Source organism: Nocardiopsis yanglingensis, from assembly GCF_045809185.1.
GTDB lineage: Bacteria > Pseudomonadota > Gammaproteobacteria > Xanthomonadales > Xanthomonadaceae > Stenotrophomonas > Stenotrophomonas yanglingensis.
The window spans coordinates 116,648-173,181 of record NZ_JBJNRH010000001.1 but is presented as its reverse complement, the minus strand read 5'-3'; the positions used below and the strand labels follow the sequence as shown (position 1 = coordinate 173,181).

The 56,534-nt window shown below is 67.6% G+C and carries 48 protein-coding genes (1 of these 48 cut by a window edge); 28 read left to right on the top strand and 20 right to left on the bottom strand.

The genetic code is table 11. The features are described from left to right. Nucleotides 1-10 precede the first annotated feature (10 nt). Complete coding sequence (gene ptsJ, locus ACJ7C5_RS00755; RefSeq protein ID WP_412702796.1) at nt 11-1,297, top strand: MocR-like B6 salvage transcription factor PtsJ; 1,287 nt, start codon at nt 11-13, stop codon at nt 1,295-1,297. A 103-nt stretch (nt 1,298-1,400) separates the two neighbouring features. Here ptsJ and ACJ7C5_RS00750 read toward each other — a convergent pair whose 3' ends face one another. The 7 genes from ACJ7C5_RS00750 to ACJ7C5_RS00720 all read right to left on the bottom strand — a co-directional run bounded on the left by ACJ7C5_RS00750 (nt 1,401) and on the right by ACJ7C5_RS00720 (nt 10,118). Then, nucleotides 1,401-1,907, bottom strand: a complete 507-nt coding sequence (locus ACJ7C5_RS00750) for a hypothetical protein (protein ID WP_125430403.1) — start codon at nt 1,905-1,907, stop codon at nt 1,401-1,403. Nucleotides 1,908-1,988: 81 nt separating this feature from the next. After that, nucleotides 1,989-5,099, bottom strand: coding sequence for an error-prone DNA polymerase (locus ACJ7C5_RS00745; protein ID WP_412702795.1), 3,111 nt, complete (start codon nt 5,097-5,099; stop codon nt 1,989-1,991). A gap of 6 nt (nt 5,100-5,105) precedes the next feature. Next, the gene (locus ACJ7C5_RS00740) at nt 5,106-6,515 is read right to left on the bottom strand and encodes a Y-family DNA polymerase (protein WP_412702794.1); all 1,410 of its coding nucleotides are present in this window, start codon (nt 6,513-6,515) and stop codon (nt 5,106-5,108) included. A 9-nt stretch (nt 6,516-6,524) separates the two neighbouring features. Next, entirely contained in the window at nt 6,525-7,139 is a 615-nt protein-coding gene (gene imuA / locus ACJ7C5_RS00735) for a translesion DNA synthesis-associated protein ImuA (protein WP_014037572.1), read from the bottom strand. Between the two features lie 287 nt (nt 7,140-7,426). Further along, nucleotides 7,427-8,434, bottom strand: a complete 1,008-nt coding sequence (locus ACJ7C5_RS00730; protein ID WP_094000855.1) for a cyclase family protein — start codon at nt 8,432-8,434, stop codon at nt 7,427-7,429. A gap of 35 nt (nt 8,435-8,469) precedes the next feature. Continuing rightward, nucleotides 8,470-9,120 carry a DsbA family oxidoreductase gene (locus tag ACJ7C5_RS00725; RefSeq protein ID WP_097049205.1) on the bottom strand — a complete coding sequence of 217 codons (651 nt, stop codon included), beginning with the start codon at nt 9,118-9,120 and terminating at the stop codon, nt 8,470-8,472. Nucleotides 9,121-9,212: 92 nt separating this feature from the next. Beyond that, nucleotides 9,213-10,118, bottom strand: coding sequence for a LysR family transcriptional regulator (locus ACJ7C5_RS00720; RefSeq protein WP_006373549.1), 906 nt, complete (start codon nt 10,116-10,118; stop codon nt 9,213-9,215). A 191-nt stretch (nt 10,119-10,309) separates the two neighbouring features. Here ACJ7C5_RS00720 and ACJ7C5_RS00715 point away from each other — a divergent pair, with 191 nt between their 5' ends. After that, complete coding sequence (locus ACJ7C5_RS00715; RefSeq protein ID WP_412702793.1) at nt 10,310-11,188, top strand: sterol desaturase family protein; 879 nt, start codon at nt 10,310-10,312, stop codon at nt 11,186-11,188. A 9-nt stretch (nt 11,189-11,197) separates the two neighbouring features. Here ACJ7C5_RS00715 and ACJ7C5_RS00710 read toward each other — a convergent pair whose 3' ends face one another. Beyond that, entirely contained in the window at nt 11,198-11,878 is a 681-nt protein-coding gene (locus ACJ7C5_RS00710; protein WP_412702792.1) for an AraC family transcriptional regulator, read from the bottom strand. 321 nt (nt 11,879-12,199) lie between these two features. Further along, the gene (locus tag ACJ7C5_RS00705) at nt 12,200-12,634 is read right to left on the bottom strand and encodes a VOC family protein (RefSeq protein ID WP_021204492.1); all 435 of its coding nucleotides are present in this window, start codon (nt 12,632-12,634) and stop codon (nt 12,200-12,202) included. Between the two features lie 337 nt (nt 12,635-12,971). Between ACJ7C5_RS00705 and ACJ7C5_RS00700 the strand changes: the two genes are divergently transcribed. Continuing rightward, nucleotides 12,972-15,767 carry a beta-glucosidase family protein gene (locus tag ACJ7C5_RS00700; RefSeq protein ID WP_412702791.1) on the top strand — a complete coding sequence of 932 codons (2,796 nt, stop codon included), beginning with the start codon at nt 12,972-12,974 and terminating at the stop codon, nt 15,765-15,767. Between the two features lie 103 nt (nt 15,768-15,870). On the opposite strand, the gene ACJ7C5_RS00695 is transcribed toward ACJ7C5_RS00700, so the two are convergent. Then, nucleotides 15,871-16,767 (bottom strand): LysR family transcriptional regulator, encoded by an 897-nt coding sequence (locus ACJ7C5_RS00695; protein WP_412702790.1) that lies wholly within the window; start codon nt 16,765-16,767, stop codon nt 15,871-15,873. A gap of 105 nt (nt 16,768-16,872) precedes the next feature. Here ACJ7C5_RS00695 and ACJ7C5_RS00690 point away from each other — a divergent pair, with 105 nt between their 5' ends. From ACJ7C5_RS00690 to ACJ7C5_RS00680, 3 genes are all read left to right on the top strand, one after another. Then, complete coding sequence (locus ACJ7C5_RS00690; RefSeq protein ID WP_412702789.1) at nt 16,873-18,231, top strand: MFS transporter; 1,359 nt, start codon at nt 16,873-16,875, stop codon at nt 18,229-18,231. Further along, entirely contained in the window at nt 18,231-18,617 is a 387-nt protein-coding gene (locus ACJ7C5_RS00685) for a DUF4440 domain-containing protein (RefSeq protein ID WP_412702788.1), read from the top strand. Before ACJ7C5_RS00690 ends, ACJ7C5_RS00685 begins: the two co-directional genes overlap by 1 nt. 145 nt (nt 18,618-18,762) lie before the next feature. Next, the gene (locus tag ACJ7C5_RS00680) at nt 18,763-20,673 is read left to right on the top strand and encodes a CocE/NonD family hydrolase (RefSeq protein WP_094000847.1); all 1,911 of its coding nucleotides are present in this window, start codon (nt 18,763-18,765) and stop codon (nt 20,671-20,673) included. 524 nt (nt 20,674-21,197) lie between these two features. Here ACJ7C5_RS00680 and ACJ7C5_RS00675 read toward each other — a convergent pair. Beyond that, entirely contained in the window at nt 21,198-22,151 is a 954-nt protein-coding gene (locus ACJ7C5_RS00675; RefSeq protein ID WP_088026307.1) for a helix-turn-helix transcriptional regulator, read from the bottom strand. Nucleotides 22,152-22,597: 446 nt separating this feature from the next. Between ACJ7C5_RS00675 and ACJ7C5_RS00670 the strand changes: the two genes are divergently transcribed. The 7 genes from ACJ7C5_RS00670 (at nt 22,598) to ACJ7C5_RS00640 (ending at nt 30,503) form a co-directional block, all read left to right on the top strand. Beyond that, a complete protein-coding gene (locus tag ACJ7C5_RS00670; RefSeq protein WP_412702787.1) occupies nt 22,598-23,356 on the top strand; it encodes an SDR family NAD(P)-dependent oxidoreductase in 759 nt (252 codons plus the stop codon). 129 nt (nt 23,357-23,485) lie between these two features. After that, nucleotides 23,486-23,938 carry an MgtC/SapB family protein gene (locus ACJ7C5_RS00665; RefSeq protein WP_005410036.1) on the top strand — a complete coding sequence of 151 codons (453 nt, stop codon included), beginning with the start codon at nt 23,486-23,488 and terminating at the stop codon, nt 23,936-23,938. Nucleotides 23,939-24,161: 223 nt separating this feature from the next. Continuing rightward, nucleotides 24,162-25,820 (top strand): L-lactate permease, encoded by a 1,659-nt coding sequence (gene lldP, locus ACJ7C5_RS00660; RefSeq protein WP_412702786.1) that lies wholly within the window; start codon nt 24,162-24,164, stop codon nt 25,818-25,820. Nucleotides 25,821-25,873: 53 nt separating this feature from the next. Further along, on the top strand, nt 25,874-26,638 hold the full coding sequence (gene lldR / locus ACJ7C5_RS00655; RefSeq protein ID WP_012480578.1) for a transcriptional regulator LldR: 765 nt from the start codon (nt 25,874-25,876) through the stop codon (nt 26,636-26,638). A 4-nt stretch (nt 26,639-26,642) separates the two neighbouring features. Beyond that, nucleotides 26,643-27,782 carry an FMN-dependent L-lactate dehydrogenase LldD gene (lldD, locus tag ACJ7C5_RS00650; protein ID WP_088026305.1) on the top strand — a complete coding sequence of 380 codons (1,140 nt, stop codon included), beginning with the start codon at nt 26,643-26,645 and terminating at the stop codon, nt 27,780-27,782. Further along, nucleotides 27,779-29,485, top strand: a complete 1,707-nt coding sequence (gene dld / locus ACJ7C5_RS00645) for a D-lactate dehydrogenase (protein ID WP_412702785.1) — start codon at nt 27,779-27,781, stop codon at nt 29,483-29,485. Before lldD ends, dld begins: the two co-directional genes overlap by 4 nt. Nucleotides 29,486-29,618: 133 nt before the next feature. Continuing rightward, nucleotides 29,619-30,503, top strand: coding sequence for a hypothetical protein (locus tag ACJ7C5_RS00640; RefSeq protein ID WP_412702784.1), 885 nt, complete (start codon nt 29,619-29,621; stop codon nt 30,501-30,503). Between the two features lie 106 nt (nt 30,504-30,609). On the opposite strand, the gene ACJ7C5_RS00635 is transcribed toward ACJ7C5_RS00640, so the two are convergent. Continuing rightward, on the bottom strand, nt 30,610-30,906 hold the full coding sequence (locus tag ACJ7C5_RS00635; RefSeq protein ID WP_097047819.1) for a hypothetical protein: 297 nt from the start codon (nt 30,904-30,906) through the stop codon (nt 30,610-30,612). 171 nt (nt 30,907-31,077) lie between these two features. On the opposite strand from ACJ7C5_RS00635, the gene ACJ7C5_RS00630 reads away from it, so the two are divergent. Further along, on the top strand, nt 31,078-31,734 hold the full coding sequence (locus ACJ7C5_RS00630; protein ID WP_412702783.1) for a hypothetical protein: 657 nt from the start codon (nt 31,078-31,080) through the stop codon (nt 31,732-31,734). Nucleotides 31,735-31,802: 68 nt separating this feature from the next. Then, nucleotides 31,803-32,582, top strand: a complete 780-nt coding sequence (locus tag ACJ7C5_RS00625; RefSeq protein ID WP_094000840.1) for a CDP-diacylglycerol diphosphatase — start codon at nt 31,803-31,805, stop codon at nt 32,580-32,582. On the opposite strand, the gene ACJ7C5_RS00620 is transcribed toward ACJ7C5_RS00625, so the two are convergent. Continuing rightward, nucleotides 32,579-33,178, bottom strand: a complete 600-nt coding sequence (locus ACJ7C5_RS00620; protein ID WP_094000839.1) for a GNAT family N-acetyltransferase — start codon at nt 33,176-33,178, stop codon at nt 32,579-32,581. The genes ACJ7C5_RS00625 and ACJ7C5_RS00620 overlap by 4 nt on opposite strands. Nucleotides 33,179-33,398: 220 nt before the next feature. Between ACJ7C5_RS00620 and ACJ7C5_RS00615 the strand changes: the two genes are divergently transcribed. After that, a complete protein-coding gene (locus ACJ7C5_RS00615; protein WP_412702782.1) occupies nt 33,399-36,125 on the top strand; it encodes a TonB-dependent receptor plug domain-containing protein in 2,727 nt (908 codons plus the stop codon). A gap of 104 nt (nt 36,126-36,229) precedes the next feature. Continuing rightward, complete coding sequence (locus ACJ7C5_RS00610) at nt 36,230-36,862, top strand: hypothetical protein (RefSeq protein ID WP_412702781.1); 633 nt, start codon at nt 36,230-36,232, stop codon at nt 36,860-36,862. A gap of 29 nt (nt 36,863-36,891) precedes the next feature. Here the strand turns inward: ACJ7C5_RS00610 and ACJ7C5_RS00605 are convergent, their stop codons facing one another. Further along, the gene (locus tag ACJ7C5_RS00605; protein WP_412702780.1) at nt 36,892-37,533 is read right to left on the bottom strand and encodes a hypothetical protein; all 642 of its coding nucleotides are present in this window, start codon (nt 37,531-37,533) and stop codon (nt 36,892-36,894) included. A 183-nt stretch (nt 37,534-37,716) separates the two neighbouring features. On the opposite strand from ACJ7C5_RS00605, the gene ACJ7C5_RS00600 reads away from it, so the two are divergent. Continuing rightward, entirely contained in the window at nt 37,717-38,877 is a 1,161-nt protein-coding gene (locus ACJ7C5_RS00600) for an amidohydrolase family protein (protein WP_412702779.1), read from the top strand. 115 nt (nt 38,878-38,992) lie between these two features. Here ACJ7C5_RS00600 and ACJ7C5_RS00595 read toward each other — a convergent pair whose 3' ends face one another. Next, a complete protein-coding gene (locus tag ACJ7C5_RS00595) occupies nt 38,993-39,430 on the bottom strand; it encodes a DUF3806 domain-containing protein (RefSeq protein WP_412702778.1) in 438 nt (145 codons plus the stop codon). A gap of 131 nt (nt 39,431-39,561) precedes the next feature. Then, complete coding sequence (locus ACJ7C5_RS00590) at nt 39,562-40,443, bottom strand: LysR substrate-binding domain-containing protein (protein WP_412702777.1); 882 nt, start codon at nt 40,441-40,443, stop codon at nt 39,562-39,564. Between the two features lie 122 nt (nt 40,444-40,565). Between ACJ7C5_RS00590 and ACJ7C5_RS00585 the strand changes: the two genes are divergently transcribed. Together ACJ7C5_RS00585 and ACJ7C5_RS00580 are read left to right on the top strand one after the other, a co-directional pair. Continuing rightward, nucleotides 40,566-41,267 carry an ankyrin repeat domain-containing protein gene (locus ACJ7C5_RS00585; protein ID WP_412702776.1) on the top strand — a complete coding sequence of 234 codons (702 nt, stop codon included), beginning with the start codon at nt 40,566-40,568 and terminating at the stop codon, nt 41,265-41,267. Between the two features lie 51 nt (nt 41,268-41,318). After that, the gene (locus ACJ7C5_RS00580; protein ID WP_412702775.1) at nt 41,319-42,776 is read left to right on the top strand and encodes an amidohydrolase family protein; all 1,458 of its coding nucleotides are present in this window, start codon (nt 41,319-41,321) and stop codon (nt 42,774-42,776) included. Between the two features lie 98 nt (nt 42,777-42,874). Here the strand turns inward: ACJ7C5_RS00580 and ACJ7C5_RS00575 are convergent, their stop codons facing one another. Then, nucleotides 42,875-43,804 carry a LysR family transcriptional regulator gene (locus ACJ7C5_RS00575; RefSeq protein ID WP_088026292.1) on the bottom strand — a complete coding sequence of 310 codons (930 nt, stop codon included), beginning with the start codon at nt 43,802-43,804 and terminating at the stop codon, nt 42,875-42,877. A 93-nt stretch (nt 43,805-43,897) separates the two neighbouring features. Here ACJ7C5_RS00575 and ACJ7C5_RS00570 point away from each other — a divergent pair, with 93 nt between their 5' ends. Beyond that, nucleotides 43,898-45,079 (top strand): MFS transporter, encoded by a 1,182-nt coding sequence (locus ACJ7C5_RS00570; protein WP_412702774.1) that lies wholly within the window; start codon nt 43,898-43,900, stop codon nt 45,077-45,079. Between the two features lie 532 nt (nt 45,080-45,611). Here ACJ7C5_RS00570 and ACJ7C5_RS00565 read toward each other — a convergent pair. Together ACJ7C5_RS00565 and ACJ7C5_RS00560 are read right to left on the bottom strand one after the other, a co-directional pair. Continuing rightward, nucleotides 45,612-46,265: a response regulator gene (locus tag ACJ7C5_RS00565; protein ID WP_094000831.1), complete on the bottom strand. Its 654-nt coding sequence runs from the start codon at nt 46,263-46,265 to the stop codon at nt 45,612-45,614. Further along, nucleotides 46,258-49,278, bottom strand: coding sequence for a sensor histidine kinase (locus tag ACJ7C5_RS00560; protein ID WP_412702773.1), 3,021 nt, complete (start codon nt 49,276-49,278; stop codon nt 46,258-46,260). Before ACJ7C5_RS00560 ends, ACJ7C5_RS00565 begins: the two co-directional genes overlap by 8 nt. Nucleotides 49,279-49,383: 105 nt before the next feature. On the opposite strand from ACJ7C5_RS00560, the gene ACJ7C5_RS00555 reads away from it, so the two are divergent. The 7 genes from ACJ7C5_RS00555 (at nt 49,384) to ACJ7C5_RS00525 (ending at nt 56,163) form a co-directional block, all read left to right on the top strand. After that, nucleotides 49,384-49,716, top strand: a complete 333-nt coding sequence (locus ACJ7C5_RS00555) for a hypothetical protein (protein WP_412702772.1) — start codon at nt 49,384-49,386, stop codon at nt 49,714-49,716. A gap of 77 nt (nt 49,717-49,793) precedes the next feature. Then, entirely contained in the window at nt 49,794-50,210 is a 417-nt protein-coding gene (locus tag ACJ7C5_RS00550) for a helix-turn-helix transcriptional regulator (RefSeq protein ID WP_412702771.1), read from the top strand. After that, nucleotides 50,207-50,863 carry a hydrolase gene (locus ACJ7C5_RS00545; RefSeq protein WP_412702770.1) on the top strand — a complete coding sequence of 219 codons (657 nt, stop codon included), beginning with the start codon at nt 50,207-50,209 and terminating at the stop codon, nt 50,861-50,863. The genes ACJ7C5_RS00550 and ACJ7C5_RS00545 overlap by 4 nt, the downstream gene beginning before the upstream one ends. A gap of 2 nt (nt 50,864-50,865) precedes the next feature. Then, nucleotides 50,866-51,291, top strand: coding sequence for a DoxX family protein (locus ACJ7C5_RS00540; protein ID WP_412702769.1), 426 nt, complete (start codon nt 50,866-50,868; stop codon nt 51,289-51,291). Continuing rightward, a complete protein-coding gene (locus tag ACJ7C5_RS00535; RefSeq protein ID WP_412702768.1) occupies nt 51,288-53,258 on the top strand; it encodes an amidohydrolase in 1,971 nt (656 codons plus the stop codon). Before ACJ7C5_RS00540 ends, ACJ7C5_RS00535 begins: the two co-directional genes overlap by 4 nt. Then, on the top strand, nt 53,237-54,520 hold the full coding sequence (locus ACJ7C5_RS00530) for an alginate export family protein (protein ID WP_412702767.1): 1,284 nt from the start codon (nt 53,237-53,239) through the stop codon (nt 54,518-54,520). The genes ACJ7C5_RS00535 and ACJ7C5_RS00530 overlap by 22 nt, the downstream gene beginning before the upstream one ends. After that, entirely contained in the window at nt 54,514-56,163 is a 1,650-nt protein-coding gene (locus tag ACJ7C5_RS00525; RefSeq protein ID WP_412702766.1) for an MFS transporter, read from the top strand. Before ACJ7C5_RS00530 ends, ACJ7C5_RS00525 begins: the two co-directional genes overlap by 7 nt. Nucleotides 56,164-56,286: 123 nt before the next feature. On the opposite strand, the gene ACJ7C5_RS00520 is transcribed toward ACJ7C5_RS00525, so the two are convergent. Next, nucleotides 56,287-56,534: the final stretch of an alpha/beta fold hydrolase gene (locus tag ACJ7C5_RS00520; RefSeq protein ID WP_412702765.1), read on the bottom strand. Its footprint extends 577 nt past the window's final position; the window shows 248 of its 825 coding nt (coding positions 578-825); its start codon lies beyond the right edge, outside the window; the stop codon is at nt 56,287-56,289.

The following is a 56,534-nucleotide window of genomic DNA, read 5'->3' as shown; positions in this document are numbered from 1 at the left end:
ATAGGACAAAATGAAAATCACCGGGCATAGCGCCGAGTCGATCTTCGACAGCATCCGCGATGGCATCGGCAAGGGCCGTCTGCCGGCCGGCAGCGTGCTGCCGCCAGTGCGTGAGCTGGCCGAGCAGCTGGGCGTGAACCGCAATACGGTGGCCGCTGCGTACAAGCGATTGGATGCGGCGGGCCTGGCCAGCACGGCGGGCCGTCGTGGCACGGTGGTGCGCGGATTGCCGCCGACGCTGGCGCGCGAGGGCAGTATGCCCGGGCTGGCGCTGCAGGACCTGGCCGGTGGCAACCCGGACCCGCGCCTGCTGCCGAACCTGCGCCTGGCCCCGGCGGCGCCACGGCTGTATGGCGTGGGCACGGTCGACCCGAGGTTGCAGGCGCTGGCACGCGCCTCGCTGGATGCGGACTGCCCCGAGGGGTACGCCCTGGAGCTGACTCATGGCGCGGTCGATGGCATCGAACGCCTGCTGGCGGCGTGGCTGCTGCCGGGGGATCGCATCGCGGTCGAGGATCCGTGCTTCCTCGGCAGCCTCAACGTGCTCAATGCGGTGGGCCACGCGCCGTTGCCGGTGGCGGTGGACGCGCATGGCATGCAGGTCGATTCGCTGCGTGCGGCACTGGAGGCCGGCGCACGCGCGGTGCTGCTGACGCCGCGCGCACACAACCCGACCGGGGCCAGCCTGGATGCGAAGCGGGCGCGGGCGTTGCGGCAGCTGTTGGCGGCCTACCCGCAGGTGGCGGTGCTGATCGACGATCACTACGCGCTGCTTTCGCAGCAGGCCTATCACTCGGCGCTGCCGCTGGATGGTCGTCGCTGGGCCGTGCTGCGTTCGTTGTCCAAGCCACTCGGTCCCGACCTGCGGCTGGCCTGGCTGGCCTGCGATGAGGAGACCGCATCGCGGTTGCGGTTGCGGTTGGCGTCAGGCACCGGCTGGGTCAGCCATCTGCTGCAGGATGCGGCGACTTCGGTGCTGGCGTCGGCGACGCAGCGGGCGAAGATCGCCTCGGCGGGGGAGCGCTATCAGCAGCGGCTGCGGTCGCTGCAGGAACTGCTGCGTGCGCGGGGCGTGCCGACACCGCAGCCGATGGAAGGATTGAACCTGTGGCTGCCGTTGCCAACCGACAGCCATCCACAGGTGCTGGCACTGGCTTCGCGTGGATGGCATGTGCGCGCAGGCGAAGTGTTCGCGGTGGCGGCGCCGGGGCATGGCCTGCGCATCACCTGCGCGGCACTGGGGGGAGTGCAGCTGCGGCAGCTGGCCGATGATCTGGCGGCGGTGTGCGGTCTGTAGCGTCGCGCCATGCTCGACTTTGCTTCGCTTTTGTAGAGCCGAGCCATGCTCGGCTGCTGTTGTGTAGAAGCAGTCGAGCATGGCTCGACACTACACAAGCAGATCAGGGTGCGGCGTTGGCGCCGGGGCGCACGTAGTAAGACTGGCCGCTGTCATCGACGAACATCAACTCCGGCTTGCCCTGCCAGGAGGTGAGCATGGCGCCGGTGTTGTTCTGGTGCTTGACCATCAGGCTGGCGCCGCGGTCCGGGTTGGCGACGACCTTGAATACTTCGGTGGTGCCGGTGGCATCGTCCAGGGTCAGCAGGGCTTCGCCGCCGCGGTCGCTGGTGCCGTAGCCGCCGCGTTCAGAGCCGTCGGGGCCGAGCAGGATCAGACCGGACAAGGCGGTGGCGCGCGGCCCCTGGGCACGGCCCTGGCTGAGCGGATCGGGAACCGGTGCGCCGAGGATCACCCGCGGCTGGCCGCTTGCATCGTGGATGACCAGCCCGCGTGCTTCGATGATGCGCTGTGGTGATTGGCTGCGATGCAGGTTCCAGGCGGTCCAGCCGGAAACAAGCAGGGCGAGGGTCGAGACCACCAGCGTGGTCAGCAGCAGTGCGCGGGGCATGGCGTCGTCCTTCCTTGGATGTGCCGACGATAGCGGATGCGGACCGGCAATGGCCAGTTCGTTGTGTGACGTTGTGTATCGTCAATGGAAATCGCGGCTGTGGCTGCGCAGTCCCTGCAGCAGTTCATCCAGGCAGTGCATGCGCTGCACGATGACATGCTGCACGCCATCAACGCGTTCCAGGCGGCCGTCGATCTGCATCAGCTGGGTGTCGACCAGTACGCGGTGCTGGCGGTCGGCCAGGTGCCGCCAGACCACGGCGTTGACCATGCCGGTCTCGTCTTCAAGGGTGAGGAAGGTGACGCCGCTGGCGGTCTGTGGGCGCTGGCGCATGCGCACCAGGCCGGCGATACGCACGCGCCGGCCATAGCCGTGGCCCGCCAGCTGTGCGGCATCCAGGCAGCCGCGGCTGCGCAGCTGTGCGCGCAGGAACGAGATCGGATGGCGGCCCAGCGTGGTGCCGGTGCTGCGGTAATCGGCCTGCATGTCTTCCCAGGCACTGGGCAGGGGCAGCGGCACGCGGGCTTCGGCGGTGGCGCGGGCCTGGTCGAACAGCGGCAGCCGGTTTTCCACGCCGGAGATATCCCAGCGTGCACGATGGCGATGGCCACTGAGCCCACGCAGTGCCCCGGCATCGGCCAGCAGGCCCTGCTGGCGGCGGTCCAGGGCGGTGCGCTGGCACAGGTCACCCACATCGTCGAACGGGCGCCGGGCACGTTCGCGCATGATGGCCTGCACGGCGGGTTCGTTGCAGCCATCGACCAGGCGCAGGCCGAGCCGGATCGCCGCCGCGCCCTTGCTGAAATCCAGGGCGCAATCCCAGTCGCTGTGGCGCACGTCCACCGGCAACACGCCGATGCCATGCCGGCGCGCATCCTGCAGCAGCTGGTCGGGGCTGTAGAAGCCCAGCGGCTGGCTGTTGATCAGGCTGGCGGTGAACGCGGCGGGATGATGGCACTTCAGCCAGCAGCTGGCATAGGTCAGCAGGGCGAAGCTGGCGGCGTGGCTTTCCGGGAAACCGTAATCGCCGAAGCCCTTGATCTGCTCGAACAGGTGCTCGCCGTATTCGCGGCTGAAGCCATTCTTCAGCATGCCGGACAGCAGCTTTTCGCGATGAGGTTCCAGCCCACCACGACGTTTCCATGCGGCCATCGAGCGGCGCAGGGCATCGGCTTCGCCCGGGGTGTAACCGGCCGCATCCACCGCCAGCTGCATCACCTGTTCCTGGAACAGCGGCACGCCCAGGGTGCGCGCGAACACGCGCTCCAGCTGCGGCGGGTACAGCGGCTCCTCCAGGTTGTCCAACGCCTCTGGACCCTGTTCGCGCAGCAGCCGGCGTCGCTCCAGGTAGGGGTGCACCATGTCGCCCTGGATCGGGCCGGGGCGCACGATCGCCACTTCGATCACCAGATCGTAGAAATTGCGCGGCTGCATGCGCGGCAGCATTGCCATCTGTGCGCGCGACTCGATCTGGAATACGCCAATGGTGTCGGCGGCGCTGATCATGTCGTAGGTGGGGGTGTCTCCGTCGGGGATCGTATCCATGCGTCCTTCGTGTAGGCCATGTTGCTGCAGCATTGCCAGGCACTTGCGGATGGCGGTGAGCATGCCCAGTGCCAGGCAGTCGACCTTCATCAGGCCGGTGGCATCCAGATCGTCCTTGTCCCATTGGATGACGGTGCGATCGGCCATCGCCGCGTTTTCCACCGGTACCAGGGTCGACAGCGGGTGCTCGGAAATCACGAAACCGCCTGGGTGCTGCGACAGGTGGCGTGGGAAGTCGATCAACTCGGCGGTCAGTGACAGCAGCCGGCGCATCAGCGGAGTTTCCGGATCGAAACCCCGCTCGCGCAGGGTCTCGGGCAGCGGCACGTGGCCGCCCCAGTGGTCCATCGCCGCGCCCAGCTCGTTGACCTGGTCCATCGGCAGGCCGAGCGCGCGGGCGACGTCGCGGATCGCGCTGCGGCCACGGTAGCTGATCGCCACTGCCGTCAATGCGGCACGTTCACGCCCATAGCGCTTGAACACGTACTGCAGCACTTCCTCGCGGCGCTCGTGCTCGAAGTCGATGTCGATATCCGGTGGTTCATCGCGTTCGGCGGAGATGAAACGCTCGAACAACAGGTTGCTGCGCGCCGGGTCGATCTCGGTCACGCCCAGCACGAAGCACACCGCCGAGTTGGCCGCCGAGCCGCGGCCCTGGCAGAGGATGTCCTGGCTGCGGGCGAAGCGCACGATGTCATGCACGGTAAGGAAGTACGAGGCGTAGTTCTTCTCCCGGATCAATGCTAGTTCGTGCTCGATCTGTTTGCGCTGTGCCGGTTCGATGCCGCCTTTCCAGCGCCACGGGATGCCGCGCTCGACCAGCACGCGCAGCCAGCTGTCCGGGTCGTGGCCTTCCGGTACCAGTTCACGTGGATAGGTGTACTGCAGCTGCTCCAGGGTGAAGTGGCAGCGCTCGGCGATGCGCAGGGTCTCGGCCAGCAGGGCGGGCGGATACAGCTGGGCCAGCGCAGTGCGCGGGCGCAGGTGGCGCTCGCCGTTGGGGAACAGGCGCCAGCCGGCCTCGGCCACGCTGCAACGGTGGCGGATCGCGGTCAGGGTGTCCTGCAGGGCGCGGCGGCGGCGCACGTGCATGTGCACATCACCACTGGCGACCAGCGGCAGGCGGTGGCGTTCGCCGAAGGCCTGCAGCTGTTGCAGGCGACGCGCGTCGTCATGCTCATGGTGCAGCTCCACCGCCAGCCACAGCCGATCATCGAAGCCGGTGCGCAGCAGTTCCAGATCGGTGGCAGCCGGTTGCCGGTCCAGCCACAGGCACAGCAGACCGTCGGGCAGGCCGAGCAGGTCCTCGCGCAGGCAGCGGTACTCGCCCTTGGCGGCCCGTCGCCGGCAGGTGGTTATCAACTGGCATAAGCCGGCGTAGGCGGCCTGGTCGGTGCACAGCAGGGCCAGCTTCGGCCCGTCCTCGACCTGGAATTCGGCGCCGACGATCAGTGCCACGCCATGCGTCTTCGCCGCCTGCCAGGCGCGCACGATGCCGGCCAGCGAGCATTCGTCGGTGATCGCCAACGCGCGGTAGCCCTGGCCGGCGGCGCGCGCGAACAGTTCCTCGGCGATCGAAGCACCGCGCTGGAAACTGAAGGCCGACAGGCAGTGCAGTTCGGCGTAGCCGGGCAGTTCGCTGTGCATGGCGGCTCAGCCGAACCAGCCGTGCAGCATCCACGGCGCCTGCGGATTGTTGCGCTCACGGAAAGCCCAGCCGCGCTGGCCGTGTGCGGTCTCCACCACGTAGTAGTCGCGGCGTGCGTCGGCCTGGTCCCACCAGCCCGATTCGATCCGCTCCGGTCCGGTGACGATGCGCAGCCGTGGATCACGCAGCGGTTGCGGGGTGTCCAGCAGCCAGCCGGGGCGCAGCGGCCAGTACGACGGAGGCTTGGCCGCAGGCTGGGTGCCGCTGGCACGCTCGGGGCGGTGGTCGGCCTGCACGGCCAGCGGTTGCACGGCGTCATCGCCGAGCCGCGCACGCAGGCGCTCGCGCAGCTGGTTCCAGGGCATCGCCTGTGCCGGCCGGGTGTCGAACAGGTCACGCGCGGCGGGCACGAACGGTGGCAGCTGTTCGGCCTGCAGGCGCAGTGCGCGGCTGCCAGCGGGCAAGGCGAACGCTTCCATGCGGTTGCGTGCGATCTCGAACAGCAGCGCGGGATCGCGCTCGGGTGCCAGCAGGCCGATGGTCAGCACGCTGGCCGGCAGCAGGTCATGCTCGAAGTGCAGGTCGAAGCGCTGTACGCCGCCATCGCGCGAGCACAGGAAGGCCGCCAGGTCCAGCAGCAGGCGGCGCAGCGGGAACAGCAGGGCCTGGCTGGATTCGATCTCGTATTCGAATTCGATGCGTGCATCGAAACGGTCCGGTGGCTGGTAGTAGCGCAGTGGCGCGGTGGGCAGGCCGCGCAGCGCATCCAGTTGCTGCAGCACCTCGGGTGAGAAGCGCCGGGCCAGGCTGTCGCGCGGCAGCTCGAGCACCGCACCCAGCGTGCGAAGACCGGAACGGCCGAGTACGGTCACCGCTTCGCTGGGCAGGCCACAGCGCGGCAATGGCAGCTGCGCCAGTGCCGCTGGCAGCTGCTGCGCATCGATGCCGAGGCCGTCGTGGACGTTGGCCAGCACGCGCGCGGCATGCGCGGTGGGCGCGGCCACCAGACGATGGCGGAAACCAAGCTCATGCAGTTCGTTGCGCAGCCGCTGCTCGATCGTCAGCCAGTCGCCGAACAGGGCACGGCTGGCACCGATTTCCATGACCAGCGCGTGTGGAAAATCGAGGCTGACCTGCGAGCTGTAGGCATAGGCCCAGCTGGCCAGCAGCTGCCGGGTGTGCTGTTCGGCGGTGGGATCGTAATCGTGCAGATGCAGGTCCTGCACCAGTACCTGCGCAGCCGACAGCAGCATGCCTGGACGCAGCCCCGCTGCGCGTGCCGACGGGCTGACCGCACGCAGTACGCGACGTTGTGCCGGCCCCTGCAGCAACACCAGTGGCCGCTGCGGATCCGGTTGCAGGCGCAGCACGCTGTCCAGCGCCAGCTGCGGCAACAACAGGCAGGCCCAGTGCATGGCGCGGCCTCAGTGGGCGATGGCCAGCGGCAACGGCTGCGCGGGTGGCAGGCCGCCACGGCACTTCAGCACCCGTACCTGGCCGTGGTCGAGCTGCAGGCGCAGGCTGGCCGGGGAGGGGTTGCGCGCCGCCTGCGCCTCGCGGAACACGAAGCCCAGGCACTGGCCGCTGTCGGCAGCCACCTGCAGCCGGCGCAGGGCGCGATCATCGGCCTGGTGCGGCCAGCACAGCACCGCCGCGCAGGCCGCAGAGCGCAGGCATTGTTCGGTGGCCCACAGCGCCTGTTTCGGCGCGGCGTGGATGATCTGCAGCTGGGCCAGGTCCAGCCCGGCGGCGGCCCAGGCCGGGGCATGCGGGCGATAGGGCGGGGCGACCAGCACGATCGGGCGGTCGCGCTGGCTCAGCTTCGCCAGCGCCGGCCAGACCAGGGCCAGCTCGCCCACGCCGGGCGCTGCCTGCAGCACCTCGCACAGCCCGCTGGCCGGCCAGCCACCGCCGGGCAGGCGCGCATCCAGTGCCGGGTGGCCGCTGGCCAGGTGGTCGCTGGCCGGTCCCTGGCGGGCTGGGCCGCGCCACAGCTGGCGGCCGTCCAGCAGCCGGTCGAGGGCGACGACGGCGCCCATCAGCCGGTCCTCCAAGGGAGGCGCCGGGTGGGCTGGAAGCGGCAGGAACGGGCGGAAACGACAGGCATGGCGCGAGTATCGACGGGCCGGTATCAGGGGCTGAGACCGGACATGCTACTCGCCTTGTGAGTAGAATTACTAATGAAATTGGCGGGTCGGGTTTCAGGTTGCTGAAGGGGGAAAGCATCCACGCATGGCGTGGATCTACTGGAGAGAGCCTCGGTAGATCCACGCCATGCGTGGATGGGAAAACGGTGCCGACCAGGGTCGGCACCCACAGGCCCCGGTTACGGGCGGACCGGCAACGCGACCGGGCGCAGCGGCGCGGCATCGCCGCCGCGGATCTTCAGCGGGCCGCCGATGAAGGCGAACTCGTAGACCTTGTCGCGGGCCAGTTCGTCCAGCGCCACCAGCTCGATGATCGGCGCACCCTGCTGGGCCAGCAGGTAGGTGTGCAGCGGCACGTAGTCGTCGGACACCTCCGAGGGGAAGGTCTCGAAGCTGAGGTTGTCGGCGCCGACGATCATCGCGCCGCTGTCCTCGACCAGGAAGCGCGCGGCGTCCAGGCCCATTCCCGGCGGGTTGGCCATGTACGCCTTCGGCTGTTCGAACAGGCGCATGCGGCCGGTGCGGATCAGCACCACGTCACCCTGCTGCAGCTTCACCTGCTGGCGTGCCAGCGCATCCTTCAGGTCCTGGCGGGTGACGCGGTAGCTGTCCGGCAGCATGTCCACTCCCTTGGCGCCGGCCACGTCGATCAGCACGCCACGCGCGATCAGCGGCGGGAATTTCTCGATGCCGGTGACGTTCCAGCCACGGTCGCCGAGGTGCTTGTCGGCCTCGAAGCCGTTCCAGATCTTTCCGTGGATGCCGAAATGGTTCAGCGCATCGATGTGGGTGCCGGTGTGGCTGTACATCGAGAACGCGGTGCCGGTGTAGCTGCGGGTGAGGTTCATGGTTTCACCCACGCCCATCGGATCATCCATCACCGTGCCGCGCGGGGTGTGGGTCATCCAGAACTGGTAGTGCGGGTCGCCGGCATCCTGCCAGCTGGGCATGCCGACGTAGTATTCGGTGGCCAGGTCATAGGCCTTGCCGCCGCTGACCCGCGACAGGATCGCTGCACGCGAGGCCTCGGTGATCAGGTTGAGGCGGCCGATCTCGTCCTTCGGCCCCCAGGGGCTGGTGCCGACCTGCTGGCCGGAGGGAACGCGTTCGTGCGCGGACACGGTGGTGGAAGCGGTGGTGCCGGCCAGCAGCAGGGCCAGCGCGGTGGCCAGGGTACGTGGGGTCATGGGGAGTCTCCTTGCAGGGTGGGGGATGGTGCGGCTCAGGCCGCGACCAGGTGCGCCAGGGCCTGGCGCAGGTGTGGCAGCGGCAGGGTCTGCAGGCGCAGGCCGTTGCCGCCGATCACGGTGGGAATGGAACGGATGCCGAGGGCAGCGGCTTCGGCACGATCGGCCTCCACGCGCTGGCGCACTGCGTCGCTGCGCATGTGGTCAGCGAAGGCGCCACGTGGATGGCCCAGCGATTCGGCGATATCCAGCAGTACTTCGGCGTCGCCGATGTTGCGGTGCTGGTGCAGGTGCGCCCATTGCACGGCATCGAACATCGCGCCATGGGCGTCGTTGCCACCGAGCATGCCGGCGGCCTGGCAGGCCAGTGCGCCGAGCCAGCCGGACGGATACTCGAAGTCCTGTGCGCGCATGCCTTCGATATCGATGCGCGCGGTATCTTCGTGCGCGGCGCAGTCGGTCCAGTGGCGCAGGATGATCGCCTTGGCGCGTTCCATCGAGCCGAACACCTCGATCATCTGCGCGCGCGAGTCCTGCAGCACGAAGCTGCGGTGGCGCACCTGGATGCCGAGTTCGGCCGAGACCTGCTGCAGGCGCGGGGCCAGCACGAAGCACCAGCCGCAGACCACGTCGTGGAAGAAATCGACCACCGGCGCGGCGGTGGCGGGGGAAGGAACGGGAGACATCTGCCTGCCATCGGGGAGAGGGGAGGCGGCAGATTAGGCAGCGCGGCGTGGCTGAAACAGCACGCCGCGGGCAGCTCAGTTTTCGCTGACGGTTACGAATCCAGGCCAGCGCAGCCGGGCAGCTCGGCGTGCAGGAAATCGATGAACGCGCGCACCTTGGGCTGCAGGTGGCGCGACGTGGGATAGACCGCATGCACGAAGCGCGGCGGATAGCGGTGGTCGGGCAGCACCTGCTGCAGTTCGCCACGAGCCAGTGCCGGTGCCGCCAGGAACGAGGGCAGGGCGCCGATGCCCATGCCGGCCACCAGCAGGTCGCGCAGCAGCAGGCTGTTGTTGACGGTGACGCGCGCCGGCAGGGTGATGGTCACCTGGCCGTCGGGGCCGAGCAGCGGCCAACTGCCGGGCGAGTCGGACAGGCTGTAGGCCAGCACGCTGTGCGCCTGCAGCTCGTCCACCGCCTGCGGTGCCGGATGCTGCTGAAGGTAGGACGGGGCCGCGCACAGCACCTGCTGCAGCGAGGCCAGCCGGCGCGCCACCAGCCGCGAGTCGTCCAGCTCGGCACGCAGCCGCAGCGACACATCGAAACCTTCGCCGACCGCATCGAGCAGGCGGTCTTCCATCACCAGGTCCAGCGACAGCTGCGGATGCTGCTGCAGAAAGCGTGGCAGCAGCGGTGACAGCGTGCTCAGCGCGAACGACTGCGGCGCATTGACGCGCAGGCGCCCGGCCACGTCGCCGCGCTGTTCAGCGATGCCGCGTTCCAGCGCCTCCAGTTCGTCGAGCAGGCGGCAGCATTCGCGGTAATAGGCGTGGCCGGTTTCGGTCAGGCTCATGCGCCGCGTGGTCCGCTGCAGCAGTACCACGCCCAGGTGCGCTTCCAGCGTGCGCAGCTGCTTGCTGAGCCCGGCGGGCGACATGCCCAGGTCTTCGGCGGCACGGGCCAGCCCGCCGCGTTCGACAATGCGGCGGAAGGCACGCATCAGGTTGAAGGAATCCATGCCGGTCCCGGGCGCGATGAGGGCGCCATTGTAGAGCCGCGCCGTGGGTGGATGTGGCAAACGCGGTGCCGACCACGATGGGCATCCAGCAGCGGCGGACCCACGGGTTGCGCCGTTTGTTCAAGCTGCCAACCCGCATGCCACGCCAGCATGCAGGCCCCTCACTTTCCGGGTTGCCCATGAAGCACTGGATGCTCCGCCTGTATGCCCCGCTGTTCCTGCTGGGTTTCGTTGCCGCCGCCGTCGTCTGGGTCGGCCGCCTCCACGGCGATCCGCTATGGCTGCTGGCCTTGCTGGCGGTCGCCATCGCGGTCTCGTTCGCCGCCGAGCGCGTCTGGCCGTACGACCCCGCGTTCAACCACGACCACGGCGACAGCCTGCGTGACACCCTGCATGCGCTGGTCAACGAGAGCCTGAATCTACTGTCGATCGCGGCGGTGCCGCTGCTGTCAGCGCTCATTCCGTGGCAACTGTGGCCGGTGCAGTGGCCGTTTGTTCTGCAGGTACTGCTGGCTATCGTCTGCGCCGACCTTGGCATCACCCTGGTGCACTACGCCAGTCATCGCATCGGCTGGCTGTGGCGGTTGCACGCGGTGCATCACAGCGTTACCCGCATGTACGGCTTCAACGGGCTGATGAAGCACCCGTTGCACCAGGCCGCCGAAGCGGTGGGCGGTGTGCTGCCACTGCTGCTGTTGGGCCTGCCGATGCCGGTGGCGGCGGTGTTGGCGTTCGCCATCGCCATCCAGCTGCTGCTGCAGCACTCCAACGTGGACATGCGTCCCGGCGTGCTGGGCCGGGTGATGGCCTGGGCGCCGCTGCACCGCTTCCACCATATGCGTTATGGCACCGCCGGCGACGTCAACTTCGGCCTGTTCCTGACCGTATGGGATCACCTGCTGGGGACTGCCTTCGATGCGCCAGGCTATCGGCTGCGGCAGCACGACCTCGGCATCGGCAGCCAACCAGACTATCCGTGCGATTATCCGGGGCAGCTGCTGGCGCCGTTCCGCGAACTGCCGCATGGCGAGGTGCCGGAGCTGCCGGAAGGTCTGCGCAGGCGCGGGTGATCGGCCGTGTCAGGCCGCGTGCAGCTGCAGGCCCTGCAGCTGCGCGGCACCGATGCCGAACATGCGGCGCAGGTTGCGCGAGAGATGGGCCAGGTCGGCGAAGCCGGCGGCATGTGCACTGTCGGTCAGGCTGTGCCCCAGCAGGTGGTGCGCGAGCGCGGCACGCAAGCGCCGCCACAGCACCCAGCCGCGCAGGGTCACCGCCAGATCGGCCTGGAAACGCCGGTGCAGCTGGCTGGTGGATAGATGCGCCGCCTCGGCGATGTCGGCGGCCGGCACCGGGCCGGGCAGGTGCTGGGCGATACGGGACAGCGCTGCCTGCACGCGGCGGTCCAGCGGTTGCGGCCGGCTCAGCCGTGGCAGCCAGTCGTGCAGCTCCAGCGCGTTGCCCGGCAGCGCGTGCAGGTGCTGCTGGATCTGTTCGAGGTCTGCATGCGCCGGCTCAAGGAACACCGTGCAGCCCGCTTCCGGCGCCGACAGGATCGCGTGCGGCTGGAATGACGGCAGCCACAGCCGCTGGCCCTGCTGCCGCACGCCGTCGACTTCGACCTGCCAGGGCGCGCCGTCGCTCAGCAGCAGTTGATGGGCGTAGTGCGCGTGCGTATCGCTGCCACCGGCGTGGCCCTGCAGCACGGCCACGTGAGCATCCAGCAGCAGCGTGCCATTCCAGGGCAGGGCGGGGGAGGACATGGAGGGATTGTAGATCCACGCCATGCGTGGATGGACCTCCACCGGAATCGAATATCTCGTGTTGATTTGAAAAGCATCCACGCATGGCGTGGATCTACTGGCCACCAGCCAGCTGTCGAAGGCGGGGCACTGTGGGTTTGCGGGGTGTGAGCCGCATGGATGCGGCGACCAAGGCTACATGGACGTACTTGCGCCGTCCCCGCAGACCCACAGTGCCCCGCCACCCCACAGGAAGCCCGCTGTTGCTTCGGCTGTTGCTTCTGAGGTTGCCGGCCAGCGGCCGGCACTACCGCGGGTGCCGGGCGCAGCCCGGCCGTCACCTCACCGCCCGTGCGGGTCGGGCCGGTGATGCACGTACTCGACCACCGTGCCATCGGGATGCACCGCATTGAATGCCGCCCCGGTGGGCACCACCTGCAACGGGAAGATGATCTCGGCGCCAGCCGCCACCAGCTTGTCGTGATAGGGCCGAACGTCATCGACCAGCAGCGTCCCCGTGGTCGAAGTGAACGGCGCCAGCGCCGCCTCGCTGCCCTCGATCAACAGAAACGCACCGACCATCGCCAGACGCAGGCCAGCCTCCGGAAACGGGAACCCCGCATCGGCCACCACACCCTGCAACTGCTCGTAGAACGCCACGCTGCGCTCCAGCTCACCGGGTGCCACGAACACCCGGATCAGCACGCGTGGCGCGCGCTGGCTGGACGTATCGCAGCGGTCACGCCAGAGATGGTCGAAGTCGCGGTGGACGGTCATGGGCTCGGTTCGTGGCCAGGGACCCTCATTATCAGCAGCCTCGCGCGGCGCGCTGATGACCGCCGGTGATGGACTGATAACCGAAGGCCAGGTTGCCCCTGTGACTTAGGTCCTGTTGACAGGTGTGAACGCCCTCGCACAATCTTCACATGATTGGGTCGCCCTGCGCGGCCCGGACAGGCAGGTTGTCACGCCGGGAGGAGGGTCCCAGGCGCAGACCGGCCCGTCCTTCGGCCTGCGGGACGTTGCCTGGCAACCCCTGTGCGGCATGAACGCTGCACCCTTCGGCGGCACTTTCCCTGGACCGATTGCCTTGGCAACGGAATTACGCCCGCTGATGAAAACGTTTACAAAGCCGCTTGCACTGTCCCTGGCCCTGTCTGCCGCACTGGCCGCCCCGGCCTGGGCCGACCCCGCCGCGTTCACGGTGCTGACCCTGGAACAGGCGCCGACCGCCGAAGCGATGCCGGCCCTGGCCGCCCAGCTGAAGACCCTGCAGGTGGACGCGGTGAGTGTGCGTCAGGTGCAGCGCGGCATCGGCCAGGTTGATCCGCTGCAGGTGCTGGCCGACGGCCTGGGCTACGAGTACCGCTTCATTGCCGCCGGCAAGGACGATGGCCAGACCCAGCGCGGCCAGGCCGTGCTGACCCGGCTGCCGATCGCCGCTGAATCCGGCCCCGACCAGCCGGGCCTGAACTACCTGCGCCTGGACGATGGTCGCCACACCGTAGCGGTCTACACCGATGCCGGTGCAGGTGCCGCGCAGTTGCCGGCGCTGGTCACGCGTTCGCGGCTGGGTGCACCGGCGGTGCTGCTCGGCGCGGTGGCCGGTGAATCGGCCAAGGCCGCAGGCTTCGATCCGGCGCGTGTGGCGCTGGAAGCGGATGCCAGCTATTTCAGCGACGGCTTCCAGGCCGCCAGCAGTGCACCGTTCAAGGTGGAAGGCAGCACCCTGCGCGCCACACTGCTGACCCTGGCCTATGCCGCCGACAAGCACGGCAACACGCCGTGGATGGACACCACCCTCAACGCCGATGCGCGCGCTGCGCTGCTGCTGAAGGCGATGACCGAGGATGAGAAGTTCCAGATGCTGCACAGCTACTTTGGGCTGGGCAAGGATGGTGGTCCGCTGCCGGAAGGTGCGGTCGGTTCGGCCGGTTTCGTGCCCGGCGTGGCGCGCCTGGGCATTCCGTCGCAGCAGTCGGCCGATGCCGGCGTCGGCGTGACCAATCCGGGTGGCATCCGTCCGGGCGATTTCGCCACGGCGATGCCGTCGGGCCCGTCCACGGCCTCCAGCTGGAACCGCGAAGTTGCCTTTGCCGGTGGCGCGACCATGGGCCGCGAGGCGTGGCAGCAGCGCTTCAACATTCTGCTGTCGGGCAGCGTCAACCTGCAGCGCGACCCGCGCAACGGCCGCAACTTCGAATATGCCGGCGAAGACCCGCTGCTGGCCGGTTCGATGGTTGGCGCGCTGATCCAGGGCGTGCAGAGCCAGCACGTGATCTCGTCGATGAAGCATTTCGCGCTGAACGACATGGAGACCCGCCGCAACTTCCACGACGTGCGCATCGGCGAACAGGCCATGCACGAGTCGGACCTGCTGGCCTTCGAGATCGCGCTGGAGGCTGGCCGCCCGGGCGTGGCGATGTGCTCGTACAACAAGATCAATGGCACCTACGGCTGCGAGAACGGCTACCTGATGAACCAGGTGCTGAAGCAGGAATGGAAGTTCCCCGGTTTCGTGATGTCCGACTGGGGCGGCGTGCACAGCGGTTCCAAGGCGGCGCTGGCCGGCCTGGACCAGCAGTCGGCCGGTGAAGTGTTCGATGCGGCGGTGTTCTTCGATGAGCCGCTGCGCCTGGCCGTGCACGGTGGCGTGGTGCCGCAGGCGCGCCTGAACGACATGGTGGCGCGCATCCTGCGTACGATGTTCCTGCACGGCAATTTCGACAACCCGCCGCAGCACCAGAAGGTGGATGCCGAGGCCGGTTTCGCCGTCCCCCAGCGCACGGTGGAAGAGGGAAGCGTGCTGTTGCGCAATGAAGGCAGCCTGCTGCCGCTGGCCGACAGCGTGAAGCGCATCGTCATCATCGGCGGCCACGCCGACAAGGGCGTGATCGGTGGCGGTGGTTCGTCGATGGTGGGTGTGACCGCCAAGGGCACCAACGCGGTGCCGGGCGTGCTGCCGACCACCTGGCCGGGGCCGGTGATCTTCCACCCGTCCTCGCCGCTGGAATCGCTGCGTGCGGCGCGTCCGGATGCAACCATCGAGTATGTGGATGGCACCAATGCCGCCGCTGCGGCCAAGGCAGCAGCACAGGCCGACGTGGCCATCGTGTTCGCCACCCAGTGGGCGGCCGAATCGGTGGACCTGCCGGACATGCAGTTGCCGGACAATCAGGATGCCCTGATCTCGGCCGTGGCCAAGGCCAACCCGAAGACCGTGCTGGTGCTGGAAACCAACGGCCCGGTGCGCACGCCGTGGCTGGCGCAGGTGCCGGCGATGCTGCAGGCCTGGTACCCGGGCATCCGCGGTGGCGAAGGCATTGCCGCGCTGTTGACCGGCCAGGTCAATCCGTCCGGCCGCCTGCCGGTGACCTGGGTGACGGATGAATCGCAGCTGCCTCGCCCGCACATCGACGGCCTCGGCTTCAAGCCGGCCAAGCCGTTCGGTGATGTGTTCGATTTCGATATCGAAGGCGCCAACGTCGGCTACAAGTGGATGGCAGCCAAGGGCCTGACCCCGACCTTCGCCTTTGGTCATGGCCTGTCCTACACCTCGTTTGCCTATGAAAACCTCAAGGTGAGCGTGGAAGGCTCGCGCCTGGTCGCCAGCGTCGACATCCGCAACACCGGCAAGCGCGCTGGTGCCGACGTGGCCCAGCTGTACCTGAAGCTGCCGGCCGGCAGCACCACGCCGATCCGCCTGATCGGCTACGACAAGGTGAACCTGCAGCCGGGCGAACAGCGCCGCATCCGCATCGAAGCCGAGCCGAAGACCCTGGCTCACTACGATGCACAGGCCCGCCAGTGGAAGATCGACGGCGGCACCTACCAGGTGCAGCTGTCGCGCAACGCTGCCGAGCCGCTGCAGACGGTGGACGTACAGCTGGTGGAGCAGGTGCTGCGCTGAGGCTTGAAGGCATGGCCCCGCAAGGGGCCATGCAAAGAAAAAGGGGACGGAGGGGATCAAGTCGTTTATGCATAAACGACTTAATCCCCTCCGTCCCCTTTTTTCATTTACCGAACCACCCGAGCAGGAAATCAATCAGCTGCCGTACCTTCGGTGAGGGCTGTGTGCTGTGCGGGTAGACCGCGTACACGCTCTGCTGCGGGAAGCGGTGCTGGCGAAGGATCGGCCGCAGCCGGTCCTGGGCGAGGTCGTCTTCGATCAGCCAGCGCGGCAGTACGGTCACGCCGGCACCGGCCACGGCGAAGGCGCGCAGGCTGCTGGCGCTATCCACGCGCACCACCGCATTGCCGGGATTGGTGGCGAACAGGGCCTCGCTGCCGTCGGCGGCGATGACCGGTACATCGGCCAGGCGCGGATAACCGAGACGGGGCAGGGTACCGACCTGCACCGGATCATCGGCGGCGTCGGCGGACACCAGGCGCGCCAGCAGCGCCGGTGCGGCGACCGCGCACAACGGATGCCGTTCCAGCTCGCTGGCATGCAGCTGCGAATCCGGCAGGCGTCCCAGCCGGATCGCCAGGTCGAAGCGTTCGGGAATCAGGTCCGCCGGCGCGGGTGACGTGGACAGGTGCAACTGCAGGGCCGGATGCCGAGCACGGAAGGCTTCCAGTGCGGGAATCAGGCGCAGCTGCGCGTACTCCGGGGTGGTGGTCAGGCGCAGCACGCCCTGCAGCTGATGCTGGTCGCGGCGTGCGGCATCAATCGCCGCCTGTGCTGCATCCAGTGCCTGCACACAGTGCTGCAGGAACTGCTCGCCGGCGTCGGTCAGCGCCAGGTGGCGAGTACTGCGCAGCAGCAGGGTCACGCCCAGTTCCTGCTCCAGCCGCTTCAGGTTGAAGCTGACCACCGCGCGGCTCAGGCCCAGGCGATCAGCCGCGGCAGTCAGGCTGCCGGCGTCGACCACGGCACGGAAGATATCGAAGCGATCGAGGCTGACCATGGCGATCCATTGTCAAAATAGATTTGACAGTGTTGCAGCTGTCGTCGTGTTTTTCCAACAAGCCCCGGGCGGCATGCTGGTGGCTTCTCTGCTGGAGCGCCGCCGATGCCGTCCCCCCGCCTGCGCCATGAGGTGATCTTCCTGCTGGTGTTCGCCCTGGATCTGGTCAACATGTTCATCGCCACGGTGGCCTATCCGGCATTGGAAGCGGAGATGCACACCGATATCAGCACCCTGGCCTGGGTGGGCACCGCCTACATGCTGGGTCTGAGCGTGGTGATTCCGCTGGCGCCCTGGTTGGCCGCGCGCTGTGGCGAGCGTCGCCTGCTGCTGGTGGCATTGCTGTTGTTCGCGGCTGCCGCTGTGCTGGCCGGCGCTGCACCGGGTATCGGCTGGTTGCTGGGCTGGCGCCTGCTGCAGGGCCTGGCCGGTGGCCTGCTGATTCCGGTGGCACAGGCGGCAGCGTACCGACAGTGCACGCCGGACCAGCGTGGCGCGCTGACCCGCCGCATCCTGCTGGTTGCGCTGCTGGTACCGGCACTGGCGCCCGCGCTCGGTGGGCTGCTGGTGCAGTGGTTGTCCTGGCGCGGCGTGCTCTGGGCCAGCCTGCCCTTGGCGGTGGTGGCGATCGGGCTGGTGCTGGCGTGGATGCCGGCCGATGGCGCGCGCAGTGCGCCGCGCCTGCAGGCCTATGCGCTGTCCACCGCGATGCTGGCGCTGGGCGCGCTGCTGCTGGCGCTGACCTGGCTGGGCGAGTCCGGACACCGCGGCGCAGGTGCCGTATTGCTGCTGGTCGCGCTGCTGCTGGCGGCGGCCCACCTGCGGCATGCACGGCGGCAGGCGCAGCCACTGCTGCGCTGGTCGCTGCTGTCCCATCGTGGGCTGCGGCTGGCGATGCTGGTCTATCTGGCAGTGCCCGGTGTGTTCATCGGCAGCCAGCTGGTCAGTACCCTGCAGTTGCACCAGGCCGGCTACAGCGCGGCACGCATCGGTGGGTTGATGCTGCCGTGGGCGCTGGCTTCGGCCATTGCGATCACAGCCAGCAAGCGCCTGCTGGCCCGTTTCGGCGCAGCCAGGGTACTGCGTGCGGGCATGGTCCTGCAGGCCAGCGGCCTGCTGTTGATGGCGCTGCTGCCGCAGCCGGCCTTCGCATTGGCCGCGCTGTTGTTCGCGCTGATGGGTGCCGGCGGCAGCCTGTGCAGCAGCACGGCGCAGACGCTGGCCTTCCAAGGCGTGGAGGGTGAAGCGCTGGGCGATGCCAGTGCCCTCTGGAACCTCAATCGCCAGCTCAGTTTCTGCCTTGGCACCGCCGCCATCGCGCTGCTGCTGGCATTGACCATGCAATGGCTGCCGGAAAACGCCACGCGCGTGGCGTTGGGGCTGGCCGCCGTACTGACCCTGCTACCGATGGCATTGCTGCATCGACCGCAGCGGACCACCTTTTCGCAACCGGAGAACACCTGATGGATACCACCGCAGAACATGAAATCCACCACCTGCACGACAAGCTGCAGGCCTGGTTCCGTGCCGACATGCGCGCCGACGCGCTGGAGGATCTGATGGCGCATTTGTGCGCGGACTTCAGCATGGTCGGCATCGCCGGACGCCGATTGGATCGGCAGGCCGTCCAAGCGTTGTTCGCGGGTGGTCATGGCGCGCGCCCAGGCCTGCAGATTTCCATCGACGCCGTGCAGGCGATGGACGCGCCGTTGCCGCTGGCCGTGCTGCGTTATCGCGAAGGGCATGCCGTGGGTGCAGGGAAAGTCGCGTGGCGGGAGTCGCTGGCGGTACTGCGGCAGGAAGAGGGCCGTTGGCGCTGGCTGGCGCTGCATGAAGTGCCGGTGGCCTGACCGGTAGTGCCGGCGAGCGCAGCGGCACCGGAGGCACATGTGCCATCAGTCCTGCCCATATCCGCCGCAGAATGCAAAGCCCGCCCACACTTCACGGCGCAGGGCAGGAGTAGGCTTGAGGCTTTCCTGCCGGGAGGGGTTGTCCATGCGTGTGCGTGCCGTCGCTGTAGCCATTGCCCTTTGCCTGTCCAGCACCGTGCTGGCCGTCGAAACCCCGCCGATGACCCCGGACATCAGCGGCAAGCCCTTCGTTGCCCCTGATGTCGGCCGCGACTACGACAAGCGCGTGGTGATGGTGCCGATGCGTGATGGCACCAAGCTGTATACGGTGATCGTGGTGCCCAAGGGCGCCCGCAATGCACCGATCCTGCTGACCCGTACCCCCTACGACGCTGCCGGTCGCGCCAGCCGCAGTGATTCGCCGCGCATGCGTGACCTGCTGCCGCAGGGCGACGAGGTGTTTGTCGACGGCGGCTATATCCGCGTGTTCCAGGACATCCGTGGCAAGTACGGTTCCGAAGGCGATTATGTGATGACCCGACCGCTGCGCGGGCCGTTGAACAACACCAAGGTGGACCACTCCACCGACGCCTGGGACACCATCGACTGGCTGGTGAAGAACGTGCCGGAGAGCAACGGCAAGGTCGGCATGCTCGGCTCGTCGTACGAGGGCTTCACCGTGGTGATGGCGCTGACCGACCCCCACCCGGCGCTGAAGGTGGCTGCGCCGCAGAGCCCGATGGTTGATGGCTGGATGGGCGACGACTGGCTCAACTACGGTGCGTTCCGCCAGGTCAACTTCAACTATTTCGCGATGCAGACCGAGAAGCGCGGCAAGGGAACACCGCTGCCCAGCCTCGGCTACGACGACTACAGTACTTTCCTGCGCATCGGTTCGGCCGGTGACTACGCGCACTTCACCGGTGTGGATCAGCTGACCTGGTGGAAGAAGCTGGTCGAGCACCCCGCCTATGACGCCTTCTGGCAGGGCCAGGCGCTGGATGCGGTGATGGCGAAAACGCCGTTGAAGGTGCCGACCATGTGGCTGCAGGGCCTGTGGGATCAGGAAGACATGTGGGGCGCCAACCACGCCTACCAGGCGATGGAAGGGCGCGACAGCGGCAACAACCGCAACTACCTGGTGATGGGCCCGTGGCGGCACAGCCAGGTGAACTACAGCGGCAGCGAGCTGGGTGCGCTGAAGTTCGATGGCGATACCGCGCTGCAGTTCCGCCGCGATGTGCTCAAGCCGTTCTTCGACCAGTACCTGGTGGACGGTGCGCCAAAGGCCGATACGCCGCCGGTGCTGATCTACAACACTGGCGAGAACCACTGGGACCGCTTGAAGGGCTGGCCACGCAGCTGCGACAAGGGCTGTGCCGCCAGCAGCAAGCCGCTGTACCTGCGCGCCGGCGGCAAGCTGGCGTTCCAGGCGCCGGCGGCGGGCGAGGGCGACTTCGAGGAGTACGTGTCCGACCCGGCCAAGCCGGTGCCGTTCGTGCCGCGTCCGGTGCGTTTCGGTGACCGTGACATGTGGACCACCTGGCTGGTCAAGGATCAGCGTTTCGTTGATGGCCGCCCGGACGTGCTGACCTTCATCACCGAACCGCTGACCGCGCCGCTGCGCATCGGCGGCGCGCCGGTGGTGCATCTGCAGGCTTCGACCAGCGGCACCGACAGCGACTGGGTGGTGAAGCTGATCGACGTGTATCCGGATCAGGAAGCGTCGACGCCGGAGATGGGCGGTTACGAGCTGCCGGTGTCGCTGGCGATCTTCCGTGGTCGCTACCGCGAAAGCTTCAGCGATCCGAAGCCGCTGGCGGCGAACCAGGTGCTGCCGTATCGCTTCGACCTGCCCAACGCCAACCACACCTTCCAGAAGGGGCACCGGGTGATGGTGCAGGTGCAGTCCAGCCTGTTCCCGTTGTACGACCGCAACCCGCAGACCTATGTGCCGAACATCTACCTGGCCAAGCCGGGCGATTACCAGAAGGCCACGCAGCGGGTCTGGCACAGCGAGGCGCAGGCGAGCTACATCGATCTGCCGGTGTATTGAGGTTGGTGAGATACGCCGGGTGCGCGATGCCCGGCGGCTGCGGCAGTGCCGGCCGCTGGCCGGCGTTCGCGATGGCGCGGGAGCGTGTCGACCAAGGTCGACACCTACCAGGGCTGGGCCATGGCATGTAGATCGACCAAGGTCGACACCTACCGGGGCTGGGCCATGGCAGGTTGATTCAGGCGGGTGTGGTAGTGCCGGCCGCTGGCCGGCAACTGCAATGGCGCGAGAGCGTGTCGACCAAGGTCGACACCTACCGGGGCTGGGCCATGGCAGGTTGATTCAGGCGGGTGTGGTAGTGCCGGCCGCTGGCCGGCATTTCCGATGGCGTAAGAGCGTGTCGACCAAGGTCGACACCTACCAGGGCTGGGTCATGGCAGGTCGATTTCAGCGGGTGCGGTAGTGCCGGCCGCTGGCCGGCATTCCCGATGGCGTAAGAGCGTGTCGACCAAGGTCGACACCTACCAAGGCTGGGCCATGGCATGTAGATCGACCAAGGTCGACACCTACCAGGGCACAGGCCTTCAGCCCACCTTCGAAGGGCCGGTGCGCCAGCGGCTGGGCACCAGGCCGAAGCGCTTGCGGAACGCAGCCGCGAAGTTGCTGGGGTGGCGGTAACCACTGGCGGCCGCAGCCTGCTCGACAGTCCAGCCGTCCTCGCGCAGGCCCTGTTCGGCGTGGCGCATGCGTTGTTCGTGCAGGTAGTCGAATACCGAGCAGCCGTATTGCTGGGCGAAGTGGCGGCGCAGCGAGCTGGGGCTCATGCAGGCCAGCTGGGCCAGTTCGACCAGGCTGTGGGCATGGCTGGGATCGTCATGCAGATAGGCGCGCACACGCTCCAGCCGTTCGCGCTGACCCGCGCGCAGCGTACGCACATGGTCGGTCTGCAGATCTTCGGCCTGTAGACCGACGGCCAGCAGCTGCAGGGCAACGCCTTCGCGCCACAGCGCATCGATGCCGTCCTGCCAGGGGCTGTCGAAGAGCTGGCCGAGTACCGGCAGCAGGGTATGCGGAATGGCCCAGTGGCGGCATTCCAGGTGGGTGTTGAGCGCGGTCTCCAGCTGCGGCAGCTGGAACAGGTCCGGATCGATCTGGCCGGGCACCATCACGCTGACGCCGCGCATGCGCGTTTCGCCAGGATGCGCACCCGTCATCTCGACCTGTTCGCGGTGGTGCGCGGTCATCGCCGTGCCAGCGCGCAGGGTGAAACCACCGCGTCGCGGAATGCGCACATCGACCTGGCCCTGCAGCATCACGCGGATGGCCAGGCCGGGACTCTGCTGGGCGGTGGCGACATAAGGGAAGCGATTATGGACGTCGGAGGCGATCAGGCTCATGCCGCCGCGCAGGAACTGCTCGTTGACCTCGCCATGGCCGGCCCACTGGTCGTCGCGCAGGTGTTCCGGGTCGGCGCGGTAATCGAAGCCATGGCGGTGGCCGAAGCGGCGGTAATCAGCAAAAGTGAAATATCGGGACATCGCTCGGCACGTGCTTTGGAGGTGGACGCTGGCATTACCTCGCCCACGCGCTCTGCAACGCAGATGCAGATCCGGTCGTTACCCGTGCAGACATGCTGGGAAGCAGTGGCGTGGGCACTCTGGATGGTGGGGAAACACCAGGTTGAATGGAATGTGTCGAAGAAACTGGAAACGTTTCCCATTGTCGCCTCGATTCGCGCGCTTTTGATTTCAATACGGTCAAAACGATTGACGATTACGGCCAAAGTGAAAATGCCGCCGAACATACGCCAGCGTTTTGCATGCATATCCGTACGCAATTCCATACATCAACTTGAGTTGAGGTTTCATGACTGGAACGATCACCCGTAGACCCGATGTCAGCCAGGTCATCACGGGCGCGCGCGTAGGGTGGGGCGGTTGGCTGTTGCAGGCCACTTTGATACCCCCACCGATGGAGAATGCAGATGATTGATTACCAGTTGACCGGCAAAACCGCGATCGTGACCGGCGGCGTGTCGGGCATCGGCCTGGCCGTGGCGCAGACGCTGGCCGCGTCCGGTGCCCGTATTTCGGTCTGGGACCTGAAACAGGATGCAGTCGATGCCACCGTGGCGCAGCTGCGCAGTGCCGGTACACAGGCCATCGGCATCGCGCTGGACGTCACCGACGACGCGGCGGTAGAGGCAGCAGTGCAGCGCACGATCAAGGAACTCAACGGCCTGCATGTGGCGGTCAACAATGCGGGCATCAGTGGGCCGGCCGCCAGCAGTGGTGATTATCCGATCGAGGGCTGGCAGCGGGTAATCGACGTCAACCTCACCAGCGTGTTCCTGTGCCAGCGTGCGCAGATCCAGGCGATGCGTGCGGCCGGAACCGGCGGCAGCATCATCAACATGGCCTCGATCCTGGGCCAGGTGGGCTATGCCGGTTCCACAGCGTACGTGGCGGCCAAGCACGGCGTGGTCGGGCTGACCCAGACTGCCGCCTGGGAGCATGCGGGCGACGGTATCCGTGTCAACGCGGTCGGCCCGGGCTTCATCAGCACACCGCTGCTGGAGAAGATGGACCCGAAGGTGCGTGCCACGCTGGAAGGACGGCACGCACTGAAGCGGCTGGGCACGGCCGAGGAAGTAGCGGCACTGGTGGCCTGGTTGGCCAGCGACGACGCCTCGTTCGCGACCGGTACCTATTACGCCATTGATGGTGGCTACCTGGCGCAGTGATGCGTTGATCACAGATGGTGCAGGCGTTGGGCACGGCCCGGCGCTGTCGGGTGAACGGGCTGTGGTGTGGCCTTCACCTCTGTGCCACGGGTGCCACGCGACGCTCCGGGAAACTCCCGGAGCCTGCCCATGGAACTCACCCAGGATGTCTCGATCCTGCTGCGCGTGGCCGCGGCAATGCTGTTCGGCGGCGTGCTCGGCGTCGAGCGCGAGATGGGCAAGCACGCTGCGGGCCTGCGCACCCACATGCTGATTGCCGGCGCTGCTGCGCTGATTGTTGGACTCGGCGATTCAGTGGCAGAGCATTTCCAGCAGGAGCGTTACCGCGACCTGCTGCAGGTCGACCCGGTACGCCTCATCGAGGCCGTGGTGGCCTGCGTTGGCTTCGTTGCTGCCGGCACCATCCTGCGCGGCTCGCGCGAGGACCAGGTCAGCGGGTTGACCACGGCCAGCTCGCTGATCATGGCCGCGGCCATCGGCATTGCCGTGGGTATCGGCAAATACGTGATTGCGATTGGCGTCAGCGTGCTGTGCGTGCTGGTGCTGGCGGTGATGCGGCGGTTGGAGAAGCGGATTTCGTAGGGAGTCGCGAGTTGCCGGTCGGCGGCCGGCACCACCATGCGGCCTAAATGGTCGGACCAATATCGCATCTAGCCCTATGGTCTAATAGGCTATTCGTCGGAGTGGCGGTTAAATCCGCTGCAAGTGGTCTGATCGCGATCATTATTGGTATGACCAATAATCGGCAGCCACGGAGATCCACCGCCCGCGGTGGGGCACCTTCCGCATCCAGTCGAGAGTCTTCATGCAGCCCTGGCAACACCTGTACGACCCCGCCGGCAACCTATGGTTGTCCAGCCTGATCGCGCTGCTGCCGATCGCGTTCTTTTTCATTGCCCTGGCCGTGCTGCGCATGAAGGGTTGGCTGGCCGGCACGATCACCGTGGCCATCGCGCTCGGCGTGGCTCTGCTGTTCTACCGCATGCCGCTGAGCCAGGCGCTGGGCGCGGCCGGTTTCGGCTTCGTCTACGGCCTGTGGCCAATCGCCTGGATCATCATCGGCGCGGTGTTCCTCTACAAGGTCTCGGTCAAGACCGGTCAGTTCGACATCATCCGCGCTTCGATCCTGTCGGTGACCGAAGACCAGCGCCTGCAGATGCTGATGGTCGGCTTCGCCTTCGGTGCCTTCCTGGAAGGCGCGGCAGGTTTCGGTGCGCCGGTGGCGATCACCGCGGCACTGCTGGTCGGGTTGGGCTTCAAGCCGCTGTATGCCGCCGGCCTGTGCCTGATCGTCAACACCGCGCCGGTGGCGTTCGGTGCAATGGGCATTCCGATCATCGTGGCCGGGCAGGTCACTGGCCTGGATGCATTCGAGATCGGCCAGATGGCCGGCCGCCAGCTGCCGTTCCTGACCATCGTCGTGCTGTTCTGGATCATGGCGATCATGGATGGCTGGCGCGGCATCAAGGAAACCTGGCCGGCGGTGCTGGTGGCCGGTGGCTCGTTCGCCATCGCGCAGTACCTGACCTCCAACTTCATCGGCCCGGAACTGCCGGACATTACCGCGTCGCTGGCGTCGCTGGTCTGCCTGACCCTGTTCCTGCGCCGCTGGAAGCCGGTGCGGATCTTCCGCTTCGACACCGAAACCAGCGCCGAGGCGGCTGCGCAGGCGTTGGAAGCACCGCGCTACAGCGTCGGCCAGATCGCCAAGGCGTGGTCGCCGTTCCTGATCCTCACCGCGATGGTCACGCTGTGGAGCATCAAGCCGTTCAAGTCGCTGTTCGCGGCGGGTGGCCCGCTGGAAAGCTGGGTATTGAAGCTCCCGGTGCCGGGCCTGGACCAGATGGTGCAGAAGATGCCGCCGATCGTGGATGCGCCATTGAGCTACGAGGCGATCTACAAGTTCGACTGGTTCTCGGCCACCGGTACCTCGATCATTCTCGCCGCAGTGATCGCGATCATCGCGCTGCGCATGCCGGCCCGTTCGGCGCTGCAGACCTTCGGCGAAACCGTGCGTGAGCTGCGCATGCCGATCTACTCGATCGGCATGGTGCTGGCCTTCGCCTTCATCGCCAACTACTCGGGCCTGTCGGCGACGCTGGCGCTGGCACTGGCGCATACCGGTGATGCGTTCCCGTTCTTCTCGCCGTTCCTGGGCTGGCTGGGCGTGTTCCTGACCGGCTCGGACACCTCGTCCAACGCGCTGTTCTCGGCGCTGCAGGCCACCACCGCGCAGCAGATCGGCGTATCCGACGTGCTGCTGGTGGCGGCCAACACCACCGGTGGCGTTACCGGCAAGATGATCTCGCCGCAGTCGATCGCCATTGCCTGCGCCGCGGTCGGCCTGGCCGGCAAGGAATCGGACCTGTTCCGTTTCACGGTCAAGCACAGCCTGATCTTCACCACGATGGTCGGCCTGATCACCCTGGCGCAGGCCTACTGGCTGACCTGGATGATTCCCTGAGCCATGCACCGTCAGCCGACCACCCGCTGCGCGCTTCGGGCCACAATGGCGCCATGAGCACGCAACGTATTTCGGACAAGGTGGCCGCGCAGCTGCGCGGCCTGGTGCAGGAGCAGCGGCTGCAACCGGGCGACCGGCTGCCGGCCGAGCGTACCCTGGCGGTGCAGCTGGGGGTCTCGCGCACCGCGCTGCGCGAGGCCATCGCGCAGCTGGCCAGCCAGGGCCTGCTGACCGCACGGGTAGGTGGCGGCACCTACGTGGCCGAACCCGCGGCGCGCGCGCGGCAGGCGCTGGATGAACCGCTGGCGCCGTACCTGCCGCTGTTCCAGGGCGACCCGGAGTACCGCTTCGACGTGCTGGAGATCCGCCATGCGCTGGAAGGTGCCACCGCCTGGCATGCGGCGCTGCGTGCCACCGATGAGGACCGCACGCGCATCGCCCAGGCCTTCCAGACCATGATGGACGCGCACGGCAAGGACGACCCCACCGGCGAAGCCGAGGCCGACGCCGCCTTCCACCTGTCCATCGCCGAGGCCTCGCACAACCTTGTGTTGCTGCAGGTGATGCGCGGCCTGTTCGAGCTACTGCAGACCAATATTTCGCAGAGCCGCGAGAAGCTCTATACCTCGGCGAGAACCTTTTCGCCGCTGTCCGACCAGCACCGCGAGATGATGGACGCGGTGCTGGCCGGTGACCCCGAACGCGCGCGCGCCGCCGCGCATGCCCACCTCGAGTTCGTGCACACCACGCTGCGCACCCTCGATGACAACGAAGCCCGGCGTGCGCGGGCCTCGCGTCTACCTTCCCCACACGGTTGACCCCATGATCATCTCCGCCTCCACCGATTACCGTGCCGCAGCGCAACGCCGGCTGCCGCCGTTCCTGTTCCACTACATCGATGGCGGCGCGTATGCCGAGCACACGCTGAAGCGCAACGTTTCCGACCTGTCCGACATCGCGCTGCGCCAGCGCATCCTGCGTAACATGTCCGACCTGAGCCTGGAAACCGAGTTGTTCGGCGAAAAACTGGCGATGCCAGTGGCGCTGGCGCCGGTTGGCCTGACCGGCATGTATGCCCGACGCGGTGAAGTACAGGCGGCGCGCGCGGCCGACAGCCGAGGCATCCCGTTCACCCTGTCCACCGTATCGGTCTGCCCGATCGAGGAAGTGGCACCGGCCATCCAACGGCCGATGTGGTTCCAGCTGTACGTGCTGCGCGATCGTGGCTTCATGCGCAATGCGCTGGAGCGCGCGCAGGCCGCGGGCGTGACCACCTTGGTATTCACCGTGGACATGCCGGTGCCGGGTGCGCGCTACCGCGATGCCCACTCCGGCATGAGCGGTCCGAACGCCTCGCTGCGCCGCATCGGCCAGGCCATCACCCATCCGCACTGGGCGTGGGACGTGGGCCTGTTCGGCCGTCCGCACGATCTGGGCAACATTTCCACCTACCGTGGCAACCCGACCGGGCTGGAAGATTACATCGGTTGGCTGGGCAGCAACTTCGATCCGTCCATTTCGTGGAAGGACCTGGAATGGATCCGCGAATTCTGGAAGGGCCCGATGGTGATCAAGGGCATCCTCGACCCGGATGACGCGCGTGATGCGGTCAAGTTCGGTGCCGATGGCATCGTGGTCTCCAACCACGGTGGCCGCCAGCTGGACGGCGTGCTGTCCACCGCGCGTGCATTGCCGGCGATTGCCGACGCGGTACAGGGCGACCTGAAGATTCTCGCCGATTCGGGTATCCGCACTGGCCTGGACGTGGTGCGCATGCTGGCACTGGGCGCCGACACCGTGCTGCTGGGCCGTGCCTTCGTCTACGCGCTGGCCGCGCAGGGCGAGGCCGGCGTGGCCAACCTGCTGGACCTGATCGCCAAGGAAATGCGCGTGGCGATGACGCTGACCGGCGCGCATCGCATCGCCGACATCGGCCGCGATTCGCTGGTCAGCCTGCCATGAGTGGCCACGATGCCGTGCTGGCGCAGTTGCGCGACGCAGTCGGTAGCCGCCATGTACTGACCGGCGACAAGGCCACGCGCCGCTTCCGCCGCGGCTATCGTTTCGGCGACGGCCCGGTGCTGGCGGTGGTGCGCCCGGGCACCTTGCTGGAACTGTGGCACGTGCTGCAGGCAGCGGTGCAGGGTGGGGCGGCGATCATCCTGCAGGCGGCCAATACCGGCCTGACCGGCGGCTCGACCCCGGATGGCAACGACTACGGGCGGCCGATCGTGCTGGTCAGCACGCTGCGCCTGACCGGCATCCAGCTGCTGAACGAAGGTCGGCAGGTGCTGTGCCTGCCCGGCGCAACGCTGGACCGGCTGGAGCAGATGCTGGCACCACTGGGCCGCGAACCGCATTCGGTGATCGGCTCGTCCTGCATCGGCGCCTCGGTGCTGGGCGGCATCTGCAACAACTCCGGCGGCGCGCTGGTGCGTCGCGGCCCGGCCTACACCGAGCTGGCACTGTATGCACAGGTCGATGCGCAGGGCCAGCTGCAGCTGGTCAACCATCTGGGCATCGCGCTGGGCGATACGCCCGAGCAGATCCTGCAGCGCCTGCAGGCGGGTGACTACCGTGCTGCCGACGTGGGTGACGGCGATGGTCGCGCCGCCTCCGATCCACGCTACGCCGACGAAGTGCGCCGGGTCGATGCCGATACGCCGGCACGCTTCAATGCCGACCCCAGCCGTCACTTCGAAGCAGCGGGGTCTGCCGGCAAGCTGGCGGTGTTCGCGGTGCGTCTGGACACCTTCGAAAAGGAGGCCGCTGAGGTCTTCTACATCGGCAGCAACCGCACCGACAGCCTCACCGCGATCCGGCGCCAGCTGCTGACCGGCTTCGAACGCCTGCCGATTGCCGGTGAGTACATCCACCGCGATGCCTATGACATCGGCGAGCGCTACGGCAAGGACAGCTTCCTGCTGATCGACCGCCTCGGCACCGCGCGTGTGCCGGCCGCGTTCGCACTGAAGAGCCGGGTTGACGGCTGGTTCGAGCGGCTGGGCCTGCGCGGGGTGACCGACCGGGTGATGCAGATGCTGACCGGCCTGCTGCCCTCGCACCTGCCCAGGCGCATGGGCGAGTTCCGCCAGCGCTACGAGCATCATCTGCTGCTGAAGGTCTCCGCGCAGGACGCAGCGGAAACCGAGGCCTGGCTGCGCGGCTTCTTCGCCGACCATGAGGGTGGTTACTTCCACTGCACGGCCGACGAGGGGCGCAAGGCCTTCCTGCATCGCTTCGCCGTGGCCGGTGCCGCGGTGCGTTACCGTGAAGTGCATCGTGACCAGGTGCAGGACATCGTGGCGCTGGATATTGCCCTGCGCCGCGATGATGCAGACTGGTTCGAGCAGTTGCCGGCCGATATCGACGGCCGCCTGCTGCACAAGCTGTATTACGGTCACTTCCTGTGCCACGTGTTCCACCAGGACTACATCGCGCGCAAGGGCGAAGACCCGATGGCGATCGAGCATGCGATGTGGGCGCTGCTGGACCAGCGTGGCGCCGAGTATCCGGCCGAGCACAACGTCGGCCACCTGTACCCGGCCAAGCCGGCGCTGGCGGGGTTCTACAAGCAGCTGGACCCGAGCAACACCTTCAATCCCGGCATCGGCCAGACCTCGAAAGCCAAGGGCTGGGGTGGCTGCGACTGTAGTGGGCATTGACGGATACAACGCGGCTTTACTGTAGAGCCGAGCCTATGCTCGGCTGCTCTTCCCGACAGACAGCAGTCGAGCATGGCTCGACTCTACAAAGGCAGCGGTTACCATCTGGATTCCACAAGCAGGAATCTCCTCCATGCCCACCATCGTTGCCCGCGCGACCCTGTGCGCCACACTGCTGGCAACCACGGTGCTGGCGTTGGCCCAGGGCTCGATCCTGCCGCAGCAGCGTGATGCCGCCGGCAATGTGATGGAGCCATTGGGGCAGGTGCTGATCGCCCATGAGACGGGGCCGGCGGGGCTCTATGAGTGCACGCGGGACGGCAACTGGTGCGTGCGCGTGCAGCCGGTTGCTGAGGATGGTGACCGGCCGGCTGCGCTGGAAGTGCTTGAGAAAGTGCCGGGCCAGGGCACGCCGCACACCTACCACGTCAGCATCGACGTGCCGCATGAAAGTGATCTGAAGCTGTGGCCGTGGATCGTGCGACTGGCTCCGGGAGTTGGCAGCGACGCGCCGGTGACCGACCCGCAGCAGCGCGCCCGCCAGAACGTGCTGGTGGGTGGCATCGTCACGTTCAGCGCCATGTATTCCGGTGGAGGTGCCGACGCATCCACGCTGCAGCTGGCACGCGTGCGCCACCTGCAGGACGACATCCAGGTGGACGACGACGTGCTGACCGTGCCATGGCTGGGCAATGCGATGATCCGCGCCTGTTTCAGCGAGCAGGACATCAAGCAGCGCGCAGGCGCCTGCCACGATGAGTATGGATTCTCGGCAAAGCTGGGGCTGGAGACGGCGGCCGAGGGCATGCCGGTGCTGCGCTACCAGACCGTGGCGACACGGTTTCCGGCCGGTGTCTCGCGCTTCGAGGATTCGCTGGCCAAGGGGCCGCTGAAAAAGAAGGATCTGCGCAGCGAGCAGGACCCGGCGTGCACCTACACGCGGCTGTTCCGCTTCGCGGAGGGGATGTTCCACCCGGACCAGGCGCTGCCGGACTGTGCCGGCTATACCGAACCCTGAACCCTGAACCCTGTAGAGCCGAGCCTACGCTCGGCTGGCGTTCCGTGCGGCCTGACCGGAGAGCAGCCGAGCGTGGGCTCGGCTCTACAGAAACCTGCCGCGGTGCTTACTCGCAGCGGGTGGCGGTGATGATGTTGTCCTTGTCCACGAACACGCGCAGGCGGTCCTGACGGATGTCCTTGGTGGTGATGGTGCTGGGGCCGATCGGGTTGACCAGGCCGGCACCGCTCTCGCTGGACAGGCGGCGGATGTTGGGCTCATTGGCCGGCTGGCCGATCGCCCAGCCCAGCTGGCTGGCGTCGCAGCGGCCGCTGCCTTTGACTTCCGGACCAGGCGTGCTGACACAGGCCGACAGCAGCAGCGCAGAGGCCGGCAGCAACAGGGACAGACGGAATGCAGACATGCGAGCGCTCCTGCGCAGGGGAAGATGGCGGGAACGATAGCACCCGGCGTGCGAAAGGCGTCAGCGCCCCGGTCATTGCCGGCACAGCGTGGCCGTTGCATAGTGAGAGGGATGACTGGCACCACGCCAGCGGGTAGGCCGGGCTCTTCCGGCCCAGGTATTGGATACGGTATGACGGCAGGCAGTTTCCGCAGGAAGCACAAGACGATGACGGCGCTGGTGTTGTCGTTGCTGGGCGTGGCGTTTGCCGCCTCCGCTGCCGATCCGGAACCCGCGCCGGTCGAAACCCCGGTATTCGGTGCCTGGCGCAACCTGCAGACCGAATCCGGCTACGCGCCTGCGCAGCGCAACCTGGCCTTTGCCATGCTGCCGCAGGCGGCTACCCGCGGCGACCGTTTCGCCATCCTCGACCGTGAAGGCAAGCGGACAGTGTGCTGCCTGCAGGTGGCCAGTCCCTCGCTGGGCGTGGCCGCGCTGCGCGGTCAGTACCACCTGCCACAGGCCTGGGTGACCGACCTGAGCAATGGCCGCAGCCCCGCACGTCCCTATGTGCCGAACGTCTATGCGATGCAGCGGGTGGACGAGCTGGCTGACTACAGCTTCGCCGATGTACCCGGCGCTTACAGCGACCTGGGCGGGCTGCTGATTCCGGAAGGTGCCGCGCTGGAGGCCGACGGCAGTGCCGTGCGCCTGGGTGAGACCCGCTATCCGCTGCGTTTCCAGCGCCAGCCGCCCGCCGATGACGATGGCGCGCTGGACCGCTACATCCTGCAGGCCGGCGAGGGTGCCGCCCCGATCGTGGTTGAAGTGCCGTTCGGCACCTACTGATTGCAGCACTGCACTGGCTACAATGCCGCGCGGCGCTGTCTGCCGTGCCTGTTCCGTGAGCCGTTGCCGTGTTCCTGCGCCCCTTCCTGCTGCCGTCCCTGCTGTTGTTGTCCGCTTGTGCCAGCGCACCACCACCGCCGCCGGCCCATTCCGATGCATTGTGGCGGTTGATCGAGCGTGACTGCCGGGGCGCCGAAGGCCCACGCGGCGATTGCCTGCGCGTGGAGATGGCCGCCGACCGCCGCAATGTGCTGGTCAAGGACGCGCACGGCGACTACCAGTTCCTGCTGATGCCGCTGGACAAGGTCAGCGGCATCGAGAACCGCAGCCTGTACCAGCGTGGTGCACCGAACTACTTCGCTGCAGCCTGGCAGGCGCGCAGCCACACCGAACAGGCCCTGCGGCAACCGCTGCCGCGCAATGTCGCCAGCCTGGCGTTGAACTCGCCGCACGGCCGGTCACAACACCAGCTGCATATCCATGTGGATTGCCTGCGTGCCGACGTGCTGCAGGCGCTGGACACGCATGCTGCCGCCCTTGGCAGCCGCTGGGCACCGTTGCCGGTGCTGCTGCGCGGCCATCAGTACCAGGCCCGCCTGCTGCCGGGCGCGGAACTGACCGCCAATCCGCTCAATCTGCTGGCCTATGACCTCGCTGGCGTGGACGACGTAGGCCAGTGGAGCCTGGTCGTGGCCGGCCGGGACGCAGTGCAGGGCGGTCCGGGCTTCATCCTGCTGGCCACCCGCGTGGACGCCGGCACCGGCAACGAGGCCAGCGCTGAAGAACTGCAGGACCACGCGTGTTCGGTGCTGACCGGTGCCGGCAACGCGCTGGAGCGGGTCCGCTAGTCCAGCACGCGATGCTGGCCGCGCCACATCGGCGCGGTCAGTGCCAGCAGCTGGCGATCCTGCCAGCCATCCAGATCCAGATGATGGTCGCGCAGCAGGCCTTCCTGCTCGAAGCCGAAGGCGTGCAGCGCAGTGGCGAACGGGTCATTGCAGTCTGGTGGCAGCATCACGAACAGGCGATGCAGGCCGACATCCTCGAACAGGAACGGGCACAGCGCCCGCAGCGCCGCGTCGGCATGCGGGTGCCAGTGCTGCAGCGACAGCAACTCGGCACTGCGCGCGTGCAGCGACTGCAGGCGGATATGCAGCTGATCCAGCACCGTGCCGTGTTCGTCGTCGAACACCCCCAGCAGCAGCTGATCGTTGTCCTGCTCCAGGCGCGAGCGATGCATGTGGGCGAGAAAGCGCGCCTCCTCGTCGATGTCGCCGGGGTGACGGCGGCCGCGCCGGCGGCGGTCATCGAACAGGCGCCAGCGTGGCAGATCGGTGCGTAGGAATGGGCGCAGGGTGACCGGCGCCGCCTGCAGCTGCAGCAGATGGCGGCGCTGCACCGGGCGCAGCGGGGGAAGAGCGGAGATCGGGTACGGGGTCGTCATCCCAGCAACGATGACCGTGCCCGCGGCGCCAGACCATTCAAAACATTGCAAAAACGCTGTGATTGTCCCTGACGGGTCTGATTCGGTTCAGGCATAAGGCAATCAGGGCTGGTCATTTCCGTTGAAACCACCCATTCAGGACACTTTCGTTACGGGATCGTTATGCGCCGTATAGGCCGCTGCCCCCGTACCACCACCCGCCCAACTCCCCAGGAAGCCCATGTCCGCCTCCCACAAGGCGCTGCGCCCGCGTCCGCTGGTGCTCGCACTGTCGTCCCTGATGCTGGTCTCGCTGCCGGCCTTCGCGCAGGAAAGCGCACCCACCACACTGCAGGAAGTGAAGGTCACCGGCTCGCGCATTCCGCGCGCCAGTGTCGAGGGCCCGTCACCGGTGACGGTGATCAGCCGCGAGCAGATCGATGCACAGGGCTACCGCAATGCCTTCGATGCGTTGAGCGCGCTGACCGAAAACACCGGTAACGTACAGGGCGAGGACTTCGGCAATACGTTCACGCCGGCCGCCAACACCATCAACCTGCGCGGGCTGGGTCCGAACCGCACGCTGGTGCTGGTAAACGGCCGTCGCCAGGCCGATTACCCGCTGGCCTACGAGGGCTCGGTGAACGTGGTCAACCTGGCCAACATCCCCAGTGCGCTGATCGAGCGCATCGAGGTTCTGGCCGCTGGCGCATCGGCGGTATATGGCTCCGACGCCATCGCCGGCGTGGTCAACATCATCCTCAAGGACCGCTTCCAGGGCGTGGACGTGAACGTGCGCGCCGGTGGCACCCAGCAGGGCGGTGGCGACAATCAGCGCGCGCAGGTGGTCGGCGGGAGTTCCGGCGAGCGTTGGGATGCGCTGTTCGGCTTCGAGTTCGATGTGCGCAAGGCGATCCACGCGCGCCAGCGCGACTTCATGGATTCGCTGGACGATGACCCGGCTGGCAAGGCACCGCAGGCGACTGCGATCGCCTATCGCCGCAATGCCGCCACCGGTCGCAACATCGATCCGGGCGTCAATGGCTGCGACGGTTCGTCTGACATCTATGGCGGCAGCGTGTTCCGCGCCTACAACCCGCGGCAGGGCTGGTACTGCGGCAGCAATGAGGCTGCCGCCAGCTACTGGACCGTGCAGACCCAGAAGCGCAACCTCAACGGCTATGGCCTGCTGACCTTCCACGTCAACGAGACCACCGACCTGTTCGCCGATGTCGCCGTGGGCAGCGCGCGGATCTACAACAACACGCGTGCGCCGACCTGGACCTCGGCCCGCAACTACTTCTACAACCAGACCACCGGCAACCTGGAAAGCTGGTACCGCCGCTTCGCGCCGGAGGAAATCGGCGGCCTGCCGCGCAATGCCAACCGCTTCCTGGAAAACTCGTGGTCGTTCAATGTCGGCGCACGTGGCCAGATCGGCGACAGTGGCTGGGATTACGAAGCGGTCTACAGCCGCTCGCGCTACGAGAACCGCACCCGCCGACCGGTGCTGCTGGCCGGCATCAACGAATACCTGCTCGGCCCGAAGCTGGGCGTACGCAATGGCGTTGAGGTCTATGCGCCGGACCCGGCACGCCTGTTCAAGCCATTGACCCCGAACGAATACGAGGGCCTGTCCGACTACCAGGAAAGCCGCAATGCGGCATGGCTGCAGACCTTCAGCGCCAGCGTCAATGGCCGCCTGTTCGCGCTGCCTGGGGGAGATGCGGCGTTGGCAGCGGTGGTTGAAGCCGGCAGCCAGGGCTACCGCAACCGCCCGGATCCGCGTCTGGGCAGCGGCGAGTTCTGGAACACCAGCGCCGGCATCGGTGCCGGTGGCGAGCGTGACCGCTACGCTGCAGGTGTGGAGCTGCAATTGCCGCTACTGCAGTCGCTGACCACCACCCTGGCCGGTCGCTATGACCAGTACCGTGCCGGTGGCGAGCACATCGGCAAGGCCACCTGGAGTTTCGGCGTCGAGTTCCGTCCGATCGAGAGCCTGCTGATCCGTGGTACCGCGGCGACCAGCTTCCGTGCGCCGGACATGAACTACGTGTTTGCCACCGAAACCCGCGGCTACAACCCGGGCATGACCGATTACTGGCGCTGCCGCACCGCAGGCCAGTCGTACGACAACTGTGACTACAACGGCCTGTCGATCGACTACAGCAACCGCGCCAATGCGCAGCTGCAGCCGGAATCGGCCAAGTCCTATGGCTTTGGCGTGGTCTGGTCACCGCTGTCCGGGCTGGATTTCAGTGCCGACTACTACGACATCCGCATCGACAACGAGGTGACCAGCCTCGATACCAGCCGCATCCTGCGTGACGAGGCCGATTGCCGCCTGGGCCGCACGCTGGGCGGCGAAGCGCGCGATATCGGTTCACCGCTGTGCCAGGACGCGCTGTCGCGGGTGATCCGCAACCCGTCCACCGCAACCGTGCAGCCGGACCAGGTGACCCGTGTGCTGATCAATCCGATCAACGCGGCCTCCGAATCGGTTCGCGGCCTGGACCTGAAGGGCAACTGGCGTTTCGATGCCGGCCGCTACGGCCGCTTCACCACGCGCCTGGCCTATACCGTGGTGCTGGAGCATAAATACCGGCAGTTCTCCGATGATCCGGAGCGTGACATCCGCAATTCGCTGGACGACTACCAGTGGCGCAGCAAGGCCAACGGCAGCATCACCTGGAACCAGGGTGACTGGACCACCACGCTGTACGGCAACCGCTTCGGCTCGCTGCCGAAGACCGATGGCAGTGGCCGCATCGCGCCGTACATGACGTACAACGCGAGTGTGTTCCGCCAGTTCGGCGAGAACCTGTCGGTGGGCGTAATCGTCAACAACCTGCGTGACAGCCGCCCGCCGGCGGACAAGAACGGAGGCGGCTGGCCGTTCTATCCGGTTGGCAACTACGACCCATATGGCCGCCAGTACTGGGTGCAGCTGGACTACCGGTTCCGCTGATTCCGCAGACGAACGAAAGGCCCGGCATTGCCGGGCTTTTCTTTGTGCAGTGCACCCGTGTTGCCGCTGCGCGCGTGGCATGCTGTGGCGATACATGGAGGATGATGCGCATGGATGTCAGGGTGTGGGGTCTGATTGCAGTGGTGGCCATTGCGGGTTGCAGTGGCAAGCAGGCGGCCAAGGTGGATGATGCCGCGGAGGTGACCAATGCCGCGCCTGCGCAGTCTCACGTGCAGCCAGCGGAGCACGCTGGGCCATCGCGCGCGGCAACCGCGTCGAGTGCCACGACGGCTGCCGCTGGGCTCGCGCAATCGGAGGGGCACTTCCTCGAGGGTGAGCGCATGCTGCTGAGCGAGGGTGCGGTGTCCGTGCAGAAGAGCGAGGCGCTGCTGGGTTCCGACAAGGCTTTCGCGCAGGCGATCAGCCAGTTTGAGCGCGATGCGGCCGGCCACCCGGAAGTGCAGGACCTGACCCGGCTCTACAGGACGGCCGCGACCCGGCTCATCGGCAGCGACGGCACGCTGGTGTCTTTCGCCTGTGGCTACAGCCTGTGTGTCGGCGAGATCCGAAGCCGTACCGATGAGGATTTCAGTGCCTGGTCCGAGGCGATCGGCATGGACAAGGCGGCCCCGGTCTACAGTCTGACCACGGCGCCGATGACATGGGGCAGGGACCAGCGTGGTGGACGCTTCGTGTTCTCGATGGATCCTGCAGCCAACGCCATCACGGGCCCGTAGCGCCGGCGGATGCCCGGCGCCACGGCGCGTTACGGAAGCGCCTGCTGCAGGTACGACTCGATGACGTAGCTGAAAGGTTGCTGCTGGCGGTCGCGCAACAGGGCGCGCACCTCCAGGATCACGCCGTGATCGCCTTCGCCCCGCGGCGGCCAGAACGTCTGGTCAGCCAGGGTCTGGCGCTGGAAACCGAGCGGGCCGACCACGCGACCGAACGGTTCATCGGTGCTGTCCAGCACCTGGTTCATGGCCGGGCTGAGGTGGCCGGGCAGGTACCAGTTGTCCGCCTCGGACAGCACGCGGCTGCCACAGACCAGCTGCACGCGGCGATAGCGCAGGTCGATGCCCGGCTTTGCGCCCAGTGCCTGCAGCACGTCGGCGGGGGCCGGCTTGTCCTGGCCGTGTACGCGCACCGCGCGCACCCGTGCCTGCTCGGCCAGGCCGTGTTCGGCACACCAGTGCTCCAGAGTCGCGGTCGCGCTCTGCCCGGACAGCACGCGCTGGTGCAGGCGCTCGACCAGCGCAGCCGGGGCGATCCGCTGCTGGCCCGGCGGCGACTGCAACGGCGCGGCGGCCGCTGCATCAGTGGCGGACAGGCTGGCGATCGGGGCGGCGGCAAGCAGGGACGCGGCCTGCCAGCGGCGGAGACGATCGTGGCGGTCGGACGGGCCCATGCGGCATCACAGCGGAAACAGGCGCCCATGTTACCCGTTCAGGGGTGTGCACGGCGTGGCTGCGACCGGTTGTCGCAGGGGGAGTCATCGTTCTGGTGAATGTATGCCATCCAGATATTTCGTTGGCCGATGGCTGTGTCGAGGCGCACGATGGCGCCATTCTTGGCTTTCCGGGAGTTCCCGATGACCCTCCAGTTCGTCCATGGCGGTGTCGACCGCGACGGCGCGCCACTGCATTTCCATATCCGTGATGGCCGCATCAGTGGGCTCAATGGCGAGGCCGCGCCGGCCGGCGGGGCGGAATGCGTCGACCTGCAGGGCTTCGCGGTGCTGCCCGGGCTGGTCGACGGCCACATCCACCTCGACAAAAGCTTCGTTGGCGACCGTTGGCACCCGCATCAGCCGGTGAACAGCCTGCGTGAGCGGCTGGCGGTGGAAAAGGCGGCAGTGGCGGCTGCGGCGCCGATGGTCGATCGCGCCGAGGCGCTGATCCGCCAATGCAGCGGCTTCGGCACAGTGGCAATGCGCTGCCATGTCGATATCGATGGCAGCACCGGCCTGCGCCACCTGGAGGCGGTACGCGAGGCCGCATTGCGCTGTGCCGACATCATGCGCATCCAGCTGGTGGCGTTCCCGCAGGCCGGGGTGATGTCCTGCCCGGGTACTGCCGCCGTACTGGAGCAGGCCCTTGCTGCGGGCGTGGAAGTGCTCGGCGGCATCGACCCCACCACGCTCGACGGTGATGCCGAAGGCCAGCTGGCGCTGCTGTTCGGCTTGGCCGAGCGCTACGGCGTGCAGCTGGACATCCATCTGCATGAGCCCGGCGAAACCGGCCTGGCGCAGTTGCTGCGCATCGCTGCGCGTACCCGGGCCGCCGGCCTGCAGGGGCGTGTTGCGGTCAGCCATGCCTATGCGCTGGGCGACGTGCCGCTGGCGCGCGCGCTGCAGGTGGGCGAGGCATTGGCCACGGCGGGTGTGGCGATCATGAGCAACGCGCCGGGCGATCATCCATTCCCGCCGCTGCGCGCGCTGCATGATGCCGGTGTGCGCGTGTTCGCGGGCAACGACAACATCCGTGACTGCTGGTGGCCGTATGGCAACGGCGATCTGCTGCAGCGCGCGATGCTGCTGGGCTACCGATCCGGCTTCTACACCGATGCCGACCTGATGCTGGCGCTGGACATGGTGACCACCCATGCCGCGCAGGTGATCGGGCTGCTGCAGTACGGTCTTGTGGAAGGGCATCCGGCCACTTTCGTGGCGGTGCGTGCCGACCACGGCCCGGCCGCTGTGGCCGCAGTGCCGGTGGAGCGACGCGTGGTAGTTGATGGCCGTTGGCTGTAGATCCAGGCCATGCGTGGATGAATGTGGCCGCGCGGTGGTTCCATCCACGCATGGCGTGGATCTACCCACGACGCCACGCCAGTTCCGGTTGCGCCGAGCCATGCTCGGCGGCCTTTCAGACGTAATCGTCGGCACGGGTGGCGACGAATTCCTCAAGCCACGCCAGCAGGTGGGCGATGTCGATGATCTCGCCCTGCTCGACGCGCTTGAGCAGCAGCGTGCTGGCGCCGATCTGCAGGCTGCTGTCGGCATAGCGCAGCACCGCGTCGATGCCCCAGGCATCGGTAACCTGCATCCAGGCCAGGCCCGGCACGCGCTGGGCCAGGGTGTCACCGAACGCCACGCCCAGTGCTTCCCAGCCATCGCAGTCATCACGGCCGATCAGCTCGGCATCGACCACGCGCTGCAGCGTGGTGGCCGCCAGCGGCCATTGCACCGGCAGGGTGGGAAAGCCGGCGGCCACGCGCGCGGCGATCAGCGAGCGCTGGTGCTGCAGATGCGTCTGCAGTGCAGCGGGCAGGGGATCGAAGCGGGCGGGGATTTCGTCGGACATGACAAGGCGCCGTGGGGCACGGAAACAACAGGCACTCTAAGGGGCGATGTTGCCCGCCGTGCGGCCGGATTGACCAAGTTTCGATGCTTGATGCGCGAACGGCATCCGCGCATGACGTGGATCTACCGCGGTCAATCCGGTTCGCGCTGCACCTGGCGCCACAGCTCGCTGGCCAGTGCGCGCACGGCATCGTCGGCGTCGGCACGATGCAGCAGGCCGATCTCGTAGTTGTCGATCACCGGCAGGTCGCGCTCGCCATCGACGATGCGATGTTCGCGGCTGACCGCGCGGCGCGGCAGCAGGCTGATGCCGATGCCATCGGCCACGGCACCCTGGATGCCGCTCAGCGACGAACTGGTGAAGGCGATGCGCCAGCGCAGGCCCAGCGCCTCCACGGCGTGGATCATCTCGTCGCGGTACAGCCCGCGTGGCGGGAAGGTGACCAGCGGCAGCGGGTCCTGCTGCAGGCAGCTGCTGCGCAGGCTGTCGATCCAGTGCATCGGCTCGCGCCGGCAGTGCACGGCCTGGCGGCTGTTGCGGCGTTGCTTGACCAGCACCAGGTCCAGCTCGCCGTGGTCGAAGCCCTGCGCCAGGTCACGGCTGAGGCCGCTGCTGATCTCCAGCTTCACCTGTGGGTGGCGACGGCTGAAGGCAGCCAGCATGCGCGTGGTCTGCGGGTTGACGAAATCCTCGGGCACACCGATGCGGACGGCGGTCTCCACCGTCGCACCGGCCAGCGCCTGTGCCATTTCCTCGTTCAGGTCGAGCATGCGCCGCGCGTAGCCGAGCAGGGTGTGGCCGGCGTCGGTGGGGTGCACGTCGCGGTGACCTCGCTCGAGCAGGCGATGCCCGGCCAGTTCCTCCAGCCGGCGCACCTTCTGGCTGACCGTGGACTGGGTTGAATGCAGGCGCGTGGCCGCCGTGGTGAAGCTGCCGCAGTCGGCCACCATCACCAGCGCCCGCAGCAGGTCCAGTTCGAACAGGGTTCTATTCGATTTGGCACTGTCTTGCATTTGAACATTTCACTTCTGGATACCCGGGCCGACTTCTACCATGCAGGGCAGGGGCCGGCAATGCCCGGCTGTTGCTACCGTCGCACGGCGTTCCGTGGCGACGGCCATGAGGAGACACCGTCATGCGCGTCCATCGTTCCCCTGGCTGGTCTGCGTCGTTCGCGCGCGTGCTGCTGTTGTGCCTGCTGGCCATGGTCACTCCGGCCTGCACCGCCACGTCCAAAGCCGACGTCGATGGCCGCCTGCGCGATGCTGCCACCCGCGGCGATGCCGATGCGGTGCGACAGGCGATCGAGGATGGCGCCACGCTGGAGGCGCGTGATGGCCAGGGCCGCACCGCGCTGCTGCTGGCCACGCATGGCAACAATGTAGACGCCGCGCGTGAACTGATCGAAGCCGGCGCCGACGTCAATGCCAAGGACGCCATGCAGGACAGCGCCTACCTGTATGCCGGTGCGCGCGGCCTGGACGAGATCCTGGCGATGACGCTGGCGCACGGCGCTGACCTGCGCAGCACCAACCGCTATGGCGGCACCGCCTTGATTCCCGCCGCCGAGCGCGGCCACGTCGCCACCGTGCGCACGCTGCTGCGTGCCGGCGTCGCTGTGGACCATGTCAACCGCCTGCACTGGACCGCGCTGCTGGAGGCCATCCTGCTCGGCGACGGCGGCGCGCGCCACGTGCAGATCGTGGAGCTGCTGCTGGATGCCGGTGCCGACCCGGAGCTGGCCGATGGCGACGGCGTGACGCCGCTGGCGCACGCGCGCCAGCGCGGCTATACCGGAATTGAAACCCTGCTGCGCCAGCACGGCGCGGTGCGCTGAATGCAAACCCCTTCCACCCGCACGCTGGGCGTGCCCATCAGGATGCTGTCCATGTTCCGTTCCCGTCCGTTGTCCCTTGCCATCCTCCTTGCGGTGGCGCCGCTGTCGGCGTCTGCTGCCGAGCGCGCCGACCTGCTGATCCGCAATGCCACCGTGGTCGATGTCGAGCACGCCAGCACCCTGGCCGGGCAGAGCGTGGTGATCCGTGGCGAGGATATCGTGGCCGTCGGCCCGGACGCGCAGCTGCGCAGCCAATGGAGTACGGCCCGCCAGATCGACGCCAAGGGCAAGTACCTGATTCCGGGCCTGTGGGACATGCATGTGCATTTCGGCGGCGGCCCCGCGCTGATCGAAGAGAACAAGGCACTGCTGCCGCTGTACATCGCGCATGGCATCACCACGGTGCGTGACTGTTCCGGCGATCTGCCCGAGCAGGTGCTGCAGTGGCGCGGCGAGATCGCCAAGGGCACCTTGTTCGGCCCACGACTGCTCAGTTCGGGCGCGAAGATCGAAGGCATCAAGCCGGTCTGGAAGGGCACGATCGAAGTGGGCAGCGAGGCCGACGCCGACAAGGCGATCGCCCGCCTGCAGCACGACAAGGTTGATTTCGTGAAGATCACCGACAGCACGCTGAAGCCGGAGCTGTTCCTGTACTCGGCCAGTGCTGCGCGCAAGGCCGGCTTCAAGGCCTCGGGTCACATTCCGATGGCGCTGACCGTGGAGCAGGCGGTCGATGCCGGCCTGGCCTCGATCGAGCATCTGGACTACGCATTCAAGGCCGGCAGCAAGGACGAAGCGCAGATCGCCGCCGACTTTGGAGCCGGCCGCATCGACCGCGCCGAAGCCAACTGGCGCCTCGACGCCAGCTTCGACCGCTATACCGCGATGCATGCCTACCGCGATTTCGCCAGGCGCGGCGTATTTGTAACCCCGACCCTCAACGGTGGCCGCATCCTCGATTTCCTTGACCAGGATGACCACGCCAACGATCCGTACCTGGCCTACATCGGCCCGGGCCTGCGTGCGACCTACCAGTGGCGTGTGGACCGCGCGGCGAAGGCCACGCCGGCACAGATCGAAGCGCGCCACGCGCAGTACCACCAGGTGGCCGCGGTGCTGCCGATGCTGCAGGAGGCGGGGGTGACGATCATCGCCGGCACGGACGCAGGCTTCCTCAATTCGTTCAACTTCCCGGGCATCGCCCTGCACCAGGAACTGCAGCTGTTCGTGAAGGAAGGCCTGAGCGCACCGCAGGCGCTGTCGGCCGCAACCCGTTCCGGCCCGGCCTGGTTCGGCCAGATGGACCGCTACGGTGGTGTCGCGCAGGGCAAGGCCGCCGATCTGGTGCTGCTGACCGCGAACCCGCTGCAGGACATTGCCGCCACCGAAAAAATCGACAGTGTGATCCTGCGTGGCAACGTGTATGACCGCGCCGCGCTGGACAAGATGCTGGCCGACACCAAGGCCAAGGTCGCGGCGTGGAATGCCGAGGCTGCGAAGGCGCAATGATCGACAGGGTCGGATCCCTTCCCACCGGGAAGGGCTCTGATCCTGTCCTGTGGACTCGAACTGAATCCACGCATGGCGTGGATGATGCGGCCGGTGACCTAGCGCGGTGCCGGCCGCATTCCGTGCAACTGCGGCAGTGCGGCCTTCATCGCATCGATGAAGGCGCGCAGCCGCGGCGGCTGCTGGCGCGCGGCGGGAAACACCACGTGTACCGGCAGTGCCGGTGCCTGCCAGTCCGGCAGCAGCTGAACCAGCCGCCCGTGTGCGATGTCCTCGGCCACCAGCCAGGCCGAGACCACCGCTGCGCCCAGCCCGGCACATGCGGCCTGTTGCACCACGAACAGGTTGTCGCTGAGCAGGCGCGGGCTGATCGATAGGGTATGCGCGCGCCCTTGTGCGTCATGCAGCAGCAGGCGTTCGCGGTAGTAGGTGACCAGTGAGATCCACGGCAGTGCCTGCGCCTGTTCCGGCGTACTGACTGTTGTGGCGTCCACCAGCGAGGGTGCCGCCACGACGATGCGCGGTACTTCGGCAAGCGGCAGCGCGACCATGCGTGGTTCGTCGACCGGGCCCACCCGCACCGCGCAGTCGATGCCTTCTGCGATGAAGTCCGGGCGCCGATCCTCCAGGATCCACTCCAGGCTCAGCTGCGGGTGCTGGGCGAGGAACGCGAGCATGGTCGGCAGCAGCTGCGCCTGGCCAAAGGCGTGCGGCACCATCACCCGCAGGCGTCCGCGCAGTGTCTCTGGCTCGCCGTGCAGTTCGGCCTGCAGCGACTCCCATTCGTCGACCACGCGTTGCGCATGGCGCTGGCAGCGCAGGCCATCTTCGGTCAGCTGCAGGCCGTGGGTGGAGCGCTGCAGCAGGCGCAGACCGAGCTGGCGCTCCAAGGCCTGCAGGCGGCGACTGACCGTCGGCTGGGTGGTGCCCAGCTGCACGGCTGCGGCAGACAGGCTGCCGGCATCGACGATGCGCAGGAAGGTGCGCAGCAGATCCAGGCGATCGGCGCCGGTGGCGAAGTCATTCATGCGTGTAACGTATGAAGGATATGTAATGCAGCCTACTACAGACGTTTGGCGAATACCGGCAGGATACGCCCACTTCTTCCACCGGACGCTCCCATGTCTACCCCTTCGCTATCCGTCGCCGCCGCACCCTCCACCCCGCTGGTGCTGGCAATGGCGGCCGGCGCTGGCTTTTCGGTCGCTTCGCTCTATTACAGCCAGCCGATGCTGGGACTGATCGCCCGGGACCTCGGCGCCGGTGAGCGCGCCGCCGGCCTGGTACCGACCCTGACCCAGCTCGGCTATGCACTTGGCATCCTGCTGCTGGCGCCGTTGGGCGACCGCTTCGACCGCCGCAACCTGATCCTGTTGAAGTCCGCGTTGCTGGCGCTGGCATTGGGCGCTGCAGCGATGGCTGGACACCTGCCTGGCCTGCTGATGGCCAGCCTGCTGGTGGGGCTGATGGCCACGCTGGCACAGGACATCGTGCCGGCCGCTGCGGTGCTGGCGCCGGATGCACAGCGCGGCCAGATCGTCGGTCGGGTAATGACCGGCCTGCTGCTCGGCATCCTGTTGTCACGGGTGGTCAGTGGCGTAGTGGCCGAGGCGTGGGGTTGGCGCACGCAGTTCGTGCTGGCTGCGGTATCAGTGGCGGCGATGGGAGCGGTGATGGCGCGTGCGCTGCCGCGCTTCGCACCGACCAGCACGCTGCGCTATCCGGCGTTGTTGGGTTCGTTGCTGGCGTTGTGGCGGGAGCAGCCGCAGCTGCGCCGTGCGGTGGCCAGCCAGTCGTTGCTGGCGGTGGGCTTCAGCGCGTTCTGGTCAACCCTCGCGCTGATGCTGCATGCACGGTTGGGGCTGGGTAGTGCCGCAGCGGGTGCATTCGGCATTGCTGGTGCGGCCGGCGCATTGGCCGCGCCGTTTGCGGGTCGATTCGCCGATCGCTTGGGTTGCCACGCCGTGGCGCGGCTGGCGATCGCGGTGGCGCTGCTGGGCTTCGGCCTGCTGCTGACCGAGTCCTGGCTGCCGGCCGCTGCGCTGCTACCGCTGCTGGTGGTGAGTGCGCTGCTGTTCGACTTCGGCTTCCAGTCGGCGCTGGTGGCGCACCAGACGCTGGTCTACGGCCTGGTGCCGCCGGCACGCAGCCGCCTCAATGCGTTGCTGTTCACGGGCATGTTCATCGGCATGGCCGCCGGCGGTGCGCTGGGCAGCCTGGCGCTGGCGCAGTGGGGGTGGCACGGCGTGGCCTGGCTGGCGGTGGTGTGTGCGGGCGGCAGCCTGCTGCTGCGTTTGAAGTAAGGATGGTGTTCGGCAGGGCTTGCAGCCCTGCACCTGCGGTAGTGCCGGCCGCTGGCCGGCAACAGCACAAACAGCGGGTTTCCTGTAGGTAGGCGGGGGGGCCGGTTGCGGGGGACGCCGTGAATCCGTCCATGAGGCTCGGTCGCGCCATCCATGGCGCTCACGCCCCCGCAACCGGACCCGCCCCGCCTTCGACAGCTTCCTGCGGTGTGTTGGAACGGCTCTGACCCCAGATGTATTTCGATATCTGACAGCTTTCATCCACGCATCGCGCGGGTCTACCGTGTCGACCAAGGTCGACACCTACGAACCGCCATCGGAATCTGTCAGAGGTGGGGCGGTGTCGGAGTGCGGGGTGTCCGCGGCATGGATGCCGCGGCCAAGCCCCCAAGGATGGGTTTACGGCGTCCCCGCACTCCGACACCGCCCCGCCATCCCACGGAATGCACGCTTCTGCTGTTGCCGTTGAGGTTGCCGGCCAGCGGCCGGCACTACCGCGGGTGCAGGGCCGCAAGCCCTGCCGAACAACCCGCTAATCGTGACCGCTGTCGTCCAGGCTGATGATGCCGCGCCTCAGCGCCTGGGTCACCGCATGCGTACGATCGCCGACGCCCAGCTTGTCCATCAGGCTTTTCATGTGGGCCTTCACCGTCTGCTCGGAAATCTGCATGCGCTCGCCGATGCGCTTGTTCGACAGCCCGCTGGCGACGTGCCGCAGCACCTCGGTCTCGCGCGGTGACAGCCGATCCTCGACGACATGTGCCGCAATGCTCGCCGCCACCGCCGGGGGAATCGGTGCGCGCCGGCCGCCAGCGACCATGCGGATCGTATCGACCAGCTCATGGCGCAGCATGTCCTTCAGCAGATAGGCGCTGGCGCCGGCCTGCAGCGCGCGGACCGCGCGTACGTCACCACGGTAGGTGGTCAGCACGATGATGCGTGCACGTGGATCCATCGCGCGGATCCGCACGATGGCTTCCACGCCATCCAGCCGTGGCATCTGCAGGTCCATCAGCACCACGTCGGGCTGCAGCCGCTGGTAGCAGGCGATGGCTTCCTCGCCATCGGCGGCTTCGCCGAGCAGGCGCAGATCGGGTTGTGCGCCCAGCAGCGCCGCCAGGCCGTCACGCAGCAGCGGGTGGTCGTCGACCACCAGTACGCCGATCGGGGCAGGGGATTCAGTCATGGTTTGCTTTACTCCAGGGCCAGCGCCAACGCGATGGGCGGCGGTGATACAGGCGACGGGCGGGAACCGCCAGCGCTACTTCGGTCCCCAGCCCGGCGCGGGTCCACAGTTGCAGTTCCGCACCGAGGCGCTGCGCGCGCTCCCGCATGCCCTGCAGGCCCCAATGGCCATGGCCGGCATTCTCGTCGGCGATGCCGACGCCATCGTCGCGCACGTGCAGCAGGAAACACCGCGTGCCGTAGGACAGTTCTACTTCGATGGCGCTGGCGTTGGCATGACGCAACGCGTTGCGGATCGCCTCACGCCCGATCAGGAACACCTCTTCAGCCGCGTCGGCCTGCAGAGATGGCGTCGCACCTTCCACGGTCAGGCGCAGTGGGTTGGTGCCGTGACCGGCGTATTCGGCGTGCACATCGGCCAGTGCCGAAGCGAGGTCACGGCCGGCGAACGGTCCCTCACGCAGGGCATTGACCCGCTCGCGGCCCTCGGCCAGGTTGCGCTCGGCCAGTTGCATCGCCGATTCCAGCTGGCCGCGTACCGGCTCCGGGGTCTGGGGTGACTGGCTGATCGCGTGCAGACGCAGGATCAGGCCCTGGCTGCCTTGCAGCAGGGTGTCGTGCAGGTCGCGGGCAATGCGTTCGCGTTCGCCATGGCGTTCCTGCAGACGCGCGCGGAACAGCACCGCCAGCTGCCCGCTGCGGATGCGCACCGCCATCACCAGCAGCGCGAGGATCGCGGCCGCGCACAGCAGCTTGAACCACACGGTCTGCATGAAGGTGGGGGCGATGCGGAAGCTGCGGCTGGCCGGCGCGGTGCTCCAGATGCCGTCTTCGTTGGCGGCTTCCACCTCGAACCGGTAATTGCCCGGTGCGAGGTTGGTGTAATACGCGCGGGTGCTGCTGCCGGCATCCTGCCAGCCGTCGTCGACCCCGGACAGGCGATAGCGGTAGCGGTTGCGCTCCGGGCGCGCCAGCGACAGCGCCACGTAGTCGATCTGCAGCTGGCTGGTGCCGGCTGGAAGGCGCAGGCCATCGCGCAGAGGTTCGTGTGCGCTGCCGTACAGCACTTCGCCGATGCGCACGCTGGGCGCCATGGTGTTGATATGCGAGCGCGTGGTATCCAGCCAGGCCAGGCCCTGGTTGGTGGCCAGCCACAACAGGCCATCGTCGGCCAGTGCTGCGGTGGCGATCGGTCCGCTCTGCAGGGCGATGCCCGGCATGCCATCCACTGCATCGAACAGGCGCGGCGTCACCGGCTGCCCGCTGCGCAGGGCGCGCCGCAGCTGATCGCTCCCCAGCCGGACCAGGCCACGACTGCCATTGAGCCAGAGATAGCCCTTTGCATCGGCGACCATGCCGGTGATGCCTTCCATGACGCCGGCCATGTCGGTGTTCACCTGGACGAACCGGCCATTGCCCAGGCGCACCGCCAACCCGGCCTCGCCAGCAACCAGCAGCAGGTCCTGATGATCGAGTAGCGCCGTGATCGGCCCGACCGACAGGCCGTGGCCGGCGTCGAAGGTTTCGATGCGCGTCGCCCCCATGCGGCGCAGCCGGCCATCTGCATAGCCGAGCAGCAACTGGCCATGGGCGTCCAGCGCCAGTGACGAGCAGGCCTGCTCGGGCAGGCGGCGTTCGCGTTGCCACTGGTCGTGCTGGTAGTGCAGCACCCCCCGTTCGCCGGTGCAGACCCAGGCCTGCTCGTCGTCGGGGAACAGCAGGGCATGCAGTGGTTGCCCGGTGAAGGGCGCAGGCAGCGGAATCCGCGTGGTGCGGCCGGCCACGGTGCGTGCAAGGTTGACCCAGTCGAACTGCCAGATCGGGGTGGGTGCCTGGCGCGCGGCGGCCTGCAGCTGCGTGGCACTGCCATCGAGCAGGGTGCGCCTGAGGTCGTAAGGCTTGAGGTCTTCGCCATAGCCATACACATGCCCATCGCTGGCCCGTACCAGTGAGCGGTAGGGATCACTGGGGCCCACCGCCAGGGTATGCACGCTGCGTGCGCGGAAGCGGTTGAGGCCGAGATTGGTGCCGACCCAGAGATTGCCTTCGCGATCGACGATGATCGGTACCGCCGAGGTGGCGGTCAGGCCATGCGGTGAATCGAAGCGCTCCATGCGCACGGCGCGGCTGCCGTCGAAGGTGATGCGGGCCACGCCGCCGTGCGGGCTCATGGTGGCCCACAGCGCGCCATCGGCAGTGAACTGCAGGCGCGCAGCCACCAACTCCGGCAACCGCCGTGCCTCGCGCTCGCTGTCCGGCAGCAGGCCCTGTGCGTTGGCCAGCGGCGAGGTGCCGCGCACGCGGTCGGCCAGCCACACTTCACCCTGCGGACTTTCGGCCAGCGTTGCCATCTGCGAGACGGCGATGCCGGTGTCCTCGAACGTGGTCTGGCCGGCCGCACGCGTCCAGATCTTCAGGTCGGCCAGTACCCAGAAAGTGCCGCGGCTGTCGTGCAGCACCCACTGCACACGGCGCTCGGGCAGGCCGGCTGCGGCAGGAAGTGGCTGCCAGCGCTGTCCATCAAAGCGGCGCAGCCCACCATTGATCGCCGCCCACAGCTGGCCCTGGCGATCCTGGCTGAAGCGTGGGACCACGCCGACCGGCACCCCCTGCTCGCGGCCGTAGTTGTGCAGCCTCCCCTGTGCGAACCGGCTGATGCCGGCCTGGAAGTAGCCGACCCACAGGGCACCGTCGGCGGCATGCGCCAGCGTGACCATGTTGGTGGACGGGAACTGGCTGCCGACGGGCGCTGCCTGCCGTTCGAAGCGACGGCCATCGAAGCGGTACAGCCCCGAGCCGGTGGCCAGCCACAACAGGCCGTCCCGGTCCTGGGTGATGTCCCAGATGTCACCGGGTGCACCCTGGCCGACCCGCCACGCGGTGTGCTCGTAGCCAGGCAACCCGCTGCTCACGGCCGGTCGCTGCACGGCAAGGGCGGGCAGGGCGGTCCACAGCAGCAGGCACGTCAGCAGCGCCGGCAGGCGACGCAGGAACGGGAAGGGGCGGCCATGCATGGCGCGCATTCTGGCAGGTGCGGGGCAGCCCCGGGTGACCCGATCGGGGTAGGCGCCTGGTGCTGTGGTCGGCTATCACGCCGACATGTCCTGCGGAGCCCGGCCATGCAGCGCCTGTTCGTGATGTTCCCCGACCGCGGTCCGGGCATCGGCCTGCTGTGGCTGCGGCTGTGCGTGGCCGCTGCGCTGTGCACGCCGGGCGCGCAGACGGGCTGGCTGTCGGCGCTGTGCCTGCTGGCGGTGGCGATGCTCGCGCTGGGCGTATTGACGCCGCTGGCGGTAGTGCCGGCAACACTGTGCCTGTATGCACAGGCACTGCCGTGGCCACTGGTGGTGTTGCCGCTGGCCTTGCTGGCGCTGGGCCCTGGCGCCTATTCACTGGATGCGCGGTTGTTCGGGCGCCGCCTGCTCGGCCGTCGACCCCCCCCATTCGGGTAGGTGCTGGCCTCGACCGACGGGGGTAGGGCATCGTGCGGCGGCCACGCACCATGGGGCACCCCCTCGCGGCGTCCCCCATGGCCACCGTCTTTTCGCCCGATCCGCGCGCCGTGGCGCTGGCACCGCAGCAGGCCGCCGCATTGCAGCGCGCCCTGCGCTATGTCGATGAGCACCTGTCGCAGCCGCTGCGGGTGACCGAGCTGGCCGCAGCCGCCTGCGTCAGCCGCTTCCATCTGGTGCGCCTGTTCCGGACCGGTACCGGCGCCAGCCCGCTGCGCTATGTGCGCCGCCGCCGCATCGAGCGTGCGCGCCAGCTGCTGCCCGGCGCGCAGCTGCCGATGTCCCGCCTGGCCCAGCAGCTGGGCTTCTTCGACCAGAGCCATTTCGTCCGCAGCTTCCGCGCCGAGACCGGCTGCAGCCCAGGCCAGTACGTTGCCGGCGATGCGGCCCTGTTGCTTCCCCTTGATCGTGTTTCCAACGGAGTCCACCCATGAGCCTTGCCACCGCCACTCCCGCCCCGGCGCTGCTGTCGCCGACCGACCACGCCCTGGTGCTGATCGACTTCCAGTCGCAGATGGCGTTCGCCACCCACACCATCGACATCTCCGCGCTGCGCAACAACGTGTCGCTGATCAGCAAGGGCGCCAAGGGCTTCAATGTGCCGGTCGTGCTGACCACGGTGGCCGAAGCGTCGTTCTCCGGCCCGATGTTCCCGGAACTGCCGGAGATCTTCCCGGGCCAGACGGTGTTCGACCGCACCTCGATGAACACCTGGGAAGACCAGCCGGTGATCGATGAGATCAACCGCATCGGCAAGCGTCGCCTGGTTGTTGCCGGGCTGTGGACCAGCGTCTGCATCGTGGGTCCGGCGCTGTCGGCGCTGGCGCAGAGCTTCGAGGTCTACGTGATCACCGATGCCTGCGGCGATGTCAGCGAAGAAGCACACGAGCGTGCGATCACCCGCATGGTGCAGGCCGGTGCGGTGCCGATGACCAGCGTGCAGTACCTGTTGGAGCTGCAGCGTGACTGGGCGCGTGGTGAGACCTACGACCTGACCACCGGCATCGCCCGCGACCACGCCGGTGGCTATGGCATCGGCATCCAGTACGCCAAGCGCATGTTCGGCGCGCAGGAAGGCGGGCACTGAGCATGCTGGCTGGCCATGGCCTCGACCTGGCCCTGTTGATGCTGCGCGTGGCGGCAGGAGGCTTCCTGCTGCCACACGCGCTGGGCAAGCTGTTCGGTTGGTTCGGTGGCCCCGGGCTGGCCGGCTTCGCCACCGAACTGCGCGGCTTCGGCCTGCCAGCGGTGGCACCGCTGCCGCTGCTGCTGGCCCTGCTGCAGGTGCTGTCCGGGCTGGCCGTGCTGCTGGGCTGGCAGACCCGCGTCGGCGCGCTTGCAGCGGCGGCCTTCATCGGCTTCACCGTACTGTTGGCCCTGCCCAAGGGCTGGTTCTGGATGCGCGGCGGCAGCGAGTACCCGTTGATGTGGACCACGGTACTGCTGGCCCTCGCGCTGACCGGGCCCGGCGCCTGGGCACTGGACGGCCAACGCCTTCCGGGAGACCTCGCATGAGTCACGATCCACTCGATCACGGCCGCCGCAACGTGGTGCTGGCCGGCAGCGCCGCGGTGGCGCTGGGCCTGGCCGGTCGTGCCGGTGCCGCACTCGATTCCACTTCCAAGGAGCGTCGCATGAGCACGCTGGTCATCCGCAATGCCCGCATCACCACCCTTGACCCACTGCAGCCGCATGCACAGGCGCTGGCCGTGCAGGAAGGGCGCATCGTTGCCGTCGGCAGCGACGAGGAGATCATGCGTGGCTGGGGCAATGAAGCGACCCTGATCGACGCCCAGGGCCGGCGCCTGCTGCCTGGCCTCAACGACAGCCATACCCACCTGATACGTGGTGGCCTGAACTACAACCTGGAACTGCGCTGGGATGGCCTGCGTTCGCTGGGCGATGCCTTGGACATGCTGAAGGCGCAGGTCGACCGCACGCCTGCACCGCAGTGGGTGCGCGTGGTCGGTGGCTTCACCGCCACCCAGTTCAACGAGAAGCGCCTGCCGACCCTGCAGGAACTCAACGACATCGCGCCGGATACGCCGGTATTCCTGCTGCACCTGTACGACCGTGCGCTGCTCAACCGCGCCGCGTTGCGCGCCTGCGGCTATACCAAGGACACGCCGGATCCGCCGGGCGGGCAGATCGTGCGTGATTCGCTCGGCAACCCGACCGGGCTGCTGCTGGCCAAGCCCAACGCGCTGATCCTGTACGCGACGCTGGCCAAGGGGCCACGCCTGCCGATCGAGTACCAGGCCAATTCGACGCGCCACTTCATGCGCGAACTGAACCGGCTCGGCATCACCTCGGTGATCGACGCCGGCGGCGGTTTCCAGAACTATCCCGAGGACTACCAGGTCATCGAGCAGCTGCATCGTGATGACCAGCTGACCGTGCGCATCGCCTACAACCTGTTCACCCAGAACAAGGGCAAGGAAGTGGATGATTTCCGCGGCTGGAGCGAGATGCTGCAGCCGCGACAGGGCGATGACCTGCTGCGCCACAACGGTGCCGGCGAGATGCTGGTGTTCTCCGCCGCCGACTTCGAGCTGTTCAACGAGCCGCGCCCGGAACTGCCGCCGGAGCTGGAACCGGAACTGCACGATGTAGTGAAGCTGCTGGTCGAGAAGCGTTGGCCGTTCCGCATCCATGCGACGTACGACGAGAGCATCACCCGCATCCTCGATGTGTACGAACAGGTCAACCGCGAGGTGCCGTTCGATGGCCTGCACTGGTTCATCGATCACGCCGAAACCATTACCCCGCGCAACATCGAGCGCATCCGTGCGCTGGGCGGCGGCATCGCCGTGCAGCACCGCATGGCTTACCAGGGCGAGGCCTTCGTCGAGCGTTACGGCGTGCAGGCGGCGCGGCATACGCCGCCGGTGAAGCGGATGCTGGCTGAAGGCGTACCGGTCGGCGCGGGAACCGACGCCACCCGGGTGGCCAGCTACAACCCTTGGGTGGCGCTGTCCTGGCTGGTGACCGGACGCACCGTGGGCGGGCTGGCCCTGTATGGCGATGAGAACCTGCTCGAACGCGAGCAGGCGCTGCGCCTGTGGACCCAGGGCAGTGCCTGGTTCTCCGGCGACGAAGCGGTGAAGGGCACGCTGAAGGCCGGCCAGCTGGCCGACTTCATCCTGCTTTCGGCCGATTTCTTCCGCGTGGATGATGCGCAGATCGCCGACATCACCAGCGTGTTGACCGTGGTTGGCGGGCGCATCGTGCATGCCGATGCTGATTACGCCGGGCTGGCGCCGCAGCTGCCGCCGGCGATGCCCAACTGGTCGCCGGTCAACAGGTTCGGTGGCTACCACGTCGGCGGCGCCGCCACCGGGTTGGCTGCCGCGCATCGCCACCATCATGGTGTGGCCTGCAGTACGCATGGTGCTCATGGTCATGCCGCGCAACATGCGGCGCCCACCGATGACCTGACCGCCTTCTGGGGCGCGATGGGATGCTCGTGCTTCGCGTTCTGAGCCTGGCGCTGCTGGCCGCACCCTCGCTTGCACAGGCCTGCGACGGTGGCCGTTGCAGCGAAGTGGGCAATGGCCAACTGCAATGGGATGCGTCACTGCGCGTGCGCGGCCTGTACTACGACCCGACCCGGTTCGGGATTGGCGGCGCAGAGGATGGCTATGGCCTGCTGCGCGCGCTGGCTTCGGCCACCTATGTGGAAGAGACCTGGCAGGCAAAGCTGCAGCTGGGCGTGCATGCTGAGAATGGCAAAGCCGGCAGCCCGGGCCGCACCGACCGCAGCGCGCTGGATGTGCAGCAGGCGTACTGGCGCTGGCAGCGAGGGGGCGTCCACCTGCAACTCGGCCGGCAGGAGGCCGGTTATGGCAGCTCGCGCCTGTTGTCGGTGCGCGATGGGCCGAACATCCGCCTGGCCTTCGACGGTGCGCGTGTGGGTTGGAAGGGCCGCCTCGGCACGCTTGATCTGATGGCGCTGCGTCCGGTGGAGAACCGACCGGGTGCCTTCGATGATCGTGGCGAACACGGTGCTCACCTGTGGGGTGCCTATGCCACCACGACACGCGGGCAGGGCGCGGGCCAGTGGGATCTGTACCTGCTGGACTATCGCCGCGACGGCGCGCGCTTCGCCGCTGGCACCGGCACCGAACGTCGGCAGACACTGGGCGCGCGCTGGTTTGGCCAGGCCGGTGCACTGGACTGGAACAGCGAGCTGGTGGCGCAGGGTGGTGAACTGCGAACGACCGTCGGTACGCTCGACATCCGCGCATGGACGCTCGCCACCGATACCGGTTGGCGCTGGCGGGATCTTCCGCTGCAACCGCGGCTGGGCCTGAAGGCCGACATCGCCAGTGGCGATGCCAACCTGCATGACGGCCGCCTGGGAACCTTCAACGCCTTGTTCCCGAAGTCGGCCTATTTCAGCGAGGCCAGCCTGCTGGCCCCGGCCAACCTGATGGACGTCCAGCCGACCCTGACCCTGCGCCTGCACGACGCGGTGACGACGGAACTGGGCGTACAGATGGCCTGGAAGCATCGCCGCGCCGATGCGGTCTACACCACGCCGGCACCGCTGGTGGCGTTGCCAGGCAGCGCCGGTGGCGCGCGCCGCATCGGTAATCAGTACAAATCCGAAACCCGCTGGCAGGCCAGCGAACACTGGCAATGGCAGCTGCAGCTGGCCTGGGTCGACGCCGGTCCTGCGCTGAAGCAGGCCGGAGGCCAGGACACGTTGTTCGCCTCGATCGTTGGAGCATGGCAATGGTGAACGCAACCGCATCGCAACCTTCCGCACAGGCCGCAGGCGCCTGGTCCCCGCTGAAGATCCAGATGTTCCGCTCGATCTGGCTGGCGATCCTGGCCAGCAACATCGGCACCTGGGTCAATGATGTGGCCGCTGCCTGGGTGATGGCCGAGCGTACCGGCTCACCATTGATGGTGGCGCTGGTGCAGTCGGCCACCACGGTGCCGATCGTGCTGCTGGCGCTGGCCGCTGGCACCCTGGCCGACATCGTCGACCGCCGCAGGTACCTGCTGGCCACCCAGGGCTGGATGCTGCTGGTCGCCGCGGTGATGGCGGCGTTGACCGCGATGGACATGCTGACCCCGCAACTGCTGGTGCTGCTGACCTTCTGCATGGGCTGCGGTGCGGCGATGGCGATGCCGGCACAGGCTGCGATCGTGTCCGAACTGGTGCCGCAGCCGATGCTGGCTTCAGCAGTGGCGCTGAACTCGATCGGCATCAACATCGCACGCTCGATCGGCCCGGCCATCGGTGGCGTGATCGTCGCCCAGCTGGGCGCCGTCTGGGCGTTCGGCTTCAACGCCATCACCTTTGCCGCGATGCTGTTCGTGGTGTGGGGCTGGAAGCGCGACCCGAAGCAGTCCAGCCTGCCGCCGGAAGGGTTCGGTGCTGGCCTGAAGGCGGGCCTGCGCTATGCCAGCCGCGCCGGGCGGTTGCAGGCGGTGCTGATCAAGTCGGTCGGCTTCTTCTTCTTCGCTGCAGCGATGAACGCAATGTTGCCGGTGGTGGTACGCGGGCAGATGCACGGCGGGGCAGGGCAGTACGGCATTCTGTTGGGCTGCATCGGTATCGGCGCGGTGGGCGGTGCGCTGTTGCTGCCGAAGCTGCGTGCGCAGATGGATCGTGACCTGCTGGTGCTGCTGGCCACCCTGTCGCTGGCCCTGAGCCTGGTCGGTCTGGCGCTGACCCGCAGCTGGTACGTGCTACCGCTGGTAATGCTGATCAATGGCTTTGCCTGGATCACCGTGCTGTCGTCGCTGCAGATCGCCGCGCAGACCGCGGTGCCGGCGTGGGTACGTGCGCGTGCACTGGCGTTGTACATCATGGTGTTCTCTGCCGGCATGGCCGCTGGCGGCCTGAGCTGGGGCGCGCTGGCACAGCGCACCTCGCCGGAACTGGCCTTGCTGGTGGCTGCCGCAGGTGCGGTGATCGGCGGATTGCTGGTGTGGCGCGTGCGCATTGCCGGTACTGAAGACCTGAACCTGCGCCCGGCGGGACACTGGCCGGCACCGGAACTGTCGGTGCCGGTATCCAACGATCGCGGCCCGGTGCTGGTGACCATCGAGTACCGCATTGACGACGCTGATCGCGCCGCGTTCCAGGCGCAGATGCGCGCACTGGGCACGATCCGTCGCCGCGATGGCGCGGTGGTCTGGGGTGTGGTGGAGGATGTGGCCAGCCCGGGCATCCACCTGGAGTATTTCGTGACCCCGTCGTGGCTGGAGCACCTGCGCCAGCATGAACGCATCACTGCCGATGACAAGGCAATCCAGGAAGTGCTGCGCGGGCTGCATCGTGGCGAACGTGCGCCGGTGGTGCGTCATTTCGTGGGCGGCCATGATCCATTGCCGAAGACCGGCGTCCCGCACCACCACAGCGATATCTGATGTTCTCGTGGTAGAGCCGGCCGCTGGCCGGCTGCGCTGGATCGCGATGGATGATCGGATTGCCGGCCAGCGGCCGGCACTACCGAAGGGGCGGCGGCACCATTACGGCGCCGCCGCGAGACATCATTTGCGTGCAAAGGCCAGCAGGTCGGCGTTGAACTGGTCGGCGTGGGTGAGGGTCAGGCCGTGCGGGGCACCGGGGTACACCTTCAGCTCGGCGTCCTTGATGATCTGCGAGGACAGTTTGGCCGAAGCATCGAACGGCACGATCTGGTCGTCATCACCGTGCACGACCAGCGCCGGCACGTCGATCTTCTTCAGGTCCTCGGTGTAGTCCACTTCCGAGAACTCGTGCACGCAATCGTACTGAC

Coding starts and splice junctions, on each gene's coding strand:
- ptsJ (WP_412702796.1), top strand. CDS start 11: ATGAAAATCACCGGGCATAGCGCCGAGTCGATCTTCGACAGCATCCGC.
- ACJ7C5_RS00750 (WP_125430403.1), bottom strand. CDS start 1,907: ATGCCCCGCGCACTGCTGCTGACCACGCTGGTGGTCTCGACCCTCGCC.
- ACJ7C5_RS00745 (WP_412702795.1), bottom strand. CDS start 5,099: ATGCACAGCGAACTGCCCGGCTACGCCGAACTGCACTGCCTGTCGGCC.
- ACJ7C5_RS00740 (WP_412702794.1), bottom strand. CDS start 6,515: ATGCACTGGGCCTGCCTGTTGTTGCCGCAGCTGGCGCTGGACAGCGTG.
- imuA (WP_014037572.1), bottom strand. CDS start 7,139: ATGGGCGCCGTCGTCGCCCTCGACCGGCTGCTGGACGGCCGCCAGCTG.
- ACJ7C5_RS00730 (WP_094000855.1), bottom strand. CDS start 8,434: ATGACCCCACGTACCCTGGCCACCGCGCTGGCCCTGCTGCTGGCCGGC.
- ACJ7C5_RS00725 (WP_097049205.1), bottom strand. CDS start 9,120: ATGTCTCCCGTTCCTTCCCCCGCCACCGCCGCGCCGGTGGTCGATTTC.
- ACJ7C5_RS00720 (WP_006373549.1), bottom strand. CDS start 10,118: ATGGATTCCTTCAACCTGATGCGTGCCTTCCGCCGCATTGTCGAACGC.
- ACJ7C5_RS00715 (WP_412702793.1), top strand. CDS start 10,310: ATGCTCCGCCTGTATGCCCCGCTGTTCCTGCTGGGTTTCGTTGCCGCC.
- ACJ7C5_RS00710 (WP_412702792.1), bottom strand. CDS start 11,878: ATGTCCTCCCCCGCCCTGCCCTGGAATGGCACGCTGCTGCTGGATGCT.
- ACJ7C5_RS00705 (WP_021204492.1), bottom strand. CDS start 12,634: ATGACCGTCCACCGCGACTTCGACCATCTCTGGCGTGACCGCTGCGAT.
- ACJ7C5_RS00700 (WP_412702791.1), top strand. CDS start 12,972: ATGAAAACGTTTACAAAGCCGCTTGCACTGTCCCTGGCCCTGTCTGCC.
- ACJ7C5_RS00695 (WP_412702790.1), bottom strand. CDS start 16,767: ATGGTCAGCCTCGATCGCTTCGATATCTTCCGTGCCGTGGTCGACGCC.
- ACJ7C5_RS00690 (WP_412702789.1), top strand. CDS start 16,873: ATGCCGTCCCCCCGCCTGCGCCATGAGGTGATCTTCCTGCTGGTGTTC.
- ACJ7C5_RS00685 (WP_412702788.1), top strand. CDS start 18,231: ATGGATACCACCGCAGAACATGAAATCCACCACCTGCACGACAAGCTG.
- ACJ7C5_RS00680 (WP_094000847.1), top strand. CDS start 18,763: ATGCGTGTGCGTGCCGTCGCTGTAGCCATTGCCCTTTGCCTGTCCAGC.
- ACJ7C5_RS00675 (WP_088026307.1), bottom strand. CDS start 22,151: ATGTCCCGATATTTCACTTTTGCTGATTACCGCCGCTTCGGCCACCGC.
- ACJ7C5_RS00670 (WP_412702787.1), top strand. CDS start 22,598: ATGATTGATTACCAGTTGACCGGCAAAACCGCGATCGTGACCGGCGGC.
- ACJ7C5_RS00665 (WP_005410036.1), top strand. CDS start 23,486: ATGGAACTCACCCAGGATGTCTCGATCCTGCTGCGCGTGGCCGCGGCA.
- lldP (WP_412702786.1), top strand. CDS start 24,162: ATGCAGCCCTGGCAACACCTGTACGACCCCGCCGGCAACCTATGGTTG.
- lldR (WP_012480578.1), top strand. CDS start 25,874: ATGAGCACGCAACGTATTTCGGACAAGGTGGCCGCGCAGCTGCGCGGC.
- lldD (WP_088026305.1), top strand. CDS start 26,643: ATGATCATCTCCGCCTCCACCGATTACCGTGCCGCAGCGCAACGCCGG.
- dld (WP_412702785.1), top strand. CDS start 27,779: ATGAGTGGCCACGATGCCGTGCTGGCGCAGTTGCGCGACGCAGTCGGT.
- ACJ7C5_RS00640 (WP_412702784.1), top strand. CDS start 29,619: ATGCCCACCATCGTTGCCCGCGCGACCCTGTGCGCCACACTGCTGGCA.
- ACJ7C5_RS00635 (WP_097047819.1), bottom strand. CDS start 30,906: ATGTCTGCATTCCGTCTGTCCCTGTTGCTGCCGGCCTCTGCGCTGCTG.
- ACJ7C5_RS00630 (WP_412702783.1), top strand. CDS start 31,078: ATGACGGCAGGCAGTTTCCGCAGGAAGCACAAGACGATGACGGCGCTG.
- ACJ7C5_RS00620 (WP_094000839.1), bottom strand. CDS start 33,178: ATGACGACCCCGTACCCGATCTCCGCTCTTCCCCCGCTGCGCCCGGTG.
- ACJ7C5_RS00615 (WP_412702782.1), top strand. CDS start 33,399: ATGTCCGCCTCCCACAAGGCGCTGCGCCCGCGTCCGCTGGTGCTCGCA.
- ACJ7C5_RS00610 (WP_412702781.1), top strand. CDS start 36,230: ATGCGCATGGATGTCAGGGTGTGGGGTCTGATTGCAGTGGTGGCCATT.
- ACJ7C5_RS00605 (WP_412702780.1), bottom strand. CDS start 37,533: ATGGGCCCGTCCGACCGCCACGATCGTCTCCGCCGCTGGCAGGCCGCG.
- ACJ7C5_RS00600 (WP_412702779.1), top strand. CDS start 37,717: ATGACCCTCCAGTTCGTCCATGGCGGTGTCGACCGCGACGGCGCGCCA.
- ACJ7C5_RS00595 (WP_412702778.1), bottom strand. CDS start 39,430: ATGTCCGACGAAATCCCCGCCCGCTTCGATCCCCTGCCCGCTGCACTG.
- ACJ7C5_RS00590 (WP_412702777.1), bottom strand. CDS start 40,443: ATGCAAGACAGTGCCAAATCGAATAGAACCCTGTTCGAACTGGACCTG.
- ACJ7C5_RS00585 (WP_412702776.1), top strand. CDS start 40,566: ATGCGCGTCCATCGTTCCCCTGGCTGGTCTGCGTCGTTCGCGCGCGTG.
- ACJ7C5_RS00580 (WP_412702775.1), top strand. CDS start 41,319: ATGTTCCGTTCCCGTCCGTTGTCCCTTGCCATCCTCCTTGCGGTGGCG.
- ACJ7C5_RS00575 (WP_088026292.1), bottom strand. CDS start 43,804: ATGAATGACTTCGCCACCGGCGCCGATCGCCTGGATCTGCTGCGCACC.
- ACJ7C5_RS00570 (WP_412702774.1), top strand. CDS start 43,898: ATGTCTACCCCTTCGCTATCCGTCGCCGCCGCACCCTCCACCCCGCTG.
- ACJ7C5_RS00565 (WP_094000831.1), bottom strand. CDS start 46,265: ATGACTGAATCCCCTGCCCCGATCGGCGTACTGGTGGTCGACGACCAC.
- ACJ7C5_RS00560 (WP_412702773.1), bottom strand. CDS start 49,278: ATGCATGGCCGCCCCTTCCCGTTCCTGCGTCGCCTGCCGGCGCTGCTG.
- ACJ7C5_RS00555 (WP_412702772.1), top strand. CDS start 49,384: ATGCAGCGCCTGTTCGTGATGTTCCCCGACCGCGGTCCGGGCATCGGC.
- ACJ7C5_RS00550 (WP_412702771.1), top strand. CDS start 49,794: ATGGCCACCGTCTTTTCGCCCGATCCGCGCGCCGTGGCGCTGGCACCG.
- ACJ7C5_RS00545 (WP_412702770.1), top strand. CDS start 50,207: ATGAGCCTTGCCACCGCCACTCCCGCCCCGGCGCTGCTGTCGCCGACC.
- ACJ7C5_RS00540 (WP_412702769.1), top strand. CDS start 50,866: ATGCTGGCTGGCCATGGCCTCGACCTGGCCCTGTTGATGCTGCGCGTG.
- ACJ7C5_RS00535 (WP_412702768.1), top strand. CDS start 51,288: ATGAGTCACGATCCACTCGATCACGGCCGCCGCAACGTGGTGCTGGCC.
- ACJ7C5_RS00530 (WP_412702767.1), top strand. CDS start 53,237: ATGCTCGTGCTTCGCGTTCTGAGCCTGGCGCTGCTGGCCGCACCCTCG.
- ACJ7C5_RS00525 (WP_412702766.1), top strand. CDS start 54,514: ATGGTGAACGCAACCGCATCGCAACCTTCCGCACAGGCCGCAGGCGCC.